This window comes from Ruegeria sp. AE3 (assembly GCF_056542225.1).
On the sequence record NZ_JBQFZL010000018.1, the window covers coordinates 1 to 44,960 of the forward strand.

36 protein-coding genes are annotated in these 44,960 nt (G+C 60.1%); 18 read left to right on the forward strand and 18 right to left on the reverse strand.

Going from position 1 to position 44,960, the window contains the following annotated elements:
- Positions 1-126: 126 nt before the first annotated feature.
- From ACR0NZ_RS18905 to ACR0NZ_RS18930, 6 genes are all read right to left on the reverse strand, one after another.
- On the reverse strand, positions 127-1,530 hold the full coding sequence (locus ACR0NZ_RS18905; RefSeq protein WP_480521058.1) for an NAD(P)/FAD-dependent oxidoreductase: 1,404 nt from the start codon (positions 1,528-1,530) through the stop codon (positions 127-129).
- 37 nt (positions 1,531-1,567) lie between these two features.
- Positions 1,568-1,954, reverse strand: a complete 387-nt coding sequence (locus tag ACR0NZ_RS18910) for a nuclear transport factor 2 family protein (protein ID WP_480521060.1) — start codon at positions 1,952-1,954, stop codon at positions 1,568-1,570.
- A gap of 26 nt (positions 1,955-1,980) precedes the next feature.
- Positions 1,981-2,475 (reverse strand): universal stress protein, encoded by a 495-nt coding sequence (locus ACR0NZ_RS18915; protein WP_480496051.1) that lies wholly within the window; start codon positions 2,473-2,475, stop codon positions 1,981-1,983.
- A gap of 17 nt (positions 2,476-2,492) precedes the next feature.
- Complete coding sequence (locus ACR0NZ_RS18920) at positions 2,493-3,833, reverse strand: TRAP transporter large permease (RefSeq protein WP_480496053.1); 1,341 nt, start codon at positions 3,831-3,833, stop codon at positions 2,493-2,495.
- 17 nt (positions 3,834-3,850) lie between these two features.
- On the reverse strand, positions 3,851-4,387 hold the full coding sequence (locus tag ACR0NZ_RS18925) for a TRAP transporter small permease (protein ID WP_480496055.1): 537 nt from the start codon (positions 4,385-4,387) through the stop codon (positions 3,851-3,853).
- 67 nt (positions 4,388-4,454) lie between these two features.
- The gene (locus ACR0NZ_RS18930) at positions 4,455-5,471 is read right to left on the reverse strand and encodes a TRAP transporter substrate-binding protein (protein WP_480496057.1); all 1,017 of its coding nucleotides are present in this window, start codon (positions 5,469-5,471) and stop codon (positions 4,455-4,457) included.
- A gap of 157 nt (positions 5,472-5,628) precedes the next feature.
- On the opposite strand from ACR0NZ_RS18930, the gene ACR0NZ_RS18935 reads away from it, so the two are divergent.
- From ACR0NZ_RS18935 to ACR0NZ_RS18950, 4 genes are all read left to right on the forward strand, one after another.
- Positions 5,629-6,555: a LysR family transcriptional regulator gene (locus ACR0NZ_RS18935; RefSeq protein ID WP_480496059.1), complete on the forward strand. Its 927-nt coding sequence runs from the start codon at positions 5,629-5,631 to the stop codon at positions 6,553-6,555.
- Positions 6,556-6,834: 279 nt separating this feature from the next.
- On the forward strand, positions 6,835-8,874 hold the full coding sequence (locus ACR0NZ_RS18940) for an oxidoreductase (protein ID WP_480521062.1): 2,040 nt from the start codon (positions 6,835-6,837) through the stop codon (positions 8,872-8,874).
- A 73-nt stretch (positions 8,875-8,947) separates the two neighbouring features.
- Positions 8,948-10,966, forward strand: a complete 2,019-nt coding sequence (locus ACR0NZ_RS18945; RefSeq protein ID WP_480521064.1) for a CocE/NonD family hydrolase — start codon at positions 8,948-8,950, stop codon at positions 10,964-10,966.
- A gap of 180 nt (positions 10,967-11,146) precedes the next feature.
- On the forward strand, positions 11,147-12,289 hold the full coding sequence (locus ACR0NZ_RS18950) for an amidohydrolase (RefSeq protein ID WP_480521066.1): 1,143 nt from the start codon (positions 11,147-11,149) through the stop codon (positions 12,287-12,289).
- Positions 12,290-12,377: 88 nt separating this feature from the next.
- On the opposite strand, the gene ubiV is transcribed toward ACR0NZ_RS18950, so the two are convergent.
- The 3 genes from ubiV to ubiT are packed head-to-tail and all read right to left on the reverse strand — an operon-like array spanning position 12,378 to position 14,846.
- The gene (gene ubiV / locus ACR0NZ_RS18955; RefSeq protein ID WP_480521068.1) at positions 12,378-13,298 is read right to left on the reverse strand and encodes a ubiquinone anaerobic biosynthesis protein UbiV; all 921 of its coding nucleotides are present in this window, start codon (positions 13,296-13,298) and stop codon (positions 12,378-12,380) included.
- Between the two features lie 4 nt (positions 13,299-13,302).
- On the reverse strand, positions 13,303-14,280 hold the full coding sequence (gene ubiU, locus ACR0NZ_RS18960) for a ubiquinone anaerobic biosynthesis protein UbiU (RefSeq protein ID WP_480521104.1): 978 nt from the start codon (positions 14,278-14,280) through the stop codon (positions 13,303-13,305).
- Positions 14,280-14,846: a ubiquinone anaerobic biosynthesis accessory factor UbiT gene (ubiT, locus tag ACR0NZ_RS18965; RefSeq protein ID WP_480521070.1), complete on the reverse strand. Its 567-nt coding sequence runs from the start codon at positions 14,844-14,846 to the stop codon at positions 14,280-14,282. Before ubiT ends, ubiU begins: the two co-directional genes overlap by 1 nt.
- Before the next feature lie 112 nt (positions 14,847-14,958).
- On the opposite strand from ubiT, the gene ACR0NZ_RS18970 reads away from it, so the two are divergent.
- A complete protein-coding gene (locus ACR0NZ_RS18970) occupies positions 14,959-16,467 on the forward strand; it encodes a UbiD family decarboxylase (RefSeq protein WP_480521106.1) in 1,509 nt (502 codons plus the stop codon).
- Positions 16,464-17,045, forward strand: a complete 582-nt coding sequence (locus tag ACR0NZ_RS18975; protein ID WP_480521072.1) for a UbiX family flavin prenyltransferase — start codon at positions 16,464-16,466, stop codon at positions 17,043-17,045. The genes ACR0NZ_RS18970 and ACR0NZ_RS18975 overlap by 4 nt, the downstream gene beginning before the upstream one ends.
- Before the next feature lie 117 nt (positions 17,046-17,162).
- On the opposite strand, the gene ACR0NZ_RS18980 is transcribed toward ACR0NZ_RS18975, so the two are convergent.
- The 8 genes from ACR0NZ_RS18980 to ACR0NZ_RS19015 form a co-directional block, all read right to left on the reverse strand.
- Positions 17,163-19,580: a GcvT family protein gene (locus ACR0NZ_RS18980; protein WP_480521074.1), complete on the reverse strand. Its 2,418-nt coding sequence runs from the start codon at positions 19,578-19,580 to the stop codon at positions 17,163-17,165.
- A 28-nt stretch (positions 19,581-19,608) separates the two neighbouring features.
- Complete coding sequence (locus ACR0NZ_RS18985) at positions 19,609-20,859, reverse strand: aminotransferase class V-fold PLP-dependent enzyme (protein WP_480521076.1); 1,251 nt, start codon at positions 20,857-20,859, stop codon at positions 19,609-19,611.
- A gap of 310 nt (positions 20,860-21,169) precedes the next feature.
- The gene (locus ACR0NZ_RS18990) at positions 21,170-21,910 is read right to left on the reverse strand and encodes a maleate cis-trans isomerase family protein (protein ID WP_480521078.1); all 741 of its coding nucleotides are present in this window, start codon (positions 21,908-21,910) and stop codon (positions 21,170-21,172) included.
- A complete protein-coding gene (locus ACR0NZ_RS18995) occupies positions 21,907-22,974 on the reverse strand; it encodes a pyridoxal phosphate-dependent aminotransferase (protein WP_480521080.1) in 1,068 nt (355 codons plus the stop codon). The genes ACR0NZ_RS18990 and ACR0NZ_RS18995 overlap by 4 nt, the downstream gene beginning before the upstream one ends.
- The gene (locus ACR0NZ_RS19000) at positions 22,971-24,623 is read right to left on the reverse strand and encodes a hydantoinase B/oxoprolinase family protein (protein WP_480521082.1); all 1,653 of its coding nucleotides are present in this window, start codon (positions 24,621-24,623) and stop codon (positions 22,971-22,973) included. Before ACR0NZ_RS19000 ends, ACR0NZ_RS18995 begins: the two co-directional genes overlap by 4 nt.
- Entirely contained in the window at positions 24,623-26,716 is a 2,094-nt protein-coding gene (locus ACR0NZ_RS19005; protein WP_480521084.1) for a hydantoinase/oxoprolinase family protein, read from the reverse strand. Before ACR0NZ_RS19005 ends, ACR0NZ_RS19000 begins: the two co-directional genes overlap by 1 nt.
- A 243-nt stretch (positions 26,717-26,959) precedes the next feature.
- Entirely contained in the window at positions 26,960-28,060 is a 1,101-nt protein-coding gene (locus tag ACR0NZ_RS19010) for a Gfo/Idh/MocA family protein (RefSeq protein ID WP_480521086.1), read from the reverse strand.
- A 12-nt stretch (positions 28,061-28,072) separates the two neighbouring features.
- Positions 28,073-28,783 carry a GntR family transcriptional regulator gene (locus tag ACR0NZ_RS19015; RefSeq protein ID WP_480477535.1) on the reverse strand — a complete coding sequence of 237 codons (711 nt, stop codon included), beginning with the start codon at positions 28,781-28,783 and terminating at the stop codon, positions 28,073-28,075.
- A gap of 105 nt (positions 28,784-28,888) precedes the next feature.
- Between ACR0NZ_RS19015 and ACR0NZ_RS19020 the strand changes: the two genes are divergently transcribed.
- Genes ACR0NZ_RS19020 through ACR0NZ_RS19045 form a run of 6 tightly spaced genes read left to right on the forward strand, consistent with a single transcriptional unit; the run spans position 28,889 to position 34,465 of the window.
- On the forward strand, positions 28,889-30,043 hold the full coding sequence (locus ACR0NZ_RS19020; protein ID WP_480521088.1) for an LLM class flavin-dependent oxidoreductase: 1,155 nt from the start codon (positions 28,889-28,891) through the stop codon (positions 30,041-30,043).
- Positions 30,043-30,933, forward strand: coding sequence for an aldo/keto reductase (locus ACR0NZ_RS19025; RefSeq protein WP_480521090.1), 891 nt, complete (start codon positions 30,043-30,045; stop codon positions 30,931-30,933). The genes ACR0NZ_RS19020 and ACR0NZ_RS19025 overlap by 1 nt, the downstream gene beginning before the upstream one ends.
- The gene (locus tag ACR0NZ_RS19030) at positions 30,933-31,448 is read left to right on the forward strand and encodes a flavin reductase family protein (protein ID WP_480477541.1); all 516 of its coding nucleotides are present in this window, start codon (positions 30,933-30,935) and stop codon (positions 31,446-31,448) included. The genes ACR0NZ_RS19025 and ACR0NZ_RS19030 overlap by 1 nt, the downstream gene beginning before the upstream one ends.
- A 53-nt stretch (positions 31,449-31,501) precedes the next feature.
- Positions 31,502-32,089 carry a TRAP transporter small permease gene (locus tag ACR0NZ_RS19035; RefSeq protein WP_480521092.1) on the forward strand — a complete coding sequence of 196 codons (588 nt, stop codon included), beginning with the start codon at positions 31,502-31,504 and terminating at the stop codon, positions 32,087-32,089.
- On the forward strand, positions 32,090-33,379 hold the full coding sequence (locus ACR0NZ_RS19040) for a TRAP transporter large permease (RefSeq protein WP_480477545.1): 1,290 nt from the start codon (positions 32,090-32,092) through the stop codon (positions 33,377-33,379).
- A 24-nt stretch (positions 33,380-33,403) separates the two neighbouring features.
- Positions 33,404-34,465, forward strand: coding sequence for a TRAP transporter substrate-binding protein (locus ACR0NZ_RS19045; RefSeq protein WP_480477547.1), 1,062 nt, complete (start codon positions 33,404-33,406; stop codon positions 34,463-34,465).
- A 30-nt stretch (positions 34,466-34,495) separates the two neighbouring features.
- Here the strand turns inward: ACR0NZ_RS19045 and ACR0NZ_RS19050 are convergent, their stop codons facing one another.
- A complete protein-coding gene (locus ACR0NZ_RS19050; protein WP_480477549.1) occupies positions 34,496-34,966 on the reverse strand; it encodes a tetratricopeptide repeat protein in 471 nt (156 codons plus the stop codon).
- A 33-nt stretch (positions 34,967-34,999) separates the two neighbouring features.
- Between ACR0NZ_RS19050 and ACR0NZ_RS19055 the strand changes: the two genes are divergently transcribed.
- From ACR0NZ_RS19055 to ACR0NZ_RS19080, 6 genes are all read left to right on the forward strand, one after another.
- Positions 35,000-36,253, forward strand: a complete 1,254-nt coding sequence (locus ACR0NZ_RS19055) for a cytochrome-c peroxidase (protein WP_480521094.1) — start codon at positions 35,000-35,002, stop codon at positions 36,251-36,253.
- 134 nt (positions 36,254-36,387) lie between these two features.
- A complete protein-coding gene (locus tag ACR0NZ_RS19060; protein ID WP_480496091.1) occupies positions 36,388-37,494 on the forward strand; it encodes a saccharopine dehydrogenase family protein in 1,107 nt (368 codons plus the stop codon).
- A gap of 3 nt (positions 37,495-37,497) precedes the next feature.
- Positions 37,498-39,009: an L-piperidine-6-carboxylate dehydrogenase gene (gene amaB / locus ACR0NZ_RS19065; RefSeq protein WP_480521096.1), complete on the forward strand. Its 1,512-nt coding sequence runs from the start codon at positions 37,498-37,500 to the stop codon at positions 39,007-39,009.
- A 272-nt stretch (positions 39,010-39,281) separates the two neighbouring features.
- On the forward strand, positions 39,282-40,175 hold the full coding sequence (locus tag ACR0NZ_RS19070; protein ID WP_480521098.1) for a cyanophycinase: 894 nt from the start codon (positions 39,282-39,284) through the stop codon (positions 40,173-40,175).
- 15 nt (positions 40,176-40,190) lie between these two features.
- Positions 40,191-42,992 carry a cyanophycin synthetase gene (cphA, locus tag ACR0NZ_RS19075; RefSeq protein WP_480521100.1) on the forward strand — a complete coding sequence of 934 codons (2,802 nt, stop codon included), beginning with the start codon at positions 40,191-40,193 and terminating at the stop codon, positions 42,990-42,992.
- Positions 42,989-44,752, forward strand: a complete 1,764-nt coding sequence (locus ACR0NZ_RS19080; RefSeq protein ID WP_480521102.1) for a Mur ligase family protein — start codon at positions 42,989-42,991, stop codon at positions 44,750-44,752. The genes cphA and ACR0NZ_RS19080 overlap by 4 nt, the downstream gene beginning before the upstream one ends.
- Positions 44,753-44,960 lie beyond the last annotated feature (208 nt).

Genomic DNA, 44,960 nt, shown 5'->3' on the forward strand with positions numbered 1-44,960 from the left:
CGCCGAGCCAATGATCCCAAACGCATGCTCAATTCCATGCATCTGCAAAACCTTAACAAAGGCCTCTTCCGTCGTCATCTTCATAGGGGTGTTTCCTTATCTTCAGAACGCTAAAGCGTTGGTAAATTACAGTATTTCGTCTCTGAGGTAATAGCCGACATACGCCATGCGCTGACCCAGACGGCGGAAGGGTGTCAGGATGCCGTGACTCGGCAGCGGGGACGTGAAGATCGGCAGGGCAAAGGCCTTGTCTTTCTTGCCCGCGATCAGCTGTGCCATACGACGCCCGGCCTGAGCCGAGTACATCACGCCGTTGCCACCATATCCCATCGCGTAGAACACGCGCTGTTCCGGGTCCGGTTGAAAGATACGCGGCATCATATCGTGGCTGACATCGACCCAGCCCCACCACGAGTAATCGAGGTTGATATCCGTCAGCGCCGGAAACTTTCGGGCGAGGCCCTTTTTCAGAAGCTCCAAATGTTTTTCGTTCTCGGCGTCTCGTCCTGTTACCGCGCTGCGGCTGCCGATCTGCATCCGGTTGTCAGGCAATAAACGATAATAATGGCGCAGGGTGCGCGTGTCCGTCAGGGGCGATTTGGTCTGAATGCCACACTCATCCAGCTCGGCCTGGGTCAGCGGCCGTGTCACCATCGAGTTGGACAGGATAGGCATCAAGCGGTGCTTTGTGCGCGTGTTCAGACCCGGCGGGGTATAGCCCGCGGTTGCCAAGGCCACCGTTTTGGCGCGGACGATGCCGCCCGGTGTGCGCAGGTGATGCACGCCGTTCTTCGTCTGCCATCCCATGACCGGGCTGCCGGTGTGAATTTTCACCCCCAGACGACGCGCCATGTTGACATAACCGAACGCCAGTTTACCCGCATGGATACAGGTCCCGTCAGGTTCCCACATGGCGCCTGCGGCTTCCATATCGCGCACGTGTTTTTCATGCAGTTCTTCCCGGGAGAGGATGCGCGAACCATAGCCGAACACATCGTTGAGCAGCTTGCTCTCTTTCTTGAGGGACGGCATGACCTTGTCGCGATGCGCGATGTAGTAGTGGCCACCCGGCTGGGGGTCGCAATCGATATCGTCGGACGCAATCAGATCGTTGAACAGCTGAAACGCTTCAGTGACCTCGGCATGCATGCGCTTGGCCACGTCCGTTCCCCACCGTTCGATCCATTGCGACCGCTTGAGCCGCCCGGATGAAATCTGGGCCTGCCCGCCATTGCGGGTGGAGCAGCCCCATGAGACGGTATTTGCTTCTAAAACAACGGCTTGAATGCCGTGTTCCTTGGCAAGATGGATGGCGGTGGACAGGCCGGTATACCCCGATCCGATCACCACCACATCTGCATCCATATCGCTGGACACAGGTCCATCATCGGCCGGAGGTGTTCCGGCCGTTCCAATCCAATACGTGGGCGCGTGGTCGCGATTGTGACCCGGACCCGCATCAATGATCGGGTCATATTTGGGGTCATAACTGGCCTTGGGCCAGTGACGCGGGATGCTGTTATCCACCATTCTTGTTTTTCTCCGAGGCTGCGCGCAGGGCGGCGGATCAGGCTTTGAACATCGGGCGAGCTTTGCGAAGCGCCTGTTTTACAATGATTTTACCGTCACGAACGGTGAACAGATCCGCACCTTCGGCTTCGATCCGCATTCCGTTTGCGTCGGTTCCCGAGAAGGTCCACTCGGATACGGCACGATCACCGTGGACAAAGTGGCTGTGATGATCCCAATGGGCGTCTTTCATGCCTGCCCAGACGCCCGAAAACGCGGCGGCGATGGCTTCGGCACCTTCAACCTTGTTGCCGTATTTCTCGTCACCGGCCACGGTGTAGAACACGCAGTCGTCGGCGAAGTGGGTCATCACGCCGTCGATGTCGTGGCGGTTGAACGCGTCGAACGTGTCCGCCAGGTCCTGCGTGGTCAGGGTTTTGTTCATTTTGTACTTCCTTGTCAGTGGGGTTGTTACATTTCGTCCGGGTTCGGAACGATCAGTGTCGGGATCCTGGAGCGCCGCAAAACGCGTTTTGCGACCGTGCCCAGGAAGGTGTGCGAAAAGCCGTGATCATGCGCTCCCAATACGATCAGGTCGCAACCCAGTTCGACCGAGCGGCGCAGGATCACTTCTGCCGGATGGCCGTCAGTCACCTCGACCGAGGTGACCTGATCGCGAATTTTCCCGTCGTCGCCGTCGAACTGCGCCCAGAACTTGGCTTGCCGCTCGGCCAGAACCTTGCGCACCATCTCGTGACGACGCTCAATGGCGGTCTTGCGGGTCTCTTCGTTCATAATGAAGATTTCCATCGTGATCTTGGCGTCGTCCGACAAGGGTTCATTCACGTGCAACACGTGAATCTCCGCCCCGGTGGCCTGCGCGATGCTTGCGGCATGGCGCATGGCGTGACCCGAGTTTTCGGACAGGTCGGTGGCAAACAGGATGTTGGAGACCATCTGTTTCATGTCGTCATCCTTTCAGATCAGTAGCCAAACAGCCGTGGAAGCCACAGCGACAGTTCAGGGAAGAAGGCGATAATGAAGATCGCCACCGTGTTTGCCGCCGCAAAAGGCAGCGCGCGCAACGAGATCTGTTCGATCGAGATGTTCGAGATACCCGATGCGATGAACAGGTTCTCGCCCAGCGGCGGGGTCTGGAACCCGATGCCCAGCGTACAGACCATCACCACGCCAAAGTGGATCGGATCGATACCAACCGAATACGCTACCGGCAGCATTACCGGAACAAGGATCAGGATGGTGGCCAGTGTTTCCATGAACATGCCGACGAACAGTAGGAAGAAGATGATCAGCGCCCAGATTACATAGAGGTTGTCGGTGAAGCTGAGCATCGAATCTGCGATGATCGCCGGGATCTGGTTTTCCACCAAAAGACGTCCGAACACCGTAGCGGTGAACAGGATCAGCAGGACGCGACCGGTCAGCCATGTGGTGGCTTCAAGCGACTGGAACAGCGACTGCCAGGTCAGTTCGCGATAGATGACTACCCCCACGAACAGGGTATAGAAGATCGCGACGATTGCAGCCTCGGTCGGGGTGAAGAAGCCGGTATAGATACCGCCCAGGATCACCAGCGGCGCCATCAAAGACCAGAACCCGCGATACATTTCGCAGCCCACATGGCGGATCGACCAGCCTTCGGCGACGCCTTTGTAGCCGCGCTTTTTCGACATGAAGTAGTTCAGGATCAGAAGGCTGGTGGCGATCAGGAAGGCGGGTACAAACCCGGCAATGAACAGTTTCGAAATCGAAACCGACTGGAAGGTGCCGAATTTCTCGACCGCTTCGGGTGGCGGGGCCATACCGAGCGCGGCAATGCCGAAGATCACCATCGGGATGGAGGGAGGAATGATAATCCCGAGGCCGCCAGAGGACGCAGTGATCGCCGAGGCATAGCCGCGCTCATAGCCGCGGTCGATCATTGCCGGGATCATCAGCATCCCAACAGCCGCGGTTGTTGCCGGGCCCGAGCCCGAAATTGCACCAAAGAACAGACAGGCCATGACCGTTGCGGCCGAAATACCACCGGTGAAAGGACCGGCCAGACTTTCGGCAACGTTGATCAGGCGTTTTGAGATACCGGCAGCCTCCATCAAGGCCCCGGCGAGGATAAAGGCTGGCAGCGCCATCAGCGGGAACGAGCCCACGGATGTAAAGGCGATCTGCACGAATTTGATCGGGTTATCGCCCAGATAGAGAAACGAGATCAGCGACGCGACACCCAGCGCCACCGTGATCGGCGCGCCAATGAGCAGCAAGAACAGAAATGATCCAAACAGGACCGTGACGATTTCGGATTCCATGATTTAACCCCCTGCCCTTAGGATTTCTTTGCTGCTTCGGTCGCAGCTTTGATTTCGTCGAGGTCGATCTGATCGGGATCGTGAATGTCCTCGCCTTTGACAAGGCGGAGGTAATTCACCTGAATGATGCGGACGGTCATCAGCGCAAACGCGATGGGCAGCACCATGTAGATATACTTCATCTCGACACCCAGGGTCTGGGATTTCCAGAACTTGTTCATCTTGTTGAAGACAAAATCTGTCGCCAGATAGAGGAAGTAGACATTGAAGAAGAGCCAGAAGAGATCGGCGAAGGCTTCGATGTACTTGATCGCCCCCTCAGGCAGGAACTTGAACTGGAATGTCACGCGGTTATGCGCCCCTTTCAAGGCGGCGTAACTTGCGCCGAAATAGACGAACCATACGAACATGTAGACCGAGAGTTCTTCGATCCAGCTGACCGAAAAGCCGAAGACTTCGCGCGCGATGATCTGCACGAATAAAAGGCAGACAAAGCCGGATAAGAGTATCCGGCAGATGACACTTTCTATGTTGTCCAGAAATTTCCAGAACATGTGGTTTCACTCCTCCCTGAGATGAGAAGAGCGCCGTGGCGCTCTTCTCGGTATCGCTCTGCGGCGATTATTGCTGCACCGGCTCGCGGCCAATGGCTTCCAGAACGGTGTTCAGTTTTTCGACGCCACCGATGGAGTCGTAGAACTGGGGCCATACGGCACCTGTCGCCAGTTCGATGAACTCGGCTTCGTCGTTTTCGGGATCAATGATCTCCATACCTTTGGCGGTCAGCTCTTCCTTGATGGCGGCTTCGGAATCCCGCAGGAACTGTGCGGAAGCCAGGGTGGCTTCCTGTCCCGCTTCAAGGATAATTGCCTGATCTTCTGCGGACAGGTCCTGGAAGACCGCTTCTGAAACGATCAGCGGTTCGATCGAGAAGATGTAACGCAGGTTGGTGACGTGGTCCTGAACCTCGTAGAACTTCATCGCGTTGATGGTCAGGTAAGGGTTGTCCTGCCCGTCAACCACCTTGGTTTGCAGACCAGTGAAGGTTTCCGACCAGGCCATTGGCGTCGGGTTGATGCCCCATGCCTTGTAGGTTTCGATCATGATCTCGTTCTTGGGAACGCGGATGACCAGATCCTGAAGGTCGGCAACCGATTTGACCGGCTTTTTCGAGTTGGTCAAGCGACGGAAACCGGTATAGGTCCAGCCGATGATGCGCACGCCGGCATCACGGATGGTGTTTTCGACCAGTTCCTGACCGATTGGGCCCTGAGTCAGCTTTTCGGCATCTTCCAGGCTGAGGATCACGTAAGGCAGCGTGAAAACACCGACCGAGGGCGAGAACGGCGTGATGTTATTGATCGCCAGCAGCGACATATCCAGCGTGCCGATCGCCGCCTCGTTCACGGTGTCCTGTTCGGACCCCAGCTGACCGTTCAGGAACAGCGTGGCGGTGTGGGCACCGCCCGATTTCTCTTCCAGCGCCTTGACGAAGGCGATGCCCAGAGCTTCCTGTGCGCTTCCTGCGCTATCGCCCACCGCGATCTTGAAGTTCTTCGCATCAGCCGTGCCTGCAACCATCAGTGCAGCAACGGAAACGGCGGCGCTGATGGTGCCAAGCTTTTTGATAAATGACATGGATGTCCTCCCATTTGTCGTGTTTCGAGGTGCGCGATGGCCTGGGGAGAAGGTGGCCAGTCCGATTCTGCCTCGGCCACAAGAGGCTATCTTGCCAACATGGTTTCGTCGTTGTTAATATTTGCGCGAAAGGTTTCACAAATGTCGAACTTATAATATGAGACAGAACCCACTGGCCACCCGCATCGGGGACACGGACATTCGCCTTCTTCGGGTTTTCAAAACCGTTGCGGAAAGCGGAGGGTTTTCGGCAGCAGAAATTGAGCTCAACATCGGGAAATCAACAATCTCGAAACACATATCGGATCTGGAACTTCGGCTGGATCTGAAGCTGTGCAACCGTGGCCCGGCGGGTTTTTCCCTGACTGAAGACGGCGAGAAAGTGCTGGCCGCGACAGAAGACCTGCTGATTTCGGTTTCGCAGTTCAGAACCGAAGTCAACGAGATCAAGCAGCAACTGGCAGGAAGTATCCGCGTGGCGCTGTTCGATCAATGCACCACGAACCCCGAAGCGCGCCTTGCGCGCGCCATTCACAGCTTCAACGAAGCCGCCCCTGCCATCCAGATCGAGTTGTCGATTGAACCGCCTAACGTCATTGAGACCATGGTTATCAGCGGGCAGCTGGATGTCGGGATCATCGCCCTGCACCGCCCCTCGGCAAGCCTGCATTATGCGCCGCTTTATGGGGAAAACATGTTTCTGTATTGCGGGCAGGCCAATCCGTTGTTCAGCCAGTCCGCTGACACGCTGAGCTTGCGGGACATTCAGGCGTTCAACTATGCGGGTCTGAACGTGAACTCGCCCAACCTGATCTACGGCCAGCAACTGGGGTTTCGGCGCGCCGCCAAAGTGCAGAACGAACAAGCCCTTGCAATACTTATTCTGTCGGGCAGCTATCTGGGCTTTCTTCCGGACCATCTGGCGCAGGAATTTGTTGATAAGGGGCTTATGAGGCAGGTGATGCCGCAGGAAATCAAATACAGAACGCGCTTTGCGGCGGTGACGCGGAAACAGCCGGATCCGACACGCGCGGCCAAACTGTTTCTGGAAACCCTGCTGAGCGTCCATTCCGAAGTGCCCTGAGCCCGGCCTCGTCGCCTGTTTGCGCGAGGGCACCCCGTTTATTAACCGAAGACATGCGCCAGCCGGGGGCGCACGGCCGCGCTTGTCGTGTCCACTAGGGCGAAAGGCACGGGGAAAATTGGTCGAAAACGTCTGATTGAAAACAAATTTGACTTGGCAATTCCAGTTTGATTTCAATCGGCGAAGACCATCACCTCTTGCCCCCAGATAACCGGAGAGCTGCATGTCATCCGACCCTGTTGCCGCCTTGCGCAATCAAACTGATCACGAGGCGCAATCATGAGCCGCGATGCCTTGCTGCAACCTTATCAGCTAAAGCACCTGACGCTGAAAAACCGGATCATGACAACCAGTCATGAACCCGCCTATCCCGAAGGTGGGATGCCGACGGAACGCTATCGTGCCTATCACGAGGTGCGGGCCAAAGCGGGGGTTGCGATGACCATGACGGCGGGGTCGGCCGTTGTCAGCCGCGACAGCCCGCCTGCGTTCAACAATATCCTGGCATACAAGGACGAGGTGGTCCGCTGGATGGCGGAGCTGACGGATGCCTGCCATGCCCATGGCTGTGCGGTGATGATCCAGCTGACCCATTTGGGGCGGCGCACGGGCTGGAACAAGGGTGACTGGCTGCCGTCCCTGTCGCCGTCGCACGACCGGGAACCAGCGCACCGGGCCTTTGCCAAGAAGATGGAAGATTTCGACATCGCGCGGATCGTGACCGATTACGCCGATGCCGCCGAACGGATGCAGGCCGCCGGGCTGGATGGAATTGAATTGCAGGCCTACGGTCATCTGATCGATCAGTTCTGGTCGCCGATGACCAATCGGATGGAGGCGCCCTTTGGGGGCAATCTGGACAACCGGATGCGCTTTGGTTTCATGGTTCTGGACGCAATCCGCGACCGCGTCGGGAGCGATTTCATCATAGGGGTCCGTTACACCGCCGATGAGGTGGAAAAGGGCGGCATAACCGAAGCGGAAGGGCTGGAGATTGCCCGAAGGCTGCGCGACAGCGGTCAGGTCGATTTCCTGAACATCATTCGCGGGCGTATTCATACCGACCCGGCCATGACGGACGTGATCCCGGTTCAGGGCATGAAAAGCGCACCCCATCTGGATTTTGCCGGGCGGGTTCGGGCCGAGGTTGGGATGCCGACCTTTCACGCCGCGCGCATTCCCGATGTGGCGACGGCGCGGCATGCGGTGGCCTCGGGCCTGCTGGACATGGTCGGCATGACCCGCGCGCATATGGCAGATCCGATGATCGTTGCCAAAATCCGGGCTGGACGGGAAGAGGACATCCGGCCCTGTGTCGGTGCCACTTACTGTCTTGACCGCATTTATCAGGCGGGTGAGGCGCTGTGTGTCCACAACCCGGCCACCGGGCGCGAATTGTCGATGCCGCATCTGATCCCCGCCGCTGAAACGCGCCGCCGCGCGGTGATTGTGGGCGCAGGCCCCGGCGGGCTTGAGGCGGCGCGGGTCGCGGCCGAGCGCGGGCATGACGTCACCGTTATTGAGGCCGCCCCCGCACCCGGCGGTCAGGTGCGGCTGACCGCGCAGTCCCCGCGCCGGGCCGAGATGATCGGGATCATCGACTGGCGCATGGCCCAATGCGCCGCACGCGACGTGACATTTTGTTTCAACACCTTTGCGGACGCCGATGCTGTAACTGCGCTTGCGCCGGACATGGTGGTGATCGCAACCGGCGGATTGCCCGAGGTGACGGTTCTGGAGGCGGGTAACGATCTGGCGGTTACTGCCTGGGATATCCTGACCGGTGATGTGCGCCCCGGCGACAATGTCCTTATCTATGACGATGCAGGGGATCACCCGGCCCTGATGGCGGCTGAGGCTATCGCGCAAGCGGGGGGGCGGGTAGAAATCATGACCCGCGACCGCAGTTTTGCCCCCGAAATCATGGGGATGAACCTGGTGCCCTACATGCGCGCCCTGCAAAAGACCGGTGCCGTGTTCACAGTCGCCCGGACGCTGAAATCATTGGTGCGATCAGGCAATCAGCTGGAGGCAGCCATTGGTACGGATTACTCGGACCTGATAGAAAAGCGCCTGTATGATCAGGTGGTTGTCAATCAGGGTGTTTTGCCGCTGGATGATCTGTACTTCGATCTGAAACCGCTGTCGCGAAACTTGGGCGCCGTGGATTATGAAGCGCTGGTCGGCAGGTCCGGCCCCGTGTTTCCGCAATCTGTCCCAGAGGCGGGGTTTGATCTGTACCGGATCGGCGATGCCGTTTCATCGCGCAACACGCATGCCGCCATTTATGATGCGCTGCGCTTGGGGATTCGATGGTGAGGCCATTGAAACACCCCCCGGCCAAGCACGCCACAAACAACTTTTCACCTGACAGTCAGTCAAAGGACCGGACATGAGCAATACAGAGGTCATCGAAACCGTTTGGATTCCCATGCCGGACGGCGCTAAACTTGCGGCACGGCTTTGGCTGCCCGGCTCGGCCCGAGCAACGCCCGTTCCCTGTGTTCTGGAATACATCCCCTATCGCCGCCGGGATCGCACCCGGATGCGGGATGAAAGCATGCATCCGCATTTCGCCGCTGCAGGCTATGCGTCGATCCGGGTGGACATCCGCGGCTATGGCGACAGCGACGGGATTCCCGAAGACGAGTATTCGCATCAGGAGATTCAGGATGGGCACGACATCATCCAGTGGATTGCCGATCAGAACTGGTGCGACGGAAATGTCGGAATGTTCGGCAAAAGCTGGGGGGCGTATAACGCCTTTCAGGTGGCCGCTACCCGCCCGCCTGCGCTGAAGGCGATTGCGCCGGTGATGGGAACGGATGACCGCTGGCGCGAGGATATTCACTTTTACGGCGGCTGTCTGGCCAATGACAATTTCTGGTGGGGCTCGATCATGCAGCTGTACAATGCCATGCCGCCCGACCCCGAGATTGTGGGCAAAGATCGCTGGATCGACATGTGGCGCGCACGGTTGGAGGGGGCTGAATTCTGGCCCGCCATGTGGCTGGAACATCAGACCCATGACGACATATGGCGGCGCGGTTCGATCTGCGAAAACTACGCGGATGTCGATGTGCCGGTGTATTTCTTTGGCGGATGGATGGACCTGTATCGCGACACTCCTTTCCGCATCGCAGAACACCTGAGCGGGCCGGTCAAGATCCTGATGGGCCCCTGGGCGCATCTGTACCCGCAAGAAGGGGTGCCGGGGCCCCGGGTCGATTTCGTCGGCGAGGTGATCCGGTTCTGGGACCATTGGCTGAAGGGGATCGACACGGGCCTGATGGACGAGCCGCCCTTGCGGTTTTTCCTGCAGGACAGTGCCGCCCCGTCCGGAACACATGTGCACCGCGACGGGCAGTGGATCGAGGAGCCAAGCTGGCCATCGCCACATGTCAAGGACCAGCCCTTGTGGCTAAATGACGGAACGCTGGACGCCTCCGCCGGGTCCGGCGGGGAGATGTCGGTTTGTTCGCCGCAGAATTTCGGGGCCGCAGCGGGCGACATGTGTTCCTTTGCAATACCCGGAGATATGGCGGCAGATTGCCGGATCGAAGCCGCAGGGGCGCTGCAATTCAAAGCAGAGCCACTTGGAGAGCCGATCGATATTCTGGGCCAGCCCTCGGTAGACCTGACAGTTTCTGCCGATCGGGCGCAGGGTTTTGTTGCGGCCTTGCTGGTGGATGAGGCCCCGGATGACGCGCAGACATTGATTGCACGCGGGTTCTGCAATCTGACCCACCGGATCAGCGACACTGAACCGACACCGATCACACCCGGCGAAGACATGCACGTGACTGTCCCGCTTTATGGAACCGGTTATCGGGTGTTGGCGGGTCATCGCATCGTTCTGCAAATCGCGTCCGCCTATTGGCCGGTCCTGTGGCCAGCGCCCGAGCCGGTTACGCTGACGATCCAACCCGGCACATCGCGGCTGATCCTGCCCGTGCGCAGCCAGCATGATGACGCGCCAGCCCCACGCCCCTTGCCCGAACCTCGGGGTCCCGACGTCGCCCCGCGGAAGACGAACGTTCGCTCCGGTTCGATGGAGCGTTCGGTCCACACCGATCTGACCAATGGCGAGGTGACACACAGGTATTTCCTTGACGGGGGTGTCTTTGGGCCGGTGGGCGATATTCGCCTCGACGATATCGGCACGGTGCTGAGCGATATGTCGGATCGACGCTATACCATCCAGCCGGATGATCCGTTGTCGGCAGTAGCCACAATGGAGCAAACCGCCGGTTTCGACCGCGAGGGGTGGTCCGCCAAGATCTGGACCTGTTCCGAACAAAGGGCGACTGCGACCGAATTTCACCTGACCGCTCGCCTAAAGGCGTGGTCGGGTGACGACCTGATCTTTGAGGAAGAACAGTCTTTTGTCATCCCCCGCAACGGGATGTAGGCGCAGAATGGTTTACAGACCTGCCGTCTTGTGATGCGTGGGCTGGTGTTCCCCTCGCGGGATCGAAATTGTTCAGGGCTCTCATCCGGGGGCAACGTGCATCAATCGGAACCTATCTTTGAGCGGGATTGCAAAACCCTGTAGCAATGACGAAAGAAAGCAGGACGAAGGAGAGTTGCCTTGACGAGTTTTTTTGAGAACCTGCGCGCCCTGCGGCATGAGTTTCACCGCAACCCCGAGCTTGGCTTTCAGGAGGACTGGACCAAGGCCCGGATCGCCGATCACCTGAGAAGCCTTGGCATCGAAGTGCATGAGGGTGTCGGCGTTGTTGGTGTTCTGCGAGCGGGCCATGGCAACCGGTCCATCGGTCTGCGCGCGGATTTCGACGCCCTGCCCATTACCGAGGCCAACAACTTTGCCTACAAGTCTCAGAATCCGGGCGTGATGCACGCCTGCGGCCATGACGGCCATACGACCATGCTGCTGGGCGCGGCCGAGCTTTTGGCCAGGGATCAGGGCTTTGACGGCACCGTTGTCTTCCTGTTCCAGCCCAATGAGGAGCACGGGCTGGGTGCGCGGGCGATGATTGATGAAGGCGTCCTGCGGGATTTTCCGATTGACGAAGTCTATGGCGCGCACAATCTGCCGGGCGAACCCGTTGGGCGGGTTTCAACCCGCGCCGGTGTTGTTTGTTGCAGCGAAAGCCTATTCGAGATCACAATCACTGGTCAGGGCGGCCATGCCTCGATGCCCCATGTCGGGCGCGAGACACTTACGCCCGCAGCAGAGCTTGTTCTGGCCTTGCAAACCATCGTTTCGCGTAAGCTTGCCCCGGCGTTTGGCGCGGTCGTTTCCGTGACCGAGTTCATCACCGATGGGCAGCGCAACGTCCTGCCAAGCCGAACGGTGTTGAAAGGGGACGCACGGGCGATGTCCCCCGACGACCGCGCGCGGATTGAACATCACATGCGGCAGATTGCAGCAGGCGTGGCGGAAAGCCACGGTGTCGCGGTGACGGTGGAGTTCCAGACCGAATTCATCGAGGCAATCAACGATGCCGACGCCGCAACCCATGTGGTTTCAGCAGCAAAAACGCTGGGTTTGGAGGTTGACGGCGACCGGACCGCCATGTCGTTTTCCGAGGATTTCGCGGAATTTGCGGCAGCGGTTCCGGGGTGTTTTCTGCTGATCGGCAATGGAACCGAGGGGTCGAATGGCCGCCCCCTGCACGCGAATGACTATGATTTCAACGACGCGCTGCTGCCATTGGGAGCAAACCTGTGGGCCGAACTGGTGCGGCAACGCCTGCCTGTGACCACCTGACTGTGCAGGACGATCCATAGATTTTCCGGATCGCCCGCTCAGGTCGTGCTGAAAATTCGCTATCGGATGCCGGTCTTTTCCAGAATGATCAGCGTGCTGCTTCGGTGGGCGCGCATGCCGAACCCGACCATTCAGCGCCGGATGCGCCGGTCAGGAACCCGTCGCTTAGCCTTATACCGGGATCGGCGGCGCGCAGCGCATGTTCCAGATCGCCCCGGTCAAGTTGCCCATCCAGCCGCTGTCGGTAGAGCGCGCAGAGCCTTGGGAACCCCTGAGATTGCGGCGACAGGCGCAGGGCCGCGACGCCAGCACTTTGCAGCAACTCGATCTGATGATCCGTGCAGGCATAGCTGTCTGACAGGGTCTGCACACCGTTCATGGCCATGAACGGCTGTCCATCGCCGGTCAGCACTTCCAGCCCGTCGGGATCGTTTTCGCAGGCAAACTGGCAATTATCCTTGCTGCGCCCATGCAGGCGCGCGTGGTAACACCGGCCGGAGATGGCCAGCGGCAGGCGACCGTGGCCCCAAACCTCGACCGCGACACCCAAACTGGCGGCGGCTTGTGCCAGAACCCTGACCGAGGCGATTGGCAGTTCCGGCGGCAGGCATATGCGACGCGCCCCACGTGACGCCAGCCATGCCAATGTGCCTTCGTTATAGACATTGATCAGCGGTCCGACATCGAAATCGGTGTTTTCGGGCAGATGCGCCAGCGCAGTCAGATCGTTGATCTCGACCGTGACCCCCAGATCCGCCAGATCGGCGGTCAGCTTGCGTTCACGCTTGAGCGTCACCAGTGCAAGACTGGTCAGCGCAACCTGTTTGCCTGCCTCAACCAGCCGGGCAATCGCGTCGGGAATCCGGTCCTGATAAAACGGCAGGCGCTTGGAACAAACCAGCTCGCCCAGCACGATGCGGTCGACGGGGGTTTGGGCCAAATCCTCGTAAAAGGATGTCCAGCTATCGGCGGGCCAGAAAAACTGGTTGGGGCCAACGGTCAGTTCCATCGCGCTATCTCCAGGTTTTTTTGTATGCGCCGGTTGTCATGGCCTGCCCTTCGGACAAACGGGCCAGCATCCCCTCGGGCAGAGGGCGCCCGGCCTCAAGCGCGTCGACAGCGGCACGGAAGTTCCGAACCACCTGCGCAACGTAGGATTTCGAGCGCTGGCGCCCTTCGATTTTCAGCGCGGTGACACCGGCCTTCTGCAATTGCGGGATCAGCCGTTCCGCATTCAGGCTGACGGGGTCTTCGAACAAATGGCCCGTCTTTTCACCTGCGGAAAAGCACCCTTTGCACAATGTCGGATAGGGTGCAGGCTGATTTCGTTCGACCCGGTGGATCAGGTAACCGCCCAGGCGCGTGTTCAACGCGCCCTGATCGTTCTGGTATTCGACATGGCTGGCGGGCGAACAGACGCCGTTCATGTTCGGAGACAGCCCGGTGGCGTAAGAGGACAGTGAACAGCGACCTTCGGCCATCACGCAGAGCCCGCCGAACACAAATACCTCAGTCTCGACTTCTGTTTCGGCGTTGATGGCGGCGATTTCGGGAACCGACAGCACGCGCGGCAGGACCACACGTTTGACGCCGAAGGTTTCGGCATAGAAGTTGATCACATCGGCATTCGCCGCCGCGGCCTGCACGGACAGGTGCCTGCGCAGCCCCGGATGGTTGCGCGCGGCATAATCCAGCAGCCCGATATCGGCGAGGATCACGGCATCCGCGCCGCAGGTTTCCGCGTCGGCCACCGCGCGATGCCAGATTGCTTCGCTGCCGGCGCGGGGAAACGTGTTGATCGCAACCAGTACCTTGGCCCCGTGGTCATGGGCAAAGGCAACACCCGCGCGCATTTCGGCCCGGTCGAAGTTCAGGCCCGGAAAGTTGCGCGCGTTGGTTTCGTCATTGAAGCCGCAATAGACTGTATGCGCCCCGGCCTTGACGGCTGCGCGCAAGGTGGCGGGCGTTCCTGCCGGGCAGACGATTTCCATCACCATAGTACAGCATCTTCCGGTCGAGTCAGGTACAGGCCGGTTCGACGTTCCACCAACGCGATCAGCTGCTTCAGCGGGCGCGCAAGCGGGCCGGAGAGGGCTGCGGCCTCGTGCGCGAGGTCCAGTTCCGCGTCGTCGATCGCATTGCGCAGGGCCAGTGTCGCGGCCGTATCGCCCTCGATCACCAGATCACGTGAGAAGAACAGTGCATCGCCGTCAAATGCACCGTGAACCAGCCCAAGAAGGGCCGCCAGAGGGCCGGAAATACGCGCAACCCCTGTCCCGCTGCGCCGGGTCAGTGCCACCTTTGGGGCACCGCCATTCGGATCAAGCAGCAGGACGACAGGCAAATCCGTCGGATCAAGAACGAAAACTGATCTTCCGTATGCGCCAAGCCGTTGAAACATTTCCGGGTTTTTCTTTGCGACCCGGCGCGTGAAGACCGTCAGCGACAGCGACAAGGGGCCAAGCGGCACTATCCGAAGCATGGCCGCCAAAGCCGCCGGGCAGCGCGGTATCGTATTCTGAGGAACCGGCAATGAGACCTCCTGCTGTCTCAACATTATGACCTTGGATGCCTTCCTAGGGCGATCGCGGCTGGGGTGACTTGACGGTTGTCAATTCGACCCCTCGCTTTCGTTGCTAGAGGGTGGAAACCACCTTCGGAGCAGTCCCATTCGCACCCTGCCGCAATATCCCAGCCTTCGGCATTTTCTGAAATGGTGCGAGGACACCGGACAGTTCAGGCGCATCCCTGATCCGGTTTCCGTACGCCATCAGATGACCGCTGTTCACCGCGCCGTGCTTGAGGCGGGCGGCCCGGTTCTGCAATTTGACCACCCGACAGACGTGTCCACTGATCGGTCCGATACCCCCGTCGTCGTCAACCTGTTCGGAACGGCGGAACGGGTTGCTGCCGGGCTGGGTGTCACACCCGCCGGGCTTGACGATCTGGGGGCCTTTCTGGCCGCGCTGCGGTCCCCGACGCCGCCGGACGGAGTGCGGGACGCGCTGGCCAGATGGCCGATGCTGAAGGCGGCCCTGTCGACCCGACCGAAACTGGTCAGAACCGCCCCGGTGCAAAGCCTCTGCCACAGCGGAGCGGATGTGGACCTGACCGCGCTGCCAATCCAGACCCACTGGCCCGGCGATGCGGGGCCGCTGATCACGTGGCCCGTGGTTCTTACCCGGCCCTACGGCAGCGATGCAAACGCGGCGCAAGGCTATAACGCGGGGGTTTACCGTGTTCAGGTGCTGGACCGGAACCGTGTCATCATGCGCTGGCTGCCTCATCGCGGCGGCGCGGCGCATCACAGGAGCTGGGCGAGGTGCGCCGAAAAGATGCCCGTCGCCATTGTGCTGGGCGCAAACCCCGCGACTTTGTTATCGGCGGCCTTGCCCTTGCCAGAAACGGTATCCGAGCTGACATTTGCCGGTGCCCTGAACCAGAAGCGCCCACATCTGACCCCGGCCAGAACCATCCCCATGTTGGTCCCTGCTGACGCCGAGATTGTTCTGGAAGGTTGGGTTTCACCAAGCGAGACCGCCCCCGAGGGGCCTTTTGGGGATCACACCGGCTATTACAACCCGGCTGAACCCTTTCCGGTGATGCAGGTCAGCGCTGTCACCCATCGGGACGCGCCGCTGTATCTTTCGACCTATACCGGGCGGCCACCGGACGAACCGTCAATCATTGGCGAGGTGTTCAACCGCCTGGCTCTGCCGACCATCCGCGCGCAGATCCCCGAAATCCACGATCTTTGGCTGCCGCCCGCCGCCTGTTCCTATCGCATGGCAATCGTTGCCATCGACAAACGGTATCCGGGGCAGGCCCGGCGCGTGATGATGGCCCTGTGGGGAATGCTGCCGCAATTCAGCTATACGAAAATGATCATCGCGGTCGATGCCGATATCGATCCCCGAAACTGGGAGGATATTGCTTGGGCGCTTGCCACTCGCATGGACCCGGGCCGGGACGTGATGGTGCTGGACAGGACACCTATGGATTATCTGGATTTTGCATCACCCGAACCCGGTCTGGCCGGAAAAATCGGCATCGACGCCACGACGAAACTGGGCAGTGAAACGCTGCGGGAATGGGGGACTGTGATGCACACCGCGCATGGAGATCACGCGTTTGCGGAAGACCTTGTAAACCGATTGATGCCGGAGCTGAGAGCATGACAAACGCCCGTGTTGTTTTGGGGGTATCCGGTGCGTCAGGCGCGGCGTTGAGCCTTGCCGTGGCCCGGTGCCTGGCGTCATCGGATATCGAGGCCGATCTTGTGGTCAGCGTAGCCGGGATGCGGACACTTGCGCAGGAATGCGGCCCGGACGCTTTGCAAAACCTGCGGCAACTGGTGACGCGGCATCACCCGAGCGCCGATATCGGTGCCAGCATTGCGTCCGGGTCGGTTCCGGTATCCGGCATGATCGTTGCGCCCTGTTCCATGCGAACACTTGCCGCGATTGCGCATGGGCTGGACGATAACCTGCTGACGCGCGCCGCCAGTGTTCAGCTCAAGGAACGCAGGCCGTTGGTTTTACTGACACGCGAAGCGCCGCTGACCCTGGCCCATTTGCGCAACATGACGGCGGCGGCAGAAATGGGGGCCATCATCCTGCCCCCGGTTCCTGCGTTTTATCTGAAGCCCGACACCCTGATGGATATCGTGTCCCAGATCGCTGCACGCGCGGTGGACTGCCTGCGCATTTGTGACCCGGTGGCGCAGCAATGGCGCCCGCAATGCGCTGGTGGGTGAGTTCGGGCGCCTCCGGCGGGAGTATTTGGAAAAAGATGAAGTCGCCTGAAGTGCCGAGACGAGACATCTTTTGGAGCGTCTTATTGGCCTTGCCTGCCTGTAGACGGGTTATGAGCGTCAGCACCGCAGTCTGGCGCCTGTCGGGTCAAACGGTGCCTCGGCCAGTACGCGCGCCTTGTGCGGTTTGCCGATGACCTGAATGACCACCTCATCGCCCGGCTGTGCCCTGTTTGGGTTGCGGAACCCCAGCGCCAGCGATTTCCCGACCGAATAGCCGAACGCCCCCGACGTGACACGACCCACGGGCGCGCCGTCGGGGGTAAAGATCGGCTCACCCCCGGTTGCGTCGGCATCTTCGGTCACATCCAGTTCGAAGACGGACAGCACCTCGCGCGCGGGGTTGTCCTTGATGGACAGATAGGCGTCTTTGTGCAGGAAATCCTTGTCCAGCTTGATCAGGCCGGCCAGCCCGACCTCTTGCGGCCAGTATTCCTGAGAATACTCTCGACCCCACGAGCCATAGCCCTTTTCGATCCGCAGCGCCCCCAGCGCGCGCCCGCCCACCGGACCGCCACCACAGTCTTTGGCGGCCTCAAGCAGGGCGGTGTAGAGCGCCACCTGATCCCCCTCGGCGCAGTGCAGTTCCCAGCCCAGATCGCCGGTAAAGCTGACCCGGATGGCCACGCATTCGACGCCGGCGACCGTGATTTTCTGCGACCGCATGAAGCGGAACGCCTCGTTCGACAGATCGGCATTGGTCAGGCGTGCCAGCGCTTCGCGTGACCTGGGGCCTGCGATGTTGAACCCCGCGATGCGGTCGGTGGCGACCTCAAGAGTTGTGCCCTTGGGCATATCGACCATGTTGAAGAAGCGCTGATGATAGCGTTCGGCCATGCCCGACCCGATCATCATGTATTCATCCTCGGCCAGCTTGGTGATGGTGAAATCGCCCGCCACGCCACCGCGAACCGAGATCAGCGGCGTCAGGCAGCTGCGCCCCACTTCGGTGGGCACCCGATTGGCCACCAGACGGTCCAGCCAGTCATGGGCATCGGGGCCCTTGATCACGTAATTGGCGAAGTTCGAAATATCGATCACGCCCACGCTGTCGCGCAGCATCTGCACCTCACGGCCTACGGGCTTCCACCAGTTCTGGCGGGTAAAGCCGGTGGTCTCTTCCACCTCGGGTTCATCGGCGAACCAGAGCGGATGTTCCCAGCCGCAATTGAGGCCAAAGACGCAGCCCATCTGCTTCTGCATCTCATAGGCGGGGCGCACACGGGCCGGGCGGCCTGCACTGCGTTCTTCGTTAGGGAAATGGATCTTGAAGCGGTGGGTGTAGGCATCCTGAACGCGGGCCTTGGTGAATTTCTTGTCGGCCCAGTCGCCAAAGCGGGCCAGATCCCAGGCGAACATGTCATATTGCGGCTCGCCCTCGATCATCCATTGCGCCGCCAGCAGACCCAACCCACCGGATTGCGAGAAACCGGGGATCAAACCACCGCAGAGGAAATAGTTCTTCAGCTCAGGCACCGGCCCCCAGAGCATGTTGGCGTCAGGCGACCAGATCATCGGCCCGTTGATCACGCGTTTCACCCCGGCTGTGGCCGCGACCGGCACGCGTTCGGTGGCGCGGATCACGTTTTCCATGATCCGGTCCAGATCGTCGGGGAACAGATCATGGGCAAAATCCAGCGGCGTGCCGTCTTCGGCCCAGAATTTCATGTCTTTCTCATAAGCCCCGATCAGCAGGCCGTTGCCTTCTTGCCGGAAGTAGTATTCGCCGTCGCGGTCAGCGATCGAGGGCAGACGGCGCCCCAGGCTGGCGACCTCGTCGATGCTTTCGGTCACGAAATACTGATGCTCGGTCGGTTGCAGCGGCAGGGTCAGACCCGCCAGCGCCGCCACCTCGCGCCCCCAGAGACCGGCGGCGTTGACAACCCACTGGGTGTGAATATCGCCTTTGGGCGTGCGCACGACCCAGCTGCCGTCGGGCTGTTGTTCGGTCCCCGTCACCGGGCAGAACCGTTCGATGGCGGCCCCTATGGCGCGGGCCCCGGCGGCATAGGCGTGCGGCACGCCCGACGGGTCGACATTGCCGCCATCGGGTTCGTACATGATGCAGCGGATGTCATCGAACTGCGCCAGCGGATGCAGTTCCTTGGCTTCTTCACGGCTGACTTCGTAGAAGTTCAGACCATAGAACCGGGCCTTGGCCTCTTGCAGGCGCAACTGTTGCTCACGCTCTTCGGTCTGGGCCAGATAGAGCGAGCCGGGCTGGAATACGCCGCAGCTTTGGCCGGTTTCCTGTTCCAGCTGTTTATACAGATTCATCGTATAGTGCTGGATGCGGGTGATGTTGTTGTTATCGTGCAGCCCGTGAATATTCGCCGCTGCGTGCCAGGTCGAACCGGAGGTCAACTCGTTCCGTTCCAGCAGGACAACGTCGGTCCAGCCAAGTTTGGCCAGATGGTACAGGATCGAACAGCCGGCAAGGCCCCCTCCGATCACGACAGCTTGTGCATGGGTTTTCATGAGTGCTTGTCCCTTGGTCCGCCGCAGCTCAGGCGGCGATTTCTTTCATGACAGCCAGAAATTTGGCGACTTCGCCGATTGAGTTGTAGTGGCACATCGAGACCCGGACGCAGGCGTCATAACCCAGCGGCGTCAATATGTTGCCAGAATAGTGGTCGGCCTTGCGCAAATGGGTGCGAATACCTTCATCGTTCAGCCGTTTGACGACATCCGCCGAGGCCACGCCCTGTACGCGCAGCGACACCAGCCCTTCGCGTGCGGGGTTGTCGGCACCGCCCAGAATGGTGACCTTCTCCATCTCGGCCAGACCGCTCAGGTTGCCGGTGCCGTGGATCATCGCGTCGGTCAGTGCCTTTTCCTGCGCGTGAATGGCGTCACCCGCTGCCAGAAATCTGGCACGCCGGTCGGTGGCGTCGCTGACCTGACTGCCAAGCCATTCGAAATAAGACACAACGTCGGACATGGTCGCATAAGCCCCGGTGTCGCGCGTGCCCATTTCCCAGTTATCTGCCGGGCCGTCCAAAAGGGCATTGTGTTCAAGCCGCGTCAGCCGGTCGGAAATCCACGCCACGCCGTAGCCATGGCGCGAAAACACCTTGTAGGGCGAGATCACGTAGCCGTCGACGTCATACGCGCTGAGATCGATCCGGCCATGGGCGGCGTGCTGGATGCCATCGACAATTATGAAACAGTCAGGCGCCACGGCGCGGATCGCTTGTGAAACTGCGGCCACATCAACGCCCATGCCCGTCACGGGTGAGGTGTGCAGGATTGTCGCCACTTTGGTGTCGGGTGTAACAGCTGCGGCATAGGCCCCGGCTGTCACGGTGCCGGTGTCGTCATCATGGGGCACCAGCACATGGGTCTGCCCGGCGATGCGAGCCCAGCGATCACAGGCTGACCGTGTGGCGGGGTGTTCCAGTGTCGACCCCAGCACAATCCCCGGACCGGTTCCGAGACAAGCGTTCATGATCAGCCGGAACAGAAGTTCTGTGCCGCTTTCACCCACAAAGAACTGACCACCGGGTGCATTCATGAAATCCCGCATATCGGCCTTGGCCGCGTTGATCGTGGAAACCAGAGCATGAGACCCCGGATTGTCACGCCCCTGATTGTCCGGGATTGCGGCGTGACGCGCCGAGCTGTCCAGCACGGATTTCAGTGTCAAAGCCCCACCGGCGTTTTCGAAAAATATCCGCTCGCCCTGTTCGGGGCAGTGATCGATCTGGGCAAAACGGTTGCGAATCTGGTTCAGCAGGTTTTCCGAAATTTGACTCATGAAAAGAGGCACCTTTGTGTTTTGTGAACGTATGATGTTTCAGACAAGCCTAAGATGGTTTCCCCGCAGGGCTGGCCAAATCTCCCGTAACCGTGCGGATGGTTCAACATGTGCTTCATTCCCGAGCGGCCCTTATTCCGACTATGGCGTCGAGGGCGCGGTATCTTGTTCTTTTGCGACGTAAATACAGTCACGTCTGCGACACGGCGTGTTGAGTAGGCCAGAATACCCGCCCCATGTGTCGGGGCGAACCTGCCTTTGAAGCAGGCAGCCATCCGACGTGGGTTCCATGCTTTTGCCTGATCCGCGGCTATAGCAGATCAAACAACCGCCCCGGAACATTTCTGTGCCTTGGCAGGTCAAGCGCCCGCATTAGGGCAAACATCATGGCCTGATTGGACGTCACAACAGGTTTATCAAGGGCCGCTTCGATCCGGTCTATGGCCTCGACCGCGCGCATGTCGGTGCAGCTGAGTATGATGGCCTCGGCCTTTGGGTGGTCGGCCTGCATGGCAAGGTCGAAAACCTCGTCCGGGGTCAGTTCTCCCTGCCCGTAATTGCCCAGCTCGCGGCCGATATCGGCGCATTTCACCGTTGTGATCTGGTTTTGCGTCAGAAAATCCATGGCCTGCGTGTTGATCTCGCCCAGATAGGGTGAAGAAAAACCGACGCTGGACACGCCGAGCGCATGGATCGCACCAACCAGCGCCCCTGCGGCGGTAATACACACGGCGCCCGACGCAGCCCTGATGTCCTGCGCCAGCTGGTGATCAAAGGACGGGCCATGGGTCAGCGTGGCCGAGGTACAGCCATAGAGCACCACATCGGGCCGAACGCCCGAGATCATCTTGAGGTCATGGCTGATATCCGAGGCCCCCAGACCCGCCATCTGATCCGAGCCGGGGATCTCATCCACGTCATAGCCACCCATTCGCTGAAAATGCACCGTCGTGTCCGGGCAGCGCATCAGCATCATGTCAGCTTCGAGATTGGTGTTGGTAAAGGGCACCAGCACCCCGATTTTGGCCCGTGTCCGGGTTTCAAAGGTCATGACGTCACCTCTTTCAAAACAGTCAGGCAGCGCTCCATCACTGCCGTGTCACAGATCGTGGCGCGCAGGCAATCCGCGAGGCAATAGCCGCCCATTCCGCGCATGAGCAAACCCGCTTTGCGCAACGCGGCATCCGCTTTTTGCGCGGTGGCGGCATCGGCAAATCGGATCAGGACAAAATTGGTGTGGCTGTGCGGAACAGATAATCCCAGCGCCCGGCACCCGTCGGCAAAGCGATCCCGGATGGCGGCGGTTCTGGCAACCGTGTCGCGCATGTGGGGCTGATCCTGCATCGCTGCCGTTGCCATGGCCTGAGAGAGGGTCGATACGTTGTTGGGGTTGAGCAGCTTTCGCAGCTCAATCGCGACCTCTGACGGGAACAGACCCCAACCCACGCGCGCGCCCGCCAGACCGTAAGCCTTTGAGAAGGTGCGTATGACCACGGTATCCCCACGTGTGATAAGGGCAAAGATTTCAGCCGGGTCGTGATCGCGATCAGCGAATTCGGCATAGGCCTGATCGACCACCAGCAGCACGTTCCCGGGCAGGGTGCCGCGCAGGCGGATGATCTCGGCATTCGGGATCAGGGTGCCGGTCGGGTTGCCGGGGTTGCAGACAAAGACGATCCGGGTTTCAGGCGTGACAGCCGCCAGAATGTCGTCGACCGAGACGGTCAGATCAACCTCGCGGGCCTTCACATAGTCTGCCCGCACCTGCGCCGTCGCTGATGCCACATACGCATAGCCGTAATCCGTGCCCAATACATGGTCGCCCGGCCCTGAATAGGCGCGGATAAGGCAGCCGATCAACTCCATCGATCCGGCACCGCACAGGATGTTGTCGGCTGGCACCCCGTGCACCTGAGCGATGGCGGCGCGTAGGTCCGACCAGTCGGGATCGGGATAAAGCGGCATCCGGTGCAATGCCACCTTCCCCGCCGCAATTGCGGCAGGGCTGACCGGGAAAGCGCTTTCATTCTGGGCTAGAGATACAGTGTCCGGCCCGCCCAGATCGGCCAGCGCATAGGCCGCCATGGCACGAATGTGATCAACCGCGCGGATCATGAGGCACTCCCATAGGCTTTGGCCCCTTCTTCCGTGACCAGACCGCGCCTGAGGTCCAGCGCCAGCGCCTCTGGGTCGCGCGCGGCCGGATCGCCAAAGCCGCCGCCACCGGGCGTGTCGAAGATCAGGTAATCGCCGCTTTCCACGCGTAGCTCGCCCTTGCCCGCAATGTCGCCGCCGCCATCGCGGAACCGGATACGTCCCGGCGCGCCGGGCAGGCCGCCCATGCGGCCCAGAGCGGGGAATTTCAGACGTTCGACCGACAGAAAGACGATGAAGGGGGCATCGTTGGCGGACGTCATCTCGATCCGCTGACCCAATCCGCCCCTGAACTGGCCTGCGCCGCCCGAGTCGGGCAACAATTCGCGTCGCCACATGATCACCGGTGCGACACTTTCGGTTATTTCGACCTGCGAGCCGTACACCCCCGAAGGGTAGGCTGTCGCAGACAGGCCATCCGCATGGGGTCGCGCCCCGGTGCCGCCGTTGTGAACGGGTTCGATAGCAAATTCACGCCCGCCATTCGCCGCCACTTCGGGCGCGTGGCGCATTGGCAGATCGAACATGCACGAGGCCCCTTCGGCGGGCACCTGATCGGGCAGCGCCTGATGCAGGCAGCCCAAAACCAGATCCGGTGTAACCTGCCCCAGCGTATGCCGCATGGCCACAGGCACCGGATGCTGGGCGTTCAGGATGCAACCTTTGGGGCCGTCCACCGTGAAAGGTTCCAGCGAGCCCGCGTTGTTCGGGATATCCGGCCCGACGATGCAACGCAGGGCAAAGACCGTATAGGCGGTCGCATAGTTCAAAGGCACGTTGATGCCCTTCTTCGAACACCCTGACGTGCCCGTGAAATCGACATGCATCCCTTCTTTGGTCACAGTGAGCGTTGCGTGCAGCTCCAGCTCGGCCTCATAGCCGTCCATGCGCAGCACGTTTCTGTAAACGCCCTCGGGCACCTCGGCGATGGCCTGCAACGCACCTTTACGCGAGGTGTCGATGATATAGGTTCCAAGCCTGTCCAGATCATCGATCCCGAACTCGTCCATCATCGCAACAAGGCGGTTCACCCCGGCCTCGCAACAGGCGATCAGGGCGTAGATGTCGCCCTCATTCGCCACAGGCTCGCGCGAGTTGGCGCGGATGATATCCATCAGCAGCGCATTGGGCGTTCCGGCCTCGACCAGTTTGCAAGGCGGGATCAGCAGGCCTTCGTCATAGATGTCCGAGCCTTCAGGCCCCATACCCAGACCGCCCAGATCCACCAGATGCGAGGTGCAGGAGGTAAAGCCCACCACCCTGCCATCCTTGAACGCGGGCATCATCAGCAGGAAGTCGTTCAGATGCCCCGAGGCCAGCCATGGGTCGTTCGTCATGTAGATGTCGCCGGGGCGCATGTCCTGCACCGCGAAACGGGCGCGCAGGTGCAGCACGGCCTCGGCCATGGTGTTGATATGGCCCGGTGTTCCGGTCACGGCCTGCGCCAGCATCCGGCCATTCACGTCGAATATCCCCGCGGAAATGTCGCCGCATTCGCGCACGATGGGCGAGAAAGCCGCGCGGATCAGGGTCTGGCCCTGTTCTTCGACCACAGCCAGCATGCGGTTCCACATCACTTGCAGGCGGGCGGGGGACAGATCAGCGGTCATCATGCGCCTCCTTTCTGGTCCTGTATCAGGACAAGGTTGCCGATTGCATCCATCTGGGCCGAGAAATCGGCGGAAACGAGCGTGGTTGTTTGCGGTTCATGGATCAGCGCGGGGCCTGCCACATGGTCACCGGGGCGCATATCGGCGCGGGCGAGAAAGGCGGCCTGTTTTACCGTGCCATCCAGATCACAGGTGATGGGGCGTGTCTGCGTGACCTGAAATGCGGTTTTGCCCGGCGTTTCTGACACCGTGGGCACCGCTTTGTCCGGGGTGGCAACGCGAACGGCCCAGTTGAGGATCTCGATCTTCATCCCCGGAACAGGGCGTGAGAATTGTTTGCGGTATTCCCTTTCGAATGCGGCTGTCAGCGGGGCGATATCCTGGCGCGTCAGGGCGCGATCCGGCAAGGTAATCTCGATCTCATGCCCTTGCCCGCTATAGCGCATGAAGGCGGTGCGCAGGGTTTCGGTGGGTGCATCCCCTGCCCCTTGGGCGACGACCTCTTTTGCTTCGGCAATCATCGTATCGAACAGGGCGTTCACCCCGTCCATGTCCATGCTGTCGAGCAGGGAATAGCGCGAGCGGACGATTTCGAAGGACACCGGGGCAAACAGGAACCCAACCGCCGAACCGACGCCGGGATTGGGCGGGATCACGATATGCGAAACACCGGCGGACCGGGCGACGCGGGTGGCATGCAGCGGCCCGTTGCCACCAAAGGCAATCATGGTACGCGGGCCAAGGTCTTTGCCGCCTTCGACCGCGTGCATCCGCCCGGCGCTGGCCATGCTTTCGACAACGATGCGGCTGACCCCATCTGCCGCACCTGTCGCATCCAGCCCCAGTTTTTCCCCGATCACACGTCTCAGGGCGGCCTTGGCGCCAGCAGGGTCCAGCTGGATATGCCCCTCGGCAAAGGTGTCGGGCACGATATAGCCCAGAGTGATGTCACTGTCGGTCACGGTCGGATCGATGCCGCCGCGCATGAAGGCGACCGGTCCGGGTTCCGAGCCTGCCGATTTCGGCCCGACCGTCAGACGCCCGAGACGGTCAACACCCGCGATCGAACCGCCGCCAGCACCGATTTCAATCATCTCGATCACCGGAATGCGCACCGGCATTCCCGACCCCTTGATGAACCGTGCCGCGCGGGCGATTTCGAAAGAGCGGGATGTCTGAGGGCGCGCCTTGTCGATCAGGCAGAGCTTGGCCGTGGTGCCACCGACGTCAAAGGACAGGACCTGATCCAACCCGGCACGCGCGGCGATGCGGGCGGCCAGAATGGCCCCACCGGCAGGGCCGGATTCTACCAGACGAATGGGGAAACGCGTGGCGGTGTCGATCGTGCACATACCACCGCCTGCCGTCATCATCAGGATCGGACAGGTTACGCCCTCGGCCGTGAACTGATCCACAAACCGGGTCAGATAGCTATCCATCAGCGGCTGAATATAGGCGTTGGCCACAGTGGTGCAGAGCCGGTCAAACTCACGCGCTTCGGGGCTGACATCGGACGAGATCGAGACGGTCAAACCGGGGCGGTGTCGCGCCAGAAGATCGCGCAAACGCCGTTCGTGGGTCGGGTTGGCGTAGGAGTGCATCAGGCAGATGGCCACCGCCTCGGCCCCGCTGGCGTCAATCTCGGCCAGCAACCGGTCTACTTGCGCTTCATCCAGTTCAATCAGCACCTCGCCTTCTGCCGACATGCGTTCGCGTATGGTCAACGAGCGTTCGCGCGGCACCAGCATGTCCGGCTTTTCAAGATTGATGTCGTATTGGGAATACCGACGTTCGTACCCGATATCGAGAATATCGCGGAACCCTTCGGTGCAAACCGTGGTCACGACCGCCCCGCGCCGTTCGATCAGCGCGTTGGTCGCCAAAGTTGTTCCGTGAATAAATCCGGTGACATCCTTCAGCGACCGGCCAGTCTGCGCCATGACGCTCCGCGCGCCTTCCAGTGCGCCTTCTGCCGGGTTCTGGTGGGTGGTCAGGGTTTTGGTGGAGGCAAGTATCGTCTCATCACCCGAGACGAGGGCCGTGTCGGTAAAAGTGCCGCCAATATCGATGGCGAGGCGCAGAGCGGTTGTCATGAGGTATTCCGTTGTCGTCTGAAAGCAGGCAGGCAGAACGGCCCCGAAGGGCGGTTACCGGCGCGTCGCGACCAGATCACAGCCGGTCGCACGGCGATCAAGACGGGTGGGGATACACTGACAGGTCATACAGTTTTGTCCCCTACTGCGCCCCGCGTCACTAGCAGATTTACGACAGATTGGCCCACAAGCGACACATTTGTCGCCGCAGAGGGTTCTGCCCTGAACCTGCCTGGTGTCAGTCTAAGGGTGCTTAAGGTGAACCGTTTCGCCGGTTTGCAGGGCCTGCTGCGCCGCCAATCCCATTCGCACCGCCCACAAACCGTCATGCACTGTCACATCCGGTTCGGCCTTGTGCCCGCGCACCAGATCCAGAAACCCCTTGTGCTGATAATAGGTCGAGCCGTTGTGATCTCCGGCAGCCAGCAAACGGGGATCGACAGGGATATCCTGCGACATTGGCCCCTTGGGGTCCCGCGGGCTGACGATGACCTGCGGCACTGGCGGCGTTCCCAGATGGTCGGGCCAGAACCGCCCCGGCCCCGGCACCAGAGCCTCGACCTTGGCTTTGGGTCCGATGGCCGAAATCTCCTCCTGATAGCGGGCGCCTTCGGCGAACATGCACAGCTCGAGCATCGCGCGCGCGCCATTGGCGAAATCGACCAGAACATAGCCATGATCCAGTATATCGGGTGTTTCACCCCCGTAGGTTTCGTCCAGATGATTCACCGCCTGCCCACCGCTTGCGGTGATCCGCACAGGGTCAGATTGCAGGATCAGCCGCATCAGATCGAAGAAGTGGCAGCATTTCTCGACAAAGGTTCCGCCGGTGTTGCGGTTGAACCGGTTCCAGTCGCCGACTTTCCGCAGAAACGGAAAGCGATGTTCCCGGATCGACAGCATCCTGACCCCGCCTGTGTCCCCGATCTTGTCGATCAGGGTCGCGATGGGCGGCATATAGCGGTATTCCATTGCGACCCAGATCGGGTGTGGATAGTCGCGCTGAACCTTCGCCAGCCTTGCGGCATCCTGGGGGTTGGTGAACAGGGGCTTTTCCACCAATAGCGGCAAGGGGCGCGTTTGCGCGATTTCACAGATCTGGTCGACATGCAGGTGATTTGGGCTGGCTATGACAAGGCAGTCCAGGTCTTCGATATCCAACACCTCTTGCACCGAGCGTGCCAGAACCGCACCCGGCGCAATCGCCCGCGCGGCGTTTGCCATCCCGGGATCGGGTTCGAATATCGCCGCAACACGCGTGCCGTCCAGCAGGGCGATGTTGTGCAGGTGTTCCTGCCCCATCATGCCACATCCGATCAGCCCGTAATTGATGGTCTGGGTCATGCGCGTTTCCTTTTACTTCAGACGTTGGACATAGGTGGCCCGGTCCGGGTCGAACCAGGTCTTTGAAAATTCGACAGGTTCGGCCTTGTCCGACCAGCTGAACCGTTCGATATAACCCACCGTTTCACCCGCGGCTTTGGTGAACGCCGCGGGCGTCCAATCGGGCAGCTGGCCAATCGATACGCGATCTTCGGCCCGTGATATCCAGAAACCCAGCTGGTGCTGATAATAGCGGTAGAGCGAGTCCGACAGCAGGCTTCGCTTGATCAGGCCGGCTGATTCGTCCAGCCAAATTTCCTCGACCGCGATGATTGTGTCATTCAGATAGCGCATCCGACGTACGCGCGATCCGGTGTCCGAGGTGCCAAAATCCGGCAGATCGGAAGGTTTCTTCAGATGATCGACGGACAGGATATCCGCACGCGGCAACCCGCCCCCTTGGGGCAGTTCCAGCCGGAACATCGCGTAGACGCTGTTCTGAGTTCCGGTCTCGCGGATGTAATTTCCTGACCCCTGAATACGCTCCAACATGCCTTTTTTCTCAAGCTCTGCGAGAGATTTTCGCAGCGTGCCGACCGACACGTTCAGCTCGGCCGCCATGTCGCGTTCTGGGGGCAGACGCTCACCATCGATCAAGCGGCCCGCAGCGACATCGCGGATCAGCAGCTCGGCAATCTGAACGTAGATAGGCAGGGCATTGGGGTTTCGGGTGTTGGGGGGCATTTCAGGCGCTTCATTCGGTCGCAGGAAAAATTGATACACTATTGATCTACATCAATGTGATTGCTACGCAAGAGGAAAGTAAAAGATGCACGGAGCGTGAATCAAATGACCATCGTCCCCATCACATCCCCTGATCTGGATGCGGCCGAGGTTTCGTGGTTCGCCGCCTTATGTTCGGACGATTATCAGTTCCTGGGTGTGCCTGATGGTGATCTGCGGTCCAGCTGGGAGCATTGCTCGGCCATCGTGAAGGAGGCCGAGGCGCAGGGGTTCCGCAACATCCTGTGCCCGTCATCGTATCAGGTTGGGCAGGACACGCTGAGCTTTGTCGCCGGGTGTGCGCCGATCACGCAGAAGATCAACCTTTTGGCCGCCGTGCGCTGCGGCGAGATGCAGCCGATCATGCTGGCCCGCACGATCGCGACTTTGGATCACATGTTGAAGGGGCGGCTGACCGTCAACATCATTTCATCCGATTTTCCCGGCGAAAAGGCCGGCAGTGCCTATCGTTATCAACGGTCGCGCGAAGTGGTCGAGATCCTGAAACAGGCCTGGACGCAGGAGGAAATCAACCATGCGGGCGAGGTCTACAACTTTACAGGTCTGACAACGGACCCGGCGCGGCCCTATCAGACTGGCGGGCCGCTGCTGTATTTCGGCGGTTATTCGCCCTCGGCGCTGGAGCTGTGCGGCGAGCATTGCGATGTGTACCTGATGTGGCCGGAAACCAAGGATCAACTGGCCGAGCGGATGAAAGCTGTTCATGCAGTGGCCGAAAATTATGACCGTACGCTCGACTATGGCTTGCGGGTTCACATGATCGTTCGCGATACCGAAGCCGAGGCGCAGGAATACGCGGATTACATCGTTTCAAAACTGGATGACGACTATGGCCGCGCGATCCGCGAACGGGCGTTGGATGCAACGTCGCTTGGCGTAGCGCATCAGGCCAGGAATCGTGATCTGGCGGATGAATATGGCTATGTGGAACCCGGTTTGTGGACCGGCGTCGGCCGCGCCCGCTCGGGCTGTGGTGCGGCACTGGTTGGATCAACCGATCAGGTCATGTCAAAGATCGAAGATTACCGGAAGATGGGCATTCGCGCGTTCATCTTCTCAGGCTATCCGCACATGGATGAGGCCAAGCATTTCGGTGCTCGTGTGATGCCGCATCTGAAAACCTGCTCGCTTCCCGAAGCCTACGGGCGTGTGCCCAAGACACCCCCGGCCACACCGCTGGGCAACGGAGTGCGCCGCTGATGCAACGTGTGAAACTATCCGACACACTGGAAATGAGCCGCCTTGTCTATGGCATGTGGCGGCTGGGTGACGATAGCGACACCTCGGCAGGGCATGTCGAGGCCAAAATTCAGGCCTGTCTTGATCAGGGCATCACCACCTTCGATCAGGCCGATATTTATGGTGGTTACGCGGCCGAAGCCGTTCTGGGCAACGCCTTGCGCGCCAATCCCGGCCTGCGCCAGAACATGGAGATCGTCACCAAATGTGACATCGTCGCGCCTGTGGGGCGGCATTCCGATGCGAAGGTCAAATACTATGACACCTCGCGCGCGCATATCCTGAAATCCATCGACATGTCCCTGTCGGAAATGGCCATCGACCACATCGATCTGCTGCTGATCCACCGTCCTGATCCGTTCATGGACCACCACGAAACCGGGGCCGCGCTGGATGAGGCTGTCGCCAGCGGCAAGGTGGGCGCGATTGGTGTTTCGAACTTCCGCCCGTGGGACTGGACCCTGCTGCAATCGGCGATGAAAACCCGGCTGGTCACCAACCAGATCGAGATCTCACTGGGCGCGATCGCCCCTTTCACCAATGGCGATCTGGCGTTTCACCAGCAGCATGGGCACCACCTTATGGCGTGGTCGCCGCTGGGGGGTGGGCTGCTGATGGCCGGGAACCCGCCCGTCGGGGTTGTCGCTGATGAAATCGCGGAGGAGTTCGGTGTAGACCGGGCCGCTGTGGCCGTCGCCTTCCTGCTGGCTCATCCGGCGGGCATTCTGCCGGTTCTGGGCACCAACAACCTGAACCGTATCAAACGCATCTCAGACGCGTTGAACGTCACCATAGACCGCGAAACCTGGTTCCGCCTGTACGAGGCGGCGCTGGGGCATGAGGTAGCATGATGAACGCAATCTCAAGGAATATGACCCACACCTTTGTGCCACATAAGGACGACACCCGGACCCTGCGGGATGCTTTTGGTCGGTTTGCAACCGGCGTTACCATCGTGACATGCGACAGCGGTGATGGCCCTATCTGCATCACGGCCAACAGCTTTTCGTCACTGTCGCTGGACCCGCCACTGATCATGTGGGCTGGCGACCGCAACTCGCGACGGTTCCCCTATTTTCGCGCGGCACGGCATTTCACGGTGCATGTGTTATCGTCGGCGCAGGCCGAGCTGTGTTTTGGATGCTCGAAAGATGCCCATGCACTGCGCGACATCCGGCATGAGCGCTGTGCAAACGGCACCCCGCTGCTGTCGGATTGCCTGGCACGATTTGAATGCGAACAACATGCCTATCACGACGCGGGCGATCACGTGATCGTGGTGGGCAAAGTCCTGAAGGCCAGCATGAGCGACGGCGACGCGCTGACGTTCTACGCCGGGAAAATGGGCCAATTCGCGCAGCACTAAGCGCGATCTGACGACCGCGGGACACACCTGCGGCTGAACAAGGGAGGATCCGCATGGGCGGACTGGCATCGGTGCTTGCGCCGGTTGCATTCGTGAACGAAACCGCGCTGCGTCTGGGCCGCGCGGTTGGCGTCGTTGCGATTGCTTTCATGGTCATCGCAATCCTGATTCAGGTGTTCTTCCGATACGTTCTGGGCAACGCCCTGCCCTGGCCGGATGAGGCCGCGCGGTTCTGCATGTTGTGGATGACCGGGTTGATGGCACCGACGGCCTTTCGGCGCGGCGGTTTTGTAGCTATCGACATGCTGCAACGGTTTCTGCCGCGTATGCTCGGCCTGTCACTCAATCTGTTCCTCCTACTGATCTCGCTGGCCGTGCTTTTGGTTGCGGTCAAAATCGGCTGGTCCGAGGTCACGGGCTTTGGCGGCAGGTTTGCAACCGCCGCCCTGTACCTGCCGACATCGCTTGGGTTTGACGAGTGGTACCGCATTCCGCGCAGCTGGATGATGGCCTCGCTGCTGGTGGGGATCATTCTGCTGATCTCGGTCAATATCGAGCTTATCCTGCGTTCCGTGGTCACCCTGCTTGGCGGCGCGCATCTGTTGCCGGACATTCCCGACGCAGCCGTGGGGGCCGAATAGATGCTGATCTGGTTCCTGCCTACGTTCCTGATTTTCCTGCTGATTGGCCTGCCGGTCTTTTTCGCGCTTCTGGCGGCACCCGGCATCTTGCTGTGGCTGAACGGACAGACGAACGACATCACCCTGCTTTATCGTAATGTCTACAACGGCATGGACAGTTTCCCGCTGATGGCCATCCCGTTCTTCATGCTGGCCGGTGAAATGATGAACCGCGGCGGCATCACCATCCGCCTTGTCGAATTCAGCCAGGCGCTGATGGGCCATCTGCGCGGCGGGCTGGCGCATGTAAACGTTCTGAGCTCGATCCTGTTCGCGGGCCTTTCGGGATCAGCGGTGGCTGATACATCCGCCCTGGGTTCGATGCTGATCCCGGCGATGGAAAAACAGGGATACACCCGAAAATTCGCCGCCGCCATTACGGCCGCGAGTTCGGTCATCGGGCCAATCATCCCGCCCTCGGGCATCATGATCATCTATGCCTATGTCATGGGCGAAAGTGTGGCCGCCTTGTTCCTTGCGGGGATCGTGCCCGGGATCATGGTGGGTGTCGGCCTGATGGTGATGATCAAGTTCATGGCCGACAAGTACGATTTTCCCGTCGCCAGCCGGAAATACACATGGGATGAGCGGCGCAAAGCCAGCCTCAAGGCGTTCTTCCCACTGATGACGCCCGTGATCATTCTGGGCGGCATTCTGGGGGGCATCTTTACTCCGACCGAGGCCGCCGCTGTTGCTGTGGGCTACGCCTTTATCATCGGATTTTTCGTTCTGCGTACACTGACCCTGAGGGAAATTCCGGATGTTCTGAGCAATGCAGGTATGACGTCGGCTGTGGTGCTGCTGCTGGTTGGCGCAGCAATGGCGTTCAAGACCGTAGTCAGCCTGAGCCATGCCCCGGAACAATTGGCCTCGTTGATCCTCAGCCTGTCGGAAAATCCGCTGATCCTGTTGTTTCTGATCAACCTGTTGTTGTTTATCGTCGGTATGTTTCTGGACGCAGGCCCCGCGATCATCATCCTTGGCCCGATCCTTGGTCCCATTTTCACTGGCCTCGGCGTAGACCCGATCCATTTCGCCATCATCATGAGCGTCAATCTGACCGTCGGCCTTGCAACGCCCCCCATGGGGCTGGTGCTGTTCGTGGCCGCCGCCGTGTCGCGGGAGCGGGTCGAGACGATCGCCAAGGCGATCCTGCCGTTTCTGGCGGTCGAAATCATCGTGATCTTTCTGATCACCTACATCCCCGCACTATCCATGACGATCCCGAGGATAACGGGATTTGCAAACTGACTGAGTATCACAGGGAGGAAACGCATGCTCGGAAACTTCATCAAAACAGCGGCGATTGCCACATCGCTTGTGGCCGCGTCTGCGGTCGCTGCGGTGGCTGCGGACTATACGCTGCGCGCCACTGCCAATTCGAACGAAAATGACGAGGATTACGACGGTCTGATCGTTTTCAAGAACTATGTCGAGGCGGCGTCGAACGGCGCCATCGAGGTTGAGCTGTTCATCGGCACCCAGCTGTGTTCGAACGGTGCAGAATGCCTGCAAGGCGTGGCGGATGGCACCATCGATATCTATATCTCTACCTCGGGCGGGGCCTCGGGCATCTTCCCCTATGTGCAGGTTCTGGACCTGCCCTATCTGATGGCCGATGACCGGATCGCCGAGCATGTTCTGTCGGGCGATTTCACCCGCAAGATGCGCGACATGGCGCTGGAGGATTCCGGTGGCGCGATCCGCCTGATGACCATCGGCAACACCGGCGGCTGGCGCAACTTCGCCAATACAAAACACCGGGTGGCCGAGCCTGCCGACATGGAAGGTCTGAAAATTCGCACCGTTGTCGCCGACCTGCCACAGGAACTGGTCAAGGCACTGGGCGCGTCACCTACGCCGATCCCGTGGCCGGAACTTTTCACCAGCTTCCAGACCGGCGTCGTCGAGGGGTCCAAGAACGGCATCACCGACATCATGGGCATGAAGTTCCCGGATGCCGGCCTGCAATATGTCACGCTGGACGGGCACGCCTATATGGGTGCGCTGTGGTGGATGAACAACGCCAAGTTCCAGGCGATGCCCGAAGATATGCGCCGGGTCGTTGTCGATGGGTTCTACGCCCTGCAACAGGCCACTTTTGCCTCGCCCAAGCGCAAATCGATTCAGGCCTATGAGGACTTCGTCGCAGGTGGCGGTGACCTGTATGTCCCGACACCCGAGCAGAAGGCTGCGTTCAAAGCCGCGGCTTCACCTGTCTATGACTGGTTCCAGACCAATGTTGCCCGTGGTGATGAAATCTTTGCCGCGCTGACCGAAGCGGTCACGGCGGCTGAGGCGGACGTGAACGCCTCGCGCAATGCAGACCTGAACTAAACGGACGGGTCGGGCCTTGTGGCCCGGCCCTTATCGAAACGGGTACATCCACCCTTTGTAGTCGTTGACCAGAACATGCGCCTTCTCGATCTGCTCCGGCGACATTTTCTTGATCACTTCCTCAAGGCTGATCGCCGCATCGGGATCGCCGCCAATGGCGCTGAGCGTGTACCACATATAGGCCCGCACCAGATCGGGGGCGGGCAATCCCAGACCCAGTTCGTAGTACCAGCCGACCCCCGACTGCGCCCCCGGATGCCCCTTCATCGAGGCACGCAGATACCATTCAAACGCCCTTTCGTGGTCCTGCTCGACCCCAAGACCCAGCCCGTACATCACACCAATCAGTTCCTCGGCCTCGGCATTGCCCGACCGGGCGGCGGGCAGCAGTTCCGCGCGCGCGGCTTCAAACTCTCCGGCCTCCATCATGTCACGGGCCTGTTCCAGCTCAGCCAGAGCCGGGGTCGCAAGAAAACAAAGGGTAAAGAGAAACTGGCGCATTGGGCGATTGTCCTCGTTTGGGCGGGGGCCGCGGTGGCGCAGGACCTGCCGCGCCCGCTGACAGATGATGACTTTATCCCATTTGATATGGAACAGGCCACTATCGGTCATCAACTGTTTTACGATCCGATCCTGTCAGGCAATCAGAACATTTCGTGCGCCCATTGCCATCACCCCGATTTCGGCACCTCTGACGGGTTGTCCCTGGGGATCGGCGAAGGCGGACAGGGTCTTGGACCGGAGCGCACACCGGGTACCGGGGCGGACAAGATCCGCAAACGCATTCCCCGAAATGCGCCGGGGTTGTGGAACCTCGGGGCCAAGGACATCCGTACCGTTTTCCACGATGGCCGCCTGAGCATCTCGGACCTCTATGGCAACGGGTTCAATTCGCCTGCACAGGAATGGCTGCCCGGGGGATTGAACTCGCTTCTGGCGGCGCAGGCCTTGTTCCCGCTGACCGCGCAATTCGAGATGGCCGGTAATGTCGCTGAAAATCAGGTGACCGGCGCGGTTCACGACAGGATCGACAAGGGCTGGCCGATCCTTGCCAAACGCGTGCGGACCGATCCGCGCTATGGCCCTGCCATAGTCGCGGCTTTTGACAACATCGAGACCACCGAAGACATCACGATCACCCAGATCGCCAACGCGCTGGCGGCCTTCATGGCCATCGAGTGGCGCAGCACCGACAGCCCATTCGACCAGTACTTGGCCGGGGACAAGGATGCGCTGTCAGACATCCAGAAAGACGGGATGAACCTGTTTTATGGCAATGCGCGATGCGCGACCTGCCATGCGGGTCCGTTGATGTCGGACCAAGAGTTTCACGCGCTAGGTTTGCCCCCTTTCGGGCCGGGCCGGACCCGGCAATGGGACCCATATGCGCGGGACGTTGGACGGATGGCGGAAAGCAACCGTCTGGAAGACGCCTATCGCTTTCGCACGCCGATGCTGCGCAATGTCGCCCTGACCGCGCCCTACGGGCATAACGGTGCTTTTGCGGACCTCGAAAGCATGATCCGTCACCATCTTGACCCACAGACCAGCCTTGCCAAATGGAAACCCGACATGGCTGCGTTGCCCAAGGTTCCCTGGCTGCAAAAAGCGGATTTCGTGGTGTGGGAAGACCGGTTCGAAATGGAACGCCAGCGCAGCAGGATCGACATTGCGCCAGTGACGCTTTCGGATGTGGAAATCGCCGCCCTTGTCGCATTTCTGCATTCCCTGACGGGCACTGGTATTGGCTCTCCTCCTTTCGGGGTGCCTGCCGATTTCAACCCCTGACGGCGGTTACGCCATAATGACAATTGATCCGGCAAAATGTCGGATTAGTCGATCACTTCGTCAAATTGCGGCCTATGAAATGTCTGGCCAGCCCTGCACCATAATATCAGGAACAGAAATTTACGGAGACGTTGATGTCCTGGAATATTTGCGTAATCGGGGCAGGCAAGATCGGTCAGATGATCGCGACGCTGCTGAGGGCCTCGCCAAACTATACAGTGACCGTGGCCGACCATGACCTGAAAGCACTGGGTGATATCACAAGGCTTGGTATTGGCACGAAACAGATTGATGCCCGGGATGCGGACAGTCTGGCAAAGGAACTGACCGGGTTTAACGCCGTGGTTTCAGCGGCACCGTTCTTTCTGACCCCGAACATTGCCAAGGCCGCCAAAGAGGCGGGCGCGCATTATTTCGACCTGACCGAAGACGTTGCGGCCACCGAGGCCGTACGCCAACTGGCCGAAGGCAGTGAGACAGCTTTCATGCCGCAATGTGGTCTGGCACCTGGTTTTGTGGGTATCTCCGGAGCCGCGCTTGCAGCGGAGTTCGATGAGCTGGACAGCCTGCATATGCGGGTGGGCGCGCTGCCGCTTTATCCGACCAACGCGCTGAAGTACAATCTGACCTGGTCGACCGATGGGTTGATCAACGAGTACTGCAATCCATGCGACGCCATTGTGAACGGCAAACTGGTCAAGACCGCGCCGCTGGAAGATTACGAGATTCTGGGTCACGATGGTGTGGAATACGAGTGTTTCAACACCTCGGGCGGATTGGGCACGCTGCCGGAAACACTGGAAGGCAAGGCGCGGGCCGTGTCTTATCGCACGATCCGGTATCCCGGCCATTGTGAAATCCTGAAACTGCTGCTGCACGATCTGGGGCTGGAACGCCGCCGCGATCTGCTGAAAGAGATCTTCGAGACCGCCCTGCCCCGCACCGATCAGGACGTGGTGCTGGTCTATTGTACGGCCAAGGGTATGATCAATGGCGTTCTGCGCGAGAAATCCCTGATCAACAAAAGCTTTGCCCGCACCATCAACGGACAGGTCTGGAGTGCCATTCAGGTCACCACAGCTGCGGGTATTCTGGGCGTCGTTGACCTGATGCGTACCGGCACGCTGCCTTCGAAAGGGTTTGTCCGGCAGGAACAGGTCAAACTGAACGACTTCCTGAAAACAGAATTTGGCCAGCTGTATCGTGCTGGTGACGTGACCCGGCAAAACAAGGCGGCCTGAGATATGAAAGACATCGTAATGACAGCCCAAACCACGCTTGCAAATCTGGATCTGACGGGTGCCGCATTGAAGGGCGGCACCCTGAAAGTGACGTCGCCGATTGACGGCAGCCTGCTGGCCGACGTGCATGAAACTCCGGCCACCGAAATGGACGCGATCATTGCCCGCGCCAAAACCGCGTTCAAGGCGTGGCGCGTTGTGCCGGCCCCGCGTCGGGGCGAGCTGATCCGCCTGTTGGGCGAAGAGCTGCGCGCCGCCAAGGACGATCTGGGCGCGCTTGTCAGCTGGGAGGCCGGCAAGATCACGTCCGAAGGTCTGGGCGAAGTGCAGGAGATGATCGACATCTGCGACTTTGCCGTTGGTCTGTCGCGTCAGCTTTACGGTCTGACCATCGCATCGGAACGTCCGGGGCACCGGATGATGGAAACCTGGCATCCGGCGGGCCCGGTCGGGGTGATCTCGGCCTTCAATTTCCCGGTTGCCGTCTGGTCGTGGAACGCCGCTTTGGCACTGGTTTGTGGCGATCCGGTGGTCTGGAAACCGTCCGAGAAGACCCCGCTGACAGCGATGGCCTGCCAGAAGATCTTTGAACGCGCGCTGGTGCGGTTTGGCGATGCCCCCGAAGGGTTACTTCAGGTCCTGATCGGTGGCGCGGAGTTGGGCGAGGCGCTGGTGGCCAGCGAAGATGTTCCGATCATCTCGGCCACGGGTTCGACACGTATGGGTCGTGCAGTTGCGCCCATTGTAGCGGCACGCTTTGGCAAGTGCATTCTGGAACTGGGTGGCAACAACGCGATGATCGTTGGCCCTTCGGCGGATCTGGAAATGGCCGTGCGCGCCATTGTCTTCTCGGCCGTTGGGACCGCCGGTCAGCGCTGTACGACGCTGCGCCGTCTGATCGTGCACAACTCGATCCGCGAGGAACTGGTGAGCCGCCTGAAAAAGGCTTATGCTGGTCTGCCCATCGGCAATCCGCTGTCTGAGGGCACGTTGATCGGGCCACTGGTAGATGAGGCATCGGGTGCCGCCATGACAGCCGCACTGGAAGCCGCAAGGGCCGAAGGCGGCACCGTGTTTGGCGGCGCGCGCGTGACCGCAGGGCTTCCTGCGGGTGTCTATATGCAGCCCGCAATCGTCGAAATGCCCGGCCAAAGTGCGGTCGTGAAAACCGAGACATTCGCACCGATCCTTTATGTCATGGGCTATGACGATTTTGACGATGCGATCCAGATTCAAAACGATGTGCCGCAAGGGCTGTCATCCTGTGTGTTCACGCTGAACATGCGCGAGGCCGAGCAATTCCTGACTGCGGCGGGGTCGGATTGCGGTATTGCCAACGTCAACATCGGCCCCTCGGGCGCCGAGATCGGTGGCGCATTCGGAGGCGAGAAAGAAACCGGTGGCGGACGCGAAAGCGGCTCGGACGCGTGGAAGGCCTATATGCGCCGCCAGACCAACACCGTGAACTACTCGGCAGAGCTCCCGCTGGCGCAGGGTGTCAAATTCGACATCTGAACCAGCGCGCAAACTGACGGACATTCTGATCCCCCCGGAGCTTTGATGTTTCGGGGGGATTGCTTTTGTCGCGCAGGGTTTGGCACTGGCAGGCTGAAGCAGGCACAAAACCGGTGGTTCTTGACGAAATCCCTGCCGTGCGGCATGTGATGTCGCTGGGGGGAACGGCATGTCCGATAAGGTCAGATGGCCCGACACGGCATGTATGAACAGATTAAGCGTCCGAGTGGCCCCGATGGCTGGCTGCTTTTATACCGGAAGGTAAGTAAGATATGTGCCCTGCACCCGTTGATGCAGAGACCCCGCGCGGGTTCATCATCCCGATCGGCGGCGGCGAAGACCGCGTCAAGGAAATGCAGATCCACCGTAAGTTCGTAGAGCTTTCAGGGGGTGGGAATGCCGATATTGTCGTGATCCCGACAGCCTCGATGCTGGAAGAGACCGGACCGGATTACAATCGCATCTTTTCCGAACTGGGTGCGGGCAAGGTCGAATTTCTGCCCATCTCGCGGCGTGCCGATTGCGATAATCCCGATTATGCCGAGATGCTAGACCGCGCCACAGGGGTTTTCATGACCGGTGGCAATCAGCTGCGGCTGTCGGCGATTCTGGGTGGCACGCTTGTGGCACAGAAAATTCGCCGTCGGAATGCGGCCGGTGTGCCGGTTGCCGGCACTTCAGCCGGGGCATCGATCATGTCCGAACACATGGTGGCCGGGGGCAGCAGCAACTCGGCCCCGGCTGAGGGCAATATCACGCTGGCTCCGGGCATGGGCTTGACCAACGCCGTCATCATCGACCAGCATTTCACACAGCGCAATCGGCTGGGACGTTTGTTAACTGCTTCATCTTTCAACCCTTTTTTGATCGGACTGGGTATCGACGAAGACACGGCAGCCTTCATCGGACCCGATAATGTCCTTGAAGTCGTGGGCAGTGGATCGGTTACCGTCGTGGACGCCAGTCATCTGACCCATTCATCGATGTGGGACGCGCGCCGCGGTGAAGCACTGAGCCTGCTTGGACTTCGGCTTGACGTTCTGGGCGAAGGGTGCCGTTATGATCTGACGGCTCGCCAGGCTTTTCCGCCGGATGAGCATATGGCGTTCTGCACATTGCCGGACATGTCCGGTCAAGAGGCCGCCAGCGGGGGGAATAATAGCTAACCAACGGGGAGCCTCATGAAAATAATCTCGACCAATGTCTTTGTCGGTCCAAATGTCTGGGCAAGTTTTCCGGTCATTCGCCACGTCATCGATCTAGGTGTTCTGGAAGAGTGGCCCTCGGCAAGGATTGGTTCCGAGTTTATTGACGCCTTGATCAAGGCGCTTCCCGGTCTGGCGGAACATGGCTGCTCCTATCGCGAACCCGGCGGCTTCATCCGCCGCCTGCGCGAGGATGAAGGCACCTGGTTGGGGCATGTGCTGGAACATTGCGCCATCGAAGTGCAGAACGTGGCCGGGTCCGACGTGACCTTTGGCCGTACGCGCGGCACAGGTGAGCCGGGCCAGTACAATATGGTCTATGAATACCGCCAGCGTGACGTCGGTCTGGATGCGGGCAATTTGGCGATGCGGTTGCTGATGCACCTGCTGCCGCAATCCCTGAAAGATCAGGTGGATTACGAATTCGACCCGGACTTCAACTGGGATGAAGAACTGCGCAGCTTTGTGCTGAGGGCGCAACGCAAGGAATTTGGCCCGTCGACCGGATCGCTGGTCAAGGCGGCGCAGGAACGCGACATCCCGTGGATCAGGCTGAATTCCGGCTCGCTTGTGCAATTCGGACACGGCAAGTTTCAGAAACGCATTCAGGCGACAATTACGTCCGAGACCAAGCATATCTCGGTCGAGATTTCCTGCGACAAGGAAGACACCCATAATCTGCTGAACGATCTTGGCCTGCCGGTACCGCAGCAACGCATGGTCTATTCGGCCCGCGAGGCCGTGCGTGCGGCAGCGCGGATCGGGTTTCCGGTGGTGGTCAAACCGTTGGACGCCAACCATGGGCGCGGCGTGTCGATCAATCTGAATTCCGATGCCGAGGTCGAGGCGGGCTTTGCCGAGGCCAAGGAGCATTCACGCAGCCGCGCCATTCTGGTTGAAAGCTTCATCACCGGCTTTGATCACCGGATGCTGGTCGTGAACGACAAACTGGTTGCGGTGGCCAAACGCGTCCCCGGCCATGTAATAGGCGACGGCACCCATACGATTGCCGAATTGGTCGACATCGTGAACCAAGACCCGCGTCGGGGCATCGGGCATGAAAAAGTGCTGACCAGGCTCGAGCTGGACAATCAGGCTAACCGCCTGATGGAGAATGCGGGCGTGACGGAAGACACTGTCTTGCCCGAGGGCGAGGTTTTCTATCTGCGCTCGACCGCGAACCTGTCAACGGGTGGCACCGCCATCGACCTGACCGACGTGGTGCATCCCGACAACCGCGACATGGCCGAACGCGCCATCATGGCCGTCGGGCTGGATGTGGGCGGTGTCGATTTCCTGATCGACGATATCACTAAATCCTACAAGGATATCGGTGGCGCGATTGTCGAAGTAAACGCCGCCCCCGGTTTCCGGATGCATGTGGCCCCGTCCGAAGGTCAGCCGCGCGATGTGGCAGGCAAGGTCATCGACATGCTGTTCCCCCCCAATGAACAGACCCGCATCCCGATTGCGGCCATAACCGGCACCAACGGCAAGACGACCACGTCGCGGATGCTGGGTCATATCATGAAAACCAGCGGCAAAATCGTTGGCATGACCTCGACCGACGGCGTCTATGTGGATGGCAAGCTGAGCGTCAAGGGGGACATGACCGGCCCGAAATCGGCACAGATCGTCCTGCGTGATCCGATGGTCGATTTTGCGGTGATGGAAACCGCGCGGGGCGGGCTGGTGCGCTCGGGTCTGGGCTATCAACGCTCGAACGTGGCGGCCTGTCTGAACGTCTCGGCAGATCATCTGGGTCTGGGCGGGATCAACACGGTAGAGGAGCTGGCCGTCGTCAAACGGGTGGTGGTGGAAAGCGCGACCGATACGGCCGTGCTGAACGCCGACGACATCAATTGTCTGAAAATGGCCGATTATGCCGGGGCGGATCAGATCTTCTATGTCACGACCAACCCCGGTCACAGTCTGGTAAAGGAACATATCAAGACAGGGGGCAAAGCCATCGTGCTGGAAAAAGGCATGAATGGCGACATGCTGACCATCTATGACAAAGGGCTTCACATCCCGGTTCTGTGGTCGCATCTGATCCCCGCCACCCTTGAGGGCAAGGCGATCTTCAACGTGCAAAACGCCATGGTCGCGGCGGCAATGGCCTATAGTTTTGGGGTCGATCTGGACAATATCCGGCATGGTCTGCGCACTTTCGACACCAGTTATTTCCAAGCGCCGGGGCGGATGAACGTCTATGATGAACATCCCTTCAAAGTGATTCTTGATTACGGCCACAACCCAGCCGCGCTGAAAGCGATGGCCGCATTGGCCGATCAGTTGGACGTCAAGGGCCGCAGGCTGTGCGTTGTTGCGATGCCCGGCGACCGCCGCGATGAAGACATCGTTGATGGAGCCGCAGCGCTCGCCGGGCATTTTGATCATTTCATCTGCAAGGCCGATGACCGTCGCCGGGGTCGCGGGCATGACGAAGTGCCGCAAATGATGCGGCAGGCCCTGATCGATTGCGGGACGCCAGATGAAGCGATCACGATCATCCCGGATGAGGTTGAGGCCGTGACCGCCGCGCTGGAAATGGCTGCACCGGGCGATCTGCTGGTGATCTTTGGCGATGACACCACACGGTGCTGGAAACAGATCATCTACTTCAATTCCGATGGCGAAACCTCTGAAACCGAGGCGGCACCCAGGACCAGCCCCGCCGACACCACGTTCGAGGACATGTTCGACAGCGACCAGAACCTGATCCGGGACGAACGCGGCGTAAGACTGGCGCGTGAAGTCAGCGAAGACGCGGATTGAGCGAGGGCACCGGAATGGACCGGATCGAAGAGCTTGAAACCGCGCTGACCATTGAATGCGCGACCGCTGATCATATTCAGGTGGATGACGCGCGGCGTCTGACCGGCCCCGGCCTGTTATGGGATCACCCCGGCGCGGTGATGGATGTGTTTTTCACTGATATCGACCCCGCGCAGGTCATTGCACTGTGGGAAAAACATGCCCGGCGCGTTCTTGATGCGCTTGGCTGGCAGGATCAGGCACTGACCCACCGTACCTTCACCGGTGGTGTCAATCTGGCAATCTCGGCACCGATGGATCAGCTTTATTCCTCGATCTTTGCAGCGCAGACCGCCTGGCATTTCTGTGCGGCAGAGTTGTTGGCGACGACGCCGGGCGATTTTGATCAGATGATCCGGGACGTCAAAGGCGTCATGGCGAAGGAGGCCAATCCTGCGCTGATCGCCCTGATCACGGCAGCCGAGGCGCATGGCGTGGATATCCTGTGCGACGATGACGAAATTTCCATCGGGCATGGCACCGGCAGTCAAACCTGGCCTGTCGACGCATTGCCCGCCCCGGATGACGTGGACTGGCCCGCCCTTCACAACATCCCCGTCGCCTTCATCACCGGAACAAATGGCAAGACCACGACGACCCGGTTGCTGGAGGCCATCGCCCGCGCCTCGGGCAAGGTCGCGGGACTGACCTCGACCGAGTTTGTGCGGGTGGGTGATGATATTCTGGATCGCGGCGATTATTCCGGCCCCGGCGGAGGGCGGATGTTGCTACGCGACAAGCGGCTTGAAATCGGCTGCCTCGAAGTGGCCCGTGGGGGTATCCTGCGCCGCGGCCTGCCGACACGTGCCGCCATGGCCGCCACTGTCACCAACGTGGCGAACGATCATCTGGGGCAATACGGCGTCAACACGGTGCCCGAGCTGGCTCAGGCGAAATTCGCCGTGCACCGGACACTGACCAAGGGCGGCGTTCTGGCCCTGAATGCCGATGATCCTTTTGTCCGTGCCGAGGCCGAAAACACTACGGCAAATATCTGGTGGTTTTCTCTGGATGCCGGGAGTGATCTGATCCGTCGGGCGCGGGACGCGGGAACATGCTGCGCTTATGTTTCGCAGGGCAATATCGTCTTTTTCGACGGCCGGTCCGAGCAGGTGGTCATAGCTGTGTCCGACGTGCCCCTGACCATGGGCGGGGCCGCGAAATACAACATCCTGAACGCTCTGGCGGCTATGTGCCTTGCGCTGGCTTTGAAGCTGACGCTTGAGGCGGTGCGGCATGGGTTGGCCGGGTTCAAACCGGATGCCAGGGACAATCCGGGTCGCTGTAACGAATTCCTATACAACGGCGCTCAGGTTTTCGTGGATTTCGCGCATAACCCGCATTCGATTTCTGCCGTGTGCGATGCGCTGTCGGCCCTGCCAGCAAAACGGCGGTTCATCATGCTCAGCCATGCCGGAGATCGCTCGGATCAGGACATTCGGGACGTCACTGCAACCGCGTTGAATTTCCAACCCGACGTGGTCGTTGCTGCTGAACTGGAAGGGTATCTACGGGGCCGCTCATTGGGAGAGATACCGGACCTGATCGAAAAGTCTGCCCTGGAACAGGGATATGACAAGACCCAGATCCAAAGGGCCGCATCCCCGTCGGAGGCCGCCGCGATGATCCTGAAACAGATGGAACCGGGCGATCTAGCCTTGCTGCTGGTTCTGTCGGAACGCGACGCCGTGCTTGAGATGCTGAACCAGCAGGCGACCTAGCGGTTTGAGGGATCAGTAAAGCAACGAACCGCCATTTCCGTCTGCGATCATCTGAGCAGCAATTCGCGCATCACCCTTGCATTGACACCCAGCCTGACAATACTCGCCTAACACAGGCAACAGACGGTTGAGGTTAGGTGTTATGGAGATTGAGCGGACGGGGTTGTCGGGTGTGTTGGTTATTCGCCCGCAGCGGCATGGGGATTTG

Bases quoted from the DNA above. Each gene is read 5' to 3' on its own strand.
- ACR0NZ_RS18980 (WP_480521074.1), bottom strand. From the start codon at position 19,580: ATGAAAACCCATGCACAAGCTGTCGTGATCGGAGGGGGCCTTGCCGGC.
- ACR0NZ_RS19020 (WP_480521088.1), top strand. From the start codon at position 28,889: ATGACCATCGTCCCCATCACATCCCCTGATCTGGATGCGGCCGAGGTT.
- ACR0NZ_RS18940 (WP_480521062.1), top strand. From the start codon at position 6,835: ATGAGCCGCGATGCCTTGCTGCAACCTTATCAGCTAAAGCACCTGACG.
- ACR0NZ_RS18990 (WP_480521078.1), bottom strand. From the start codon at position 21,910: ATGACCTTTGAAACCCGGACACGGGCCAAAATCGGGGTGCTGGTGCCC.
- ACR0NZ_RS18935 (WP_480496059.1), top strand. From the start codon at position 5,629: ATGAGACAGAACCCACTGGCCACCCGCATCGGGGACACGGACATTCGC.
- ACR0NZ_RS18930 (WP_480496057.1), bottom strand. From the start codon at position 5,471: ATGTCATTTATCAAAAAGCTTGGCACCATCAGCGCCGCCGTTTCCGTT.
- ubiU (WP_480521104.1), bottom strand. From the start codon at position 14,280: ATGGAAATCGTCTGCCCGGCAGGAACGCCCGCCACCTTGCGCGCAGCC.
- ACR0NZ_RS19005 (WP_480521084.1), bottom strand. From the start codon at position 26,716: ATGACAACCGCTCTGCGCCTCGCCATCGATATTGGCGGCACTTTTACC.
- ACR0NZ_RS19040 (WP_480477545.1), top strand. From the start codon at position 32,090: ATGCTGATCTGGTTCCTGCCTACGTTCCTGATTTTCCTGCTGATTGGC.
- ACR0NZ_RS19010 (WP_480521086.1), bottom strand. From the start codon at position 28,060: ATGACCCAGACCATCAATTACGGGCTGATCGGATGTGGCATGATGGGG.
- ACR0NZ_RS19025 (WP_480521090.1), top strand. From the start codon at position 30,043: ATGCAACGTGTGAAACTATCCGACACACTGGAAATGAGCCGCCTTGTC.
- ACR0NZ_RS18925 (WP_480496055.1), bottom strand. From the start codon at position 4,387: ATGTTCTGGAAATTTCTGGACAACATAGAAAGTGTCATCTGCCGGATA.
- ACR0NZ_RS18945 (WP_480521064.1), top strand. From the start codon at position 8,948: ATGAGCAATACAGAGGTCATCGAAACCGTTTGGATTCCCATGCCGGAC.
- ACR0NZ_RS18995 (WP_480521080.1), bottom strand. From the start codon at position 22,974: ATGATCCGCGCGGTTGATCACATTCGTGCCATGGCGGCCTATGCGCTG.
- amaB (WP_480521096.1), top strand. From the start codon at position 37,498: ATGAAAGACATCGTAATGACAGCCCAAACCACGCTTGCAAATCTGGAT.
- ACR0NZ_RS19015 (WP_480477535.1), bottom strand. From the start codon at position 28,783: ATGCCCCCCAACACCCGAAACCCCAATGCCCTGCCTATCTACGTTCAG.
- ACR0NZ_RS18985 (WP_480521076.1), bottom strand. From the start codon at position 20,859: ATGAGTCAAATTTCGGAAAACCTGCTGAACCAGATTCGCAACCGTTTT.
- ACR0NZ_RS18915 (WP_480496051.1), bottom strand. From the start codon at position 2,475: ATGAAACAGATGGTCTCCAACATCCTGTTTGCCACCGACCTGTCCGAA.
- ACR0NZ_RS19070 (WP_480521098.1), top strand. From the start codon at position 39,282: ATGTGCCCTGCACCCGTTGATGCAGAGACCCCGCGCGGGTTCATCATC.
- ubiV (WP_480521068.1), bottom strand. From the start codon at position 13,298: ATGGAACTGACCGTTGGCCCCAACCAGTTTTTCTGGCCCGCCGATAGC.
- cphA (WP_480521100.1), top strand. From the start codon at position 40,191: ATGAAAATAATCTCGACCAATGTCTTTGTCGGTCCAAATGTCTGGGCA.
- ACR0NZ_RS19050 (WP_480477549.1), bottom strand. From the start codon at position 34,966: ATGCGCCAGTTTCTCTTTACCCTTTGTTTTCTTGCGACCCCGGCTCTG.
- ACR0NZ_RS18920 (WP_480496053.1), bottom strand. From the start codon at position 3,833: ATGGAATCCGAAATCGTCACGGTCCTGTTTGGATCATTTCTGTTCTTG.
- ACR0NZ_RS19000 (WP_480521082.1), bottom strand. From the start codon at position 24,623: ATGACCGCTGATCTGTCCCCCGCCCGCCTGCAAGTGATGTGGAACCGC.
- ACR0NZ_RS18905 (WP_480521058.1), bottom strand. From the start codon at position 1,530: ATGGTGGATAACAGCATCCCGCGTCACTGGCCCAAGGCCAGTTATGAC.
- ACR0NZ_RS19045 (WP_480477547.1), top strand. From the start codon at position 33,404: ATGCTCGGAAACTTCATCAAAACAGCGGCGATTGCCACATCGCTTGTG.
- ACR0NZ_RS18975 (WP_480521072.1), top strand. From the start codon at position 16,464: ATGACAAACGCCCGTGTTGTTTTGGGGGTATCCGGTGCGTCAGGCGCG.
- ACR0NZ_RS19035 (WP_480521092.1), top strand. From the start codon at position 31,502: ATGGGCGGACTGGCATCGGTGCTTGCGCCGGTTGCATTCGTGAACGAA.
- ACR0NZ_RS19030 (WP_480477541.1), top strand. From the start codon at position 30,933: ATGAACGCAATCTCAAGGAATATGACCCACACCTTTGTGCCACATAAG.
- ubiT (WP_480521070.1), bottom strand. From the start codon at position 14,846: ATGTTGAGACAGCAGGAGGTCTCATTGCCGGTTCCTCAGAATACGATA.
- ACR0NZ_RS19060 (WP_480496091.1), top strand. From the start codon at position 36,388: ATGTCCTGGAATATTTGCGTAATCGGGGCAGGCAAGATCGGTCAGATG.
- ACR0NZ_RS18910 (WP_480521060.1), bottom strand. From the start codon at position 1,954: ATGAACAAAACCCTGACCACGCAGGACCTGGCGGACACGTTCGACGCG.